The 44,736-nt window shown below is 71.5% G+C and carries 49 protein-coding genes; 27 read left to right on the plus strand and 22 right to left on the minus strand.

The features are described 5' to 3' along the window. Together LCH29_RS38785 and LCH29_RS38790 are read left to right on the plus strand one after the other, a co-directional pair. A partial coding sequence (locus LCH29_RS38785) for an acetyl-CoA carboxylase biotin carboxyl carrier protein subunit (RefSeq protein WP_446466451.1) occupies window positions 1–178 on the plus strand: 178 nt, incomplete at its 5' end. 225 nt (window positions 179–403) lie between these two features. Continuing rightward, window positions 404–1,003 carry a TetR/AcrR family transcriptional regulator gene (locus LCH29_RS38790; RefSeq protein ID WP_446466380.1) on the plus strand — a complete coding sequence of 200 codons (600 nt, stop codon included), beginning with the start codon at window positions 404–406 and terminating at the stop codon, window positions 1,001–1,003. Between the two features lie 26 nt (window positions 1,004–1,029). Here LCH29_RS38790 and LCH29_RS38795 read toward each other — a convergent pair whose 3' ends face one another. Together LCH29_RS38795 and LCH29_RS38800 are read right to left on the minus strand one after the other, a co-directional pair. Next, on the minus strand, window positions 1,030–2,049 hold the full coding sequence (locus tag LCH29_RS38795; RefSeq protein ID WP_446466381.1) for a DeoR/GlpR family DNA-binding transcription regulator: 1,020 nt from the start codon (window positions 2,047–2,049) through the stop codon (window positions 1,030–1,032). 126 nt (window positions 2,050–2,175) lie between these two features. Continuing rightward, window positions 2,176–3,621, minus strand: coding sequence for an NAD(P)H-quinone dehydrogenase (locus LCH29_RS38800; RefSeq protein ID WP_446466382.1), 1,446 nt, complete (start codon window positions 3,619–3,621; stop codon window positions 2,176–2,178). A gap of 108 nt (window positions 3,622–3,729) precedes the next feature. Here LCH29_RS38800 and LCH29_RS38805 point away from each other — a divergent pair, with 108 nt between their 5' ends. Together LCH29_RS38805 and LCH29_RS38810 are read left to right on the plus strand one after the other, a co-directional pair. After that, window positions 3,730–4,167, plus strand: coding sequence for a gamma-glutamylcyclotransferase (locus LCH29_RS38805; RefSeq protein ID WP_123100215.1), 438 nt, complete (start codon window positions 3,730–3,732; stop codon window positions 4,165–4,167). 122 nt (window positions 4,168–4,289) lie between these two features. After that, entirely contained in the window at window positions 4,290–5,225 is a 936-nt protein-coding gene (locus LCH29_RS38810; protein WP_446466383.1) for a hypothetical protein, read from the plus strand. 320 nt (window positions 5,226–5,545) lie between these two features. Here LCH29_RS38810 and LCH29_RS38815 read toward each other — a convergent pair whose 3' ends face one another. Further along, window positions 5,546–5,929 (minus strand): hypothetical protein, encoded by a 384-nt coding sequence (locus LCH29_RS38815; protein ID WP_446466384.1) that lies wholly within the window; start codon window positions 5,927–5,929, stop codon window positions 5,546–5,548. Between the two features lie 132 nt (window positions 5,930–6,061). Continuing rightward, a complete protein-coding gene (locus LCH29_RS38820; protein WP_446466385.1) occupies window positions 6,062–6,523 on the minus strand; it encodes a hypothetical protein in 462 nt (153 codons plus the stop codon). Window positions 6,524–6,924: 401 nt separating this feature from the next. Between LCH29_RS38820 and LCH29_RS38825 the strand changes: the two genes are divergently transcribed. Together LCH29_RS38825 and LCH29_RS38830 are read left to right on the plus strand one after the other, a co-directional pair. Beyond that, window positions 6,925–7,761, plus strand: coding sequence for a purine-nucleoside phosphorylase (locus tag LCH29_RS38825; protein WP_446466386.1), 837 nt, complete (start codon window positions 6,925–6,927; stop codon window positions 7,759–7,761). Window positions 7,762–7,942: 181 nt separating this feature from the next. Beyond that, a complete protein-coding gene (locus LCH29_RS38830; RefSeq protein ID WP_446466387.1) occupies window positions 7,943–9,634 on the plus strand; it encodes a phospho-sugar mutase in 1,692 nt (563 codons plus the stop codon). A gap of 110 nt (window positions 9,635–9,744) precedes the next feature. On the opposite strand, the gene LCH29_RS38835 is transcribed toward LCH29_RS38830, so the two are convergent. Then, window positions 9,745–10,428 (minus strand): PH domain-containing protein, encoded by a 684-nt coding sequence (locus LCH29_RS38835; RefSeq protein WP_446466388.1) that lies wholly within the window; start codon window positions 10,426–10,428, stop codon window positions 9,745–9,747. A gap of 146 nt (window positions 10,429–10,574) precedes the next feature. Here LCH29_RS38835 and deoC point away from each other — a divergent pair, with 146 nt between their 5' ends. From deoC to LCH29_RS38850, 3 genes are read left to right on the plus strand one after another with little or no spacing between them, the layout of a single operon-like run. Continuing rightward, window positions 10,575–11,570 carry a deoxyribose-phosphate aldolase gene (gene deoC, locus LCH29_RS38840; protein WP_446466389.1) on the plus strand — a complete coding sequence of 332 codons (996 nt, stop codon included), beginning with the start codon at window positions 10,575–10,577 and terminating at the stop codon, window positions 11,568–11,570. Window positions 11,571–11,576: 6 nt separating this feature from the next. Further along, the gene (locus LCH29_RS38845; RefSeq protein ID WP_446466390.1) at window positions 11,577–13,010 is read left to right on the plus strand and encodes an aldehyde dehydrogenase family protein; all 1,434 of its coding nucleotides are present in this window, start codon (window positions 11,577–11,579) and stop codon (window positions 13,008–13,010) included. Next, window positions 13,003–13,863 (plus strand): aldehyde dehydrogenase family protein, encoded by an 861-nt coding sequence (locus LCH29_RS38850; RefSeq protein WP_446466391.1) that lies wholly within the window; start codon window positions 13,003–13,005, stop codon window positions 13,861–13,863. The genes LCH29_RS38845 and LCH29_RS38850 overlap by 8 nt, the downstream gene beginning before the upstream one ends. Window positions 13,864–14,169: 306 nt before the next feature. Here LCH29_RS38850 and LCH29_RS38855 read toward each other — a convergent pair whose 3' ends face one another. Both LCH29_RS38855 and LCH29_RS38860 read right to left on the minus strand, forming a co-directional pair. Then, entirely contained in the window at window positions 14,170–14,457 is a 288-nt protein-coding gene (locus tag LCH29_RS38855; protein ID WP_446466392.1) for a hypothetical protein, read from the minus strand. After that, entirely contained in the window at window positions 14,454–14,606 is a 153-nt protein-coding gene (locus tag LCH29_RS38860; protein ID WP_446466393.1) for a hypothetical protein, read from the minus strand. The genes LCH29_RS38855 and LCH29_RS38860 overlap by 4 nt, the downstream gene beginning before the upstream one ends. A gap of 125 nt (window positions 14,607–14,731) precedes the next feature. Here LCH29_RS38860 and LCH29_RS38865 point away from each other — a divergent pair, with 125 nt between their 5' ends. Continuing rightward, window positions 14,732–16,063 (plus strand): tetratricopeptide repeat protein, encoded by a 1,332-nt coding sequence (locus LCH29_RS38865; RefSeq protein ID WP_446466394.1) that lies wholly within the window; start codon window positions 14,732–14,734, stop codon window positions 16,061–16,063. A gap of 3 nt (window positions 16,064–16,066) precedes the next feature. Further along, entirely contained in the window at window positions 16,067–16,552 is a 486-nt protein-coding gene (locus tag LCH29_RS38870; RefSeq protein ID WP_446466395.1) for an NUDIX hydrolase, read from the plus strand. On the opposite strand, the gene LCH29_RS38875 is transcribed toward LCH29_RS38870, so the two are convergent. Next, window positions 16,549–16,839 (minus strand): PaaI family thioesterase, encoded by a 291-nt coding sequence (locus LCH29_RS38875; protein WP_446466452.1) that lies wholly within the window; start codon window positions 16,837–16,839, stop codon window positions 16,549–16,551. The genes LCH29_RS38870 and LCH29_RS38875 overlap by 4 nt on opposite strands. Before the next feature lie 176 nt (window positions 16,840–17,015). Here LCH29_RS38875 and LCH29_RS38880 point away from each other — a divergent pair, with 176 nt between their 5' ends. After that, complete coding sequence (locus LCH29_RS38880; RefSeq protein ID WP_446466396.1) at window positions 17,016–18,644, plus strand: IS200/IS605 family accessory protein TnpB-related protein; 1,629 nt, start codon at window positions 17,016–17,018, stop codon at window positions 18,642–18,644. On the opposite strand, the gene LCH29_RS38885 is transcribed toward LCH29_RS38880, so the two are convergent. The 3 genes from LCH29_RS38885 to LCH29_RS38895 are packed head-to-tail and all read right to left on the minus strand — an operon-like array spanning window position 18,641 to window position 20,125. Beyond that, window positions 18,641–18,787: a hypothetical protein gene (locus LCH29_RS38885; protein ID WP_446466397.1), complete on the minus strand. Its 147-nt coding sequence runs from the start codon at window positions 18,785–18,787 to the stop codon at window positions 18,641–18,643. The two genes, LCH29_RS38880 and LCH29_RS38885, sit on opposite strands and share 4 nt — an antisense overlap. A gap of 50 nt (window positions 18,788–18,837) precedes the next feature. After that, window positions 18,838–19,509, minus strand: a complete 672-nt coding sequence (locus LCH29_RS38890; RefSeq protein WP_446466398.1) for an enoyl-CoA hydratase-related protein — start codon at window positions 19,507–19,509, stop codon at window positions 18,838–18,840. Between the two features lie 10 nt (window positions 19,510–19,519). Further along, complete coding sequence (locus LCH29_RS38895) at window positions 19,520–20,125, minus strand: TetR/AcrR family transcriptional regulator (RefSeq protein ID WP_446466399.1); 606 nt, start codon at window positions 20,123–20,125, stop codon at window positions 19,520–19,522. 267 nt (window positions 20,126–20,392) lie between these two features. Here LCH29_RS38895 and LCH29_RS38900 point away from each other — a divergent pair, with 267 nt between their 5' ends. Then, on the plus strand, window positions 20,393–21,637 hold the full coding sequence (locus LCH29_RS38900; protein ID WP_446466400.1) for a PP2C family protein-serine/threonine phosphatase: 1,245 nt from the start codon (window positions 20,393–20,395) through the stop codon (window positions 21,635–21,637). A 234-nt stretch (window positions 21,638–21,871) separates the two neighbouring features. Next, window positions 21,872–22,546 carry an ATP-binding protein gene (locus tag LCH29_RS38905; protein WP_446466401.1) on the plus strand — a complete coding sequence of 225 codons (675 nt, stop codon included), beginning with the start codon at window positions 21,872–21,874 and terminating at the stop codon, window positions 22,544–22,546. Window positions 22,547–22,556: 10 nt separating this feature from the next. Here the strand turns inward: LCH29_RS38905 and LCH29_RS38910 are convergent, their stop codons facing one another. After that, entirely contained in the window at window positions 22,557–23,594 is a 1,038-nt protein-coding gene (locus tag LCH29_RS38910; protein WP_446466402.1) for an Lrp/AsnC family transcriptional regulator, read from the minus strand. 128 nt (window positions 23,595–23,722) lie between these two features. Here LCH29_RS38910 and LCH29_RS38915 point away from each other — a divergent pair, with 128 nt between their 5' ends. Next, the gene (locus tag LCH29_RS38915) at window positions 23,723–24,439 is read left to right on the plus strand and encodes an SDR family NAD(P)-dependent oxidoreductase (RefSeq protein ID WP_446466403.1); all 717 of its coding nucleotides are present in this window, start codon (window positions 23,723–23,725) and stop codon (window positions 24,437–24,439) included. Between the two features lie 19 nt (window positions 24,440–24,458). Here LCH29_RS38915 and LCH29_RS38920 read toward each other — a convergent pair whose 3' ends face one another. Together LCH29_RS38920 and LCH29_RS38925 are read right to left on the minus strand one after the other, a co-directional pair. After that, window positions 24,459–24,773 carry an SCO4225 family membrane protein gene (locus tag LCH29_RS38920; protein WP_446466404.1) on the minus strand — a complete coding sequence of 105 codons (315 nt, stop codon included), beginning with the start codon at window positions 24,771–24,773 and terminating at the stop codon, window positions 24,459–24,461. A gap of 244 nt (window positions 24,774–25,017) precedes the next feature. Beyond that, window positions 25,018–25,800, minus strand: a complete 783-nt coding sequence (locus LCH29_RS38925; RefSeq protein WP_446466405.1) for a SigE family RNA polymerase sigma factor — start codon at window positions 25,798–25,800, stop codon at window positions 25,018–25,020. 197 nt (window positions 25,801–25,997) lie between these two features. On the opposite strand from LCH29_RS38925, the gene afsQ1 reads away from it, so the two are divergent. The 5 genes from afsQ1 (at window position 25,998) to LCH29_RS38950 (ending at window position 30,013) form a co-directional block, all read left to right on the plus strand. Then, a complete protein-coding gene (gene afsQ1 / locus LCH29_RS38930) occupies window positions 25,998–26,675 on the plus strand; it encodes a two-component system response regulator AfsQ1 (RefSeq protein ID WP_009717259.1) in 678 nt (225 codons plus the stop codon). A gap of 136 nt (window positions 26,676–26,811) precedes the next feature. Then, entirely contained in the window at window positions 26,812–28,338 is a 1,527-nt protein-coding gene (locus tag LCH29_RS38935) for a sensor histidine kinase (protein WP_446466453.1), read from the plus strand. Further along, window positions 28,335–28,952 (plus strand): hypothetical protein, encoded by a 618-nt coding sequence (locus LCH29_RS38940; protein WP_446466406.1) that lies wholly within the window; start codon window positions 28,335–28,337, stop codon window positions 28,950–28,952. Before LCH29_RS38935 ends, LCH29_RS38940 begins: the two co-directional genes overlap by 4 nt. Window positions 28,953–29,164: 212 nt before the next feature. Continuing rightward, a complete protein-coding gene (locus LCH29_RS38945; RefSeq protein WP_123100233.1) occupies window positions 29,165–29,740 on the plus strand; it encodes a VanZ family protein in 576 nt (191 codons plus the stop codon). Between the two features lie 69 nt (window positions 29,741–29,809). Further along, window positions 29,810–30,013 (plus strand): PspC domain-containing protein, encoded by a 204-nt coding sequence (locus tag LCH29_RS38950; RefSeq protein WP_446466407.1) that lies wholly within the window; start codon window positions 29,810–29,812, stop codon window positions 30,011–30,013. Window positions 30,014–30,092: 79 nt separating this feature from the next. Here LCH29_RS38950 and LCH29_RS38955 read toward each other — a convergent pair whose 3' ends face one another. After that, the gene (locus LCH29_RS38955) at window positions 30,093–30,410 is read right to left on the minus strand and encodes an ATP-binding protein (protein ID WP_446466408.1); all 318 of its coding nucleotides are present in this window, start codon (window positions 30,408–30,410) and stop codon (window positions 30,093–30,095) included. A 138-nt stretch (window positions 30,411–30,548) separates the two neighbouring features. Further along, on the minus strand, window positions 30,549–31,715 hold the full coding sequence (locus LCH29_RS38960) for an adenosine deaminase (RefSeq protein ID WP_446466409.1): 1,167 nt from the start codon (window positions 31,713–31,715) through the stop codon (window positions 30,549–30,551). A 103-nt stretch (window positions 31,716–31,818) separates the two neighbouring features. Here LCH29_RS38960 and LCH29_RS38965 point away from each other — a divergent pair, with 103 nt between their 5' ends. The 3 genes from LCH29_RS38965 to LCH29_RS38975 all read left to right on the plus strand — a co-directional run bounded on the left by LCH29_RS38965 (window position 31,819) and on the right by LCH29_RS38975 (window position 34,400). Next, complete coding sequence (locus LCH29_RS38965) at window positions 31,819–32,583, plus strand: alpha/beta hydrolase (RefSeq protein WP_446466410.1); 765 nt, start codon at window positions 31,819–31,821, stop codon at window positions 32,581–32,583. Window positions 32,584–32,814: 231 nt separating this feature from the next. Beyond that, window positions 32,815–34,149 (plus strand): S8 family peptidase, encoded by a 1,335-nt coding sequence (locus LCH29_RS38970; protein ID WP_446466411.1) that lies wholly within the window; start codon window positions 32,815–32,817, stop codon window positions 34,147–34,149. A gap of 8 nt (window positions 34,150–34,157) precedes the next feature. Next, on the plus strand, window positions 34,158–34,400 hold the full coding sequence (locus tag LCH29_RS38975) for a hypothetical protein (RefSeq protein ID WP_446466412.1): 243 nt from the start codon (window positions 34,158–34,160) through the stop codon (window positions 34,398–34,400). A gap of 70 nt (window positions 34,401–34,470) precedes the next feature. On the opposite strand, the gene LCH29_RS38980 is transcribed toward LCH29_RS38975, so the two are convergent. The 5 genes from LCH29_RS38980 to LCH29_RS39000 form a co-directional block, all read right to left on the minus strand. After that, entirely contained in the window at window positions 34,471–34,842 is a 372-nt protein-coding gene (locus LCH29_RS38980; RefSeq protein WP_446466413.1) for a MerR family transcriptional regulator, read from the minus strand. A 38-nt stretch (window positions 34,843–34,880) separates the two neighbouring features. Further along, on the minus strand, window positions 34,881–35,642 hold the full coding sequence (locus LCH29_RS38985; RefSeq protein ID WP_446466414.1) for an SDR family NAD(P)-dependent oxidoreductase: 762 nt from the start codon (window positions 35,640–35,642) through the stop codon (window positions 34,881–34,883). Window positions 35,643–35,706: 64 nt separating this feature from the next. Then, window positions 35,707–37,335 (minus strand): MDR family MFS transporter, encoded by a 1,629-nt coding sequence (locus LCH29_RS38990; protein ID WP_446466415.1) that lies wholly within the window; start codon window positions 37,333–37,335, stop codon window positions 35,707–35,709. A gap of 57 nt (window positions 37,336–37,392) precedes the next feature. Then, window positions 37,393–38,610 (minus strand): glycosyltransferase, encoded by a 1,218-nt coding sequence (locus LCH29_RS38995; protein ID WP_446466416.1) that lies wholly within the window; start codon window positions 38,608–38,610, stop codon window positions 37,393–37,395. Between the two features lie 60 nt (window positions 38,611–38,670). Next, on the minus strand, window positions 38,671–39,972 hold the full coding sequence (locus LCH29_RS39000; protein ID WP_446466454.1) for a UDP-glucose dehydrogenase family protein: 1,302 nt from the start codon (window positions 39,970–39,972) through the stop codon (window positions 38,671–38,673). Window positions 39,973–40,172: 200 nt separating this feature from the next. On the opposite strand from LCH29_RS39000, the gene LCH29_RS39005 reads away from it, so the two are divergent. Continuing rightward, a complete protein-coding gene (locus LCH29_RS39005; RefSeq protein WP_446466417.1) occupies window positions 40,173–40,874 on the plus strand; it encodes a TetR/AcrR family transcriptional regulator in 702 nt (233 codons plus the stop codon). Here the strand turns inward: LCH29_RS39005 and LCH29_RS39010 are convergent. Continuing rightward, window positions 40,831–41,784: a LysR family transcriptional regulator gene (locus LCH29_RS39010; RefSeq protein ID WP_446466418.1), complete on the minus strand. Its 954-nt coding sequence runs from the start codon at window positions 41,782–41,784 to the stop codon at window positions 40,831–40,833. The genes LCH29_RS39005 and LCH29_RS39010 overlap by 44 nt on opposite strands. 93 nt (window positions 41,785–41,877) lie before the next feature. Here LCH29_RS39010 and LCH29_RS39015 point away from each other — a divergent pair, with 93 nt between their 5' ends. From LCH29_RS39015 to LCH29_RS39025, 3 genes are all read left to right on the plus strand, one after another. Further along, window positions 41,878–43,167 (plus strand): MFS transporter, encoded by a 1,290-nt coding sequence (locus LCH29_RS39015; RefSeq protein ID WP_446466419.1) that lies wholly within the window; start codon window positions 41,878–41,880, stop codon window positions 43,165–43,167. A 214-nt stretch (window positions 43,168–43,381) separates the two neighbouring features. Then, window positions 43,382–44,068, plus strand: coding sequence for a PepSY domain-containing protein (locus LCH29_RS39020; protein ID WP_446466420.1), 687 nt, complete (start codon window positions 43,382–43,384; stop codon window positions 44,066–44,068). Between the two features lie 400 nt (window positions 44,069–44,468). After that, window positions 44,469–44,736 (plus strand): ALF repeat-containing protein (locus LCH29_RS39025; protein WP_446466455.1); only part of this gene is annotated, 268 nt, incomplete at its 3' end.

Below are 44,736 nucleotides of genomic sequence, written 5' to 3' on the forward strand. Positions count from 1 at the left end.
CAAGGTCGCCGTCGCCGAGGGCGACACCGTGGCCGAAGGCGACCTCGTCGTCGTCCTCGAAGCCATGAAGATGGAACAGCCCCTCAACGCCCACCGCGCGGGCACCATCAAGGGCCTGAGCGCCGAGGTCGGCGCCTCGCTCACCTCGGGCTCGGTCATCTGCGAGATCAAGGACTGACGCCCCGCCGTACGACGCCCCGCCGTACCGCGCATCCGGGCCCCGGCCGTCCCCAGGACGACCGGGGCCCGCGCGCGTGCTCAGCGCCCCCGCGTGAGCCTGTGGCGCCAAGCGCCGCTACCTCGCTGCGCGACGTGGTAGGCGGACATTGTCAGTGCCCCCATCTAGGCTCGGAATGTGAAGATCGTGGCAGGCAGGTACCGCAAGGCAGCAGGGAGGACCGCGATGGCGACCGAGACAGCCCCGGCGCACACGCCACCGCTCCCCCGCCCCATGCGCGCCGACGCGCGCCGCAACTACGAACGGCTGCTGGCCGAGGCGCGCACCGCCTTCACCCGCCACGGCACCGACGCCTCGTTGGAGGACATCGCGCGCCGCGCGGGCGTCGGCATCGGCACGCTCTACCGGCACTTCCCCAACCGCACCGCGCTCATGGGCGCCGTCTTCCAGGGCGAGATGAACGCCCTGCTGACGCGCTCCCGCGAGCTGGCGAAGGCACCCCAGGCGTGCACCGCGCTGGTCGACTGGCTGCGGGCGATCGTCCACCACGCGAGCACCTACCGCGGACTCGCCCAGGCCCTGATGGCGTGCTCGGGCGACGAGAGTTCGGAGCTGTCCCGCGCCTGCCGACTGCCGCTGCGCGAGGCGGGCAGCGAACTGCTCGCCCGCGCCCAGCGGACCGGGGCCGTCCGGCCGGACGTGGTGATCGCCGACCTGATGCAGCTGACCAACGCCATCGCGCTGGCCGTCGAGCAGTCTCCGGACGACCCGGAGCTGGCGGACCGGCTCCTCGCCTTGACCTTCACCGGTCTCAAGGCGCACTGAACCAGTCCCCCGGCGATCCCGCCCGGTCAGCGCCGCCGTGGCGCCAGATCCGCCACCCGGCCACCGCCCGACTGCTGCTCGGGCAGCGATGCCGTGCTGCGCAGCTGGGCGGTGCCGGGACCCTGGCCGTGCGGATTGCGGCGCGGCCCGGGCAGCGGCAGCCCGTCCTCACCGGTCCGCGGGGCCGAGGAGCCCAGCCGCCCCGCCTGGCGCGCCGCGCCCGGCGGGCCGCCGCCCTCGCCACCGGCCGGGCCGGACCCCGCGCCCGGCCCCGCCACCGCGATCTGCACGCCCTGATCGGCCAGGGCCTGCAACTCGGTCAGCGCACGGTCGTCCTGGGCGGGTGGCTCGTCGGTCACCAGCCGCGTGATCACATCGGTGGGCACCGTCTGGAACATGGTGTCGGTGCCCAGCTTGGTGTGGTCGGCGAGCACCACGACCTCCGCCGCGGCCTGGACCAGCGCCCGGTCGACGCTGGCCGACAGCATGTTGGACGTGGAAAGACCGCGCTCGGCGGTCAGCCCGCTGCCGGACAGGAAGGCGCGCGAGACCCGCAGCCCCTGGAGGGACTGCTCGGCGCCACTGCCGACCAGCGCGTAGTTGGAGCCGCGCAGGGTGCCGCCGGTCATCACGACCTCGACCCGGTTGGCATGCGCCAACGCCTGCGCGACGAGCAGGGAATTGGTGACCACGGTCAGCCCGGGGACCCGCGCGAGCCGGCGGGCCAGCTCCTGCGTGGTCGTACCGGCGCCGACCACGACGGCCTCGCCCTCTTCGACGAAACCGGCCGCGAGATCGGCGATCGCCGTCTTCTCCGCGGTCGCTAGATGGGATTTCTGCGGGAAGCCGGACTCCCTGGTGAATCCGCCCGGCAGCACCGCACCGCCGTGCCGGCGGTCGAGCAGTCCTTCTGCCTCCAGCGCCCGCACATCACGCCGTACGGTCACTTCGGAGGTCTGGACGACGCGGGCGAGCTCACGGAGCGACACCGCTCCGTTCGCACGCACCATTTCAAGGATCAATTGGCGACGTTCTGCAGCGAACACGAAACTGACAGTAACGCCAACGACTGTCTGTTTTCAGCAGCTTGCACTAATTAGCAGAAGTTGTTCATCTGCGCGGGCGCAAGCTGCTATAAGGGGCGCACCTCACGCCCCGGGGACTTGTCCGGACTACCCCTCGGACGACTTGCGGGTGTGCAACTGCCGTGCCACCTCGGCGATCGAGCCGGACAGCGACGGGTACACGGTGAACGCCTTGGCGATCTGCTCCACCGTCAGGTTGTTGTCGACCGCCAGCGCGATGGGATGGATCAGCTCGCTCGCACGCGGCGCGACCACCACACCGCCGACCACGATGCCGGTGCCCGGGCGGCAGAAGATCTTCACGAAGCCGTCCCGGATGCCCTGCATCTTCGCCCGCGGGTTGCGCAGCAGCGGCAGCTTCACCACCCGGGCGTCGATCTTCCCCGCGTCCACATCGGCCTGCGAGTAGCCGACCGTGGCGATCTCGGGGTCGGTGAAGACGTTCGCCGACACGGTCTTCAGGTTCAGCGGCGTCACCGCGTCCCCCAGGAAGTGGTACATCGCGATCCGGCCCTGCATCGCGGCCACCGACGCCAGCGCGAACACGCCGGTGCAGTCACCGGCCGCGTACACGCCCGGCGCGCTGGTGCGCGACACCTTGTCGGTCAGGATGTGCCCGGAGTCCTTCATCCGGACCCCGGCCTCCTCCAGGCCCATGTCCGCGGTGTTCGGAATCGAGCCCACGGCCATCAGACAGTGGCTGCCGGTGATGACCCGCCCGTCCGCGAGCGTGCACTCCACCCGGTCCCCCACGCGCTTCACCGCCGCGGCCCGCGACCGGGACATCACGTTCATCCCGCGCCGCCGGAAGACGTCCTCCAGCACCGCCGCCGCGTCCGGGTCCTCGCCCGGCAGCACCCGGTCCCGGCTGGAGACCAGCGTGACCTTGGAGCCCAGCGCCTGGTACGCGCCCGCGAACTCGGCGCCCGTGACACCGGACCCGACCACGATCAGCTCCTCGGGCAGCTCATCGAGGTCGTACACCTGCGTCCAGTTCAGGATGCGCTCGCCGTCCGGCTGCGCGTCCGGGATCTCCCGCGGGTGCGCGCCGGTCGACACCAGCACCGCGTCCGCGACCAGGGTCTCCTCGGAGCCGTCCGCCGCCCGGACGATCACCTTCCGCGATCCGTCCGGCGCCTGCGCGGGCTCCAGCCGTCCGCGCCCCCGCATGACCCGCGCGCCGGCGCGCGTGACGGAGGCCGTGATGTCGTGCGACTGCGCGAGCGCCAGCCGCTTCACCCGCCGGTTGACCTTGCCCAGGTCCACGCCCACCACCCGGGCCGCCTGCTCCAGCGGCGGGGTGTCATCGGCGACGATGATCCCCAACTCCTCGTACGAAGAGTCGAACGTCGTCATCACCTCAGCCGTGGCGATCAACGTCTTCGACGGCACGCAGTCGGTCAGCACCGACGCCCCGCCCAGACCGTCGCAGTCGACGACGGTCACCTCCGCACCGAGCTGCGCGGCGACCAGCGCCGCCTCGTACCCGCCGGGTCCGCCACCAATGATCACGATCCGAGTCACATGCTCCATTGTCCCGTACCCACACGCTAGGCTTCCGCCCGGGGGTTCGAGTGCGCATCCCGCAACGAACCCGCCACCCCAAGAGCGCTTCCACCCCTCTCCCGTACCCTCTGATCCATGTCGCTCTACGCCGCGTACGCCGGCAACCTCGACGCGCGGCTGATGTCCCGCCGCGCACCGCACTCACCCCTGCGCGGCACAGGCTGGATCACCGGCTGGCGCCTGACCTTCGGCGGGGAGCAGATGGGCTGGGAGGGCGCACTCCCCACCATCGTCGAGGCCCCGCGCTCCCAGGTCTTCGTCGCCCTCTACGACATCGCCCCCATGGACGAGGACTCCATGGACCGCTGGGAGGGCGTCGGCCTGGACATATACCGCCGCATGCGGATCCGCGTCCACACGCTGGACGGCGAGGAACCCGCCTGGCTGTACGTCCTCAACGGCTACGAGGGCGGCCTGCCCTCCGCCCGCTACCTCGGCGAGATCGCCGACGCCGCCGAATCCGCGGGGGCGCCCCACGACTACGTCATGGAGCTGCGTAAACGGCCCTGCTGACGTCCGCTTGCGCGCGGCTGGTGAAATCATCGTGCCGATGTGGCCGTCCCCCTGTTCACCTCCGTGGGACCCGGTTGAGGATGCGGATTGTTCGCGATCACCACCACCGAAAGCCGACCGATATGCCCGTCTTCCGGCGCCGCAAGGGCAGCCGTCCTCGTCTGGTTCCCGAACTCGACGACACCGCCCTCGGCCGGGTCCGGCAACGCCTCGAGACGTGCTGGGACCGCGGCGATCTCGACACCACGGTCATCGCCCAGGTCTCCCGGGTGGTCGAGGACGCCGGCCAGGACTGGGACCGCAAGGCCCACCGCCTCTCCGTCCTCGCCGCCGCCGCGGGGCGCGCGCTGCCCGGGATCTGGCGGCGTCACCACCCCCGCGACCAGGGAGCCCTGCTGCTGCACGCCTGGTCGGACCTGCTCCAGGCCCAGTCCGACCTGAGCGACGCCCGCGAGGCCTGCCGCCTCGCCGCCGAGCTGGTCCCCGCCGACCCCACCCCGTACGTCGTGCACCTGGCCACCCTGCGCCGCGAGCAGCGACCCCACCACGAGCTGTCGGCCGTCTGGCAGGAGGTCATGGCCCGCGATCCGTGGAACCGCGAGGCCTACCTCCAGGTCCTCGGCTATCTGTCCCCCGACGAGTGCGGCTCCGCCGTCCAGCTCCTCGACCTGCTGGACTCGGTCCGGAACCGCATGCCCGCCGACGCCCCCGCCACCGCACTGGAGCTGACCTCGATCGTCCGCGGCCACCAGCGCGCCATGGCCACCGGCGGCATGGAGGCCATCAGCGCCGGGGAGCACTGGCGGCGCGAGCAGGTCGCCGCCGTCCTCGACCGGGCCGCCCAGGAATGGACCCAGCCCGGCTTCCTCCGCCACGCCGCCGCCCTCGCGGACCTCAACGTCCTGGCCTACGCCCTGGTCAAGTCCGGCCGCATGAGCGAAGCCACGACGGCCCTGCGCGCCACCACGGGCGTGGTGACCCCCTGGCCCTGGAACGCCGACGGCGACCCCCTGGAACGGTTCTCCCAGGCCTACGACCGCCTCGTCACAGCGCCCTAGTTGTGCCGCGTCAGTCGAGGTTTGCCCGGTAGCGAGGCGGCCTGGTGCGGTCAGCTGCCAGGCGCCGGATCTGCCCCGCGGGGGCACCTCCCGGACGGAGTCCGGGGGCGGGCCTGCTCGGCTGGTTCGGCAACGCCGCCGGGGGCACCTCCCAGCGGTGGCTGGGGGCGGCCGTGCCAGGGCGGCGAGCGGGGCGAACCTCGGCTGACGCGGCACTGGCCCGACGCCTGGACGCGAAAACCCTGTCGGTGATCAGCAGCAGACCGGGCCGTTCCCGCATCCGGGATCGAGGCAGCGCCGCTCGGGTCCGGAAACGACGGTCAGGTGTGTGCGGCCTGCCAGCCGGTGCATCTGACTCGGGTGTACCCGCCGCTGCGCTTCTTGGTGTAGCACGCCCTGAGGTACACCTTCGTGCCTTCGTTGATCCGCTTCAGGCTCCTGTACTTGTAGGTGTTGTACCCGCAGGTCGTGATGCTCCAGTGGTGCCACCTGTTGACCTTCAGTTCGGCCGTCAGGCAGTAGCCGTCTTTCCTCAGGTCGCGGGTGTCGAGGTAGTCGCCCTGGTGGGTGAAGGTCACCTCGCCCCCGGCGACGTCGATGCGCTCATTCGTCCCGGCGTACGCGGCGGTGGCGGTGGCGAGGGACACCGTGGCGCTGAGCGCAACGATGCCCATGCGGGCGGCGAGTCTCTTCGTATCGGGCACGTCGTTCCTCTCTGTGGGGGGCAGTGGTCGGCGGCAGCGGGGTGGCGTCCGGCCGTACCACTGTCCCTGTCCAGGTGTGCCTTCATGCCGGAGCACGACCGCGCTCTGGCCCCACTGTCGTGTTCAGTAGGGTCAGGTTCCGATCTTGTGCAGCTTGGCGGGCCACTTCCAGCTCGACGTCCAGTAGTAGCCGGAGGGGACCTTCCGCCAGTAGTCCGAGTGCTTGTCGAGGATCACGTGGTAGGTGACGGAGTGGCTGCAGCGGTTGATCAGCTTCAGGTGGTCCGTGACACCGGAGGTGTTCAGCTTGCCGTGGCGGGCGCACTTCGGCACCTTGTCCCGACCGCTCTTGTCCCACGGTATGCGCGCCATCACGTGAACCGACGTCCCGGCCGCGTCCGGCCGGCTGTAGCCCTCCGCCGCCACAGCCGGCCGACCGTGAGTGGCGGCCATCGCGCCGGCCACAGCGGTCGTCTGTTCCGGGAGGGCCGTCTGGTTGCGCTCCGCCAGCGCGGTGCCGGCCGAGAGCGTGAGCATTCCGGTCGCGAGCGCGCCCGCCGCGATGCAGCGCGCCGTCTTCCGTCCGTACCTCACATTCCGCCCCCTTCTTGGTCGGTTTCTGTTCGAGCTTGGTCAGAGCGTGCCGCCCCTGTCCGCCGGCACGGCTCTGCCTCCATCGCCTCAGTGTGACCAGACCGGTTGGACGTTTCACTGGGAGAGGCACTGGGCGGGTCACTGGTCCCCGCGGCCCGCATGGAAACCAGTGCTCTGCGAAGAGGGAGGGAGGTGCCGCACCTTGCCGGCCTCTCCCCCGGCCTCGGCACGTTTCCCGTCTTGGTGATCGTCCATTCGCAGAGCGGTGACGTGCACTGCGGAGGAGCGGAGAACCTGCTTGCGGGGCACGGGGAAAGACTCGTCCAGCGCCATGCGCATCACAACGATCCGAATACCGGCGCGAGGGCGTCTACGCGCGTAGGCCAGGAGGGACTACCCTCGTGCGCGTGAACGCATCTGTTACTAGGGACAGCCAAGGCGACCCCGCCGACCCCCACGCCGCCGCCGACGCCGCCGCCACGCGCCTGCGCGAGCTGACCGGCGCGGAGACCCACGACGTCGCCCTGGTCCTGGGCTCCGGCTGGGTCCCCGCCACCGACGCACTCGGCAGCCCCGAGCACGAGTTCCCCGTCACCGAGCTGCCCGGCTTCCCGCCGCCCGCCGTCGCGGGCCACGCGGGCACCATCCGCTCGTACAAGCTGACCGACAAGCGGGCCCTCGTCTTCCTCGGCCGCACCCACTACTACGAGGGCCGCGGCGTCGCCGCCGTCGCCCACGGCGTACGCACCGCCGTCGCCGCCGGCTGCAAGACCATCATCCTCACCAACGGCTGCGGCGGCCTCCGCGACGGCATGCGCCCCGGCCAAGCGGTCCTCATCCGCGACCACATCAACCTCACCGCCGCCTCCCCCATCGTCGGCGCCAACTTCGTCGACCTCACCGACCTCTACTCCCCCCGGCTGCGGGCCCTCTGCCAGCAGATCGACCCCACCCTGGAAGAGGGCGTCTACGCCCAGTTCCCCGGCCCCCACTACGAAACCCCGGCCGAGATCACCATGGCCCGCACCATCGGGGCCGACCTCGTCGGCATGTCCACCACCCTCGAGGCGATCGCCGCCCGCGAGGCGGGCGCCGAGGTGCTGGGCATCTCCCTGGTCACGAACCTCGCCGCGGGCATGACGGGCGAACCCCTCAACCACGAGGAGGTCCTCCAGGCGGGCCGCGACTCGGCCACCCGGATGGGCACGCTGCTGGCTCAGGTGCTGGACCGCCTCTGAGGTCTTGGGGGGGGCTCCCCCCCCAAACCCCCCGCCGGGGCTCCGCCCGGTGGGCTGTGCGGGTGGAGGCGCGGTCGGTGTGTGGGTGGTGCCGGTGCGGGGCCTCCGGCGCACCACCCACACACCCGCACCACACCCGCACCACACAACAACACACCGCACCCCCACCCAGGAGGCCCCCATGGCGCCCGACCTCATCGACCAGGCCAGCACCTGGCTGGCCGAGGACCCCGACCCCGACACCCGGGACGAGTTGCGCGCCCTGCTCGACGCGGCCCAGCGGGCCGACACGGCCGAGGGGGGTGAGGCCGGGCGTGCGCTGGCCGAGCGCTTCTCCGGCACGCTTCAGTTCGGCACCGCGGGCCTCCGCGGCGAGCTGGGCTCGGGGCCCATGCGGATGAACCGCGCCGTCGTCATCCGCGCCGCCGCCGGTCTGGCCGCGTACCTCGCGAAGCAGCCGCGGCGCGCCTCCGGCCTCGTCGTCATCGGGTACGACGCCCGCTACAAGAGCGCGGACTTCGCCCGCGACACCGCCGCCGTCATGACCGGCGCCGGTTTCCGCGCGGCGCTGCTGCCCCGGCCGCTGCCGACACCGGTGCTGGCGTTCGCCATCCGGCACCTGGGGGCCGTCGCGGGGATCGAGGTGACGGCGAGCCACAATCCGCCGCGCGACAACGGCTACAAGGTGTACCTGGGCGACGGCTCGCAGATCGTTCCGCCCGCCGACGCGGAGATCGCGGCCGAGATCGCGGCGATCGGCAGCCTGAACGACGTACCGCGCCCGGACACCGGCTGGGAGACGCTGGACGACGGCGTCCTCGACGCGTACCTGGCCCGTACGGACGCCGTCCTGACGCCCGGCTCCGCGCGGGACGCCCGCGTCGTCTACACGCCCCTGCACGGCGTGGGCCGGGAGACGCTGACGGCCGCGTTCGCGCGGGCGGGCTTCCCGGCGCCCACGGTGGTTCCCGAGCAGGCGGATCCGGACCCGGCGTTCCCGACGGTGGCGTTCCCGAACCCGGAAGAGCCGGGGGCGATGGATCTGGCGTTCGCGACGGCCCGCGAGGCGGCGCCCGACATCGTCATCGCGAACGACCCGGACGCGGACCGCTGCGCGGTGGCGGTGCCAACGCCAGGCACCGGCACCGGCTGGCGCATGCTCCGCGGCGACGAGGTCGGCGCGCTGCTCGCCACCCACCTCGTGCACAAGCGCGCCCGCGGTACCGTCGCGACGACGATCGTGTCCTCGTCGCTGCTGTCCCGCATCGCGGCCGACGCGGGCCTGCCGTACGCGGAGACGCTGACCGGCTTCAAGTGGCTGGCCCGGGTGGACGGTCTGGGTTACGCGTACGAGGAGGCGCTGGGCTACTGCGTGGACCCGGACGGGGTGCGCGACAAGGACGGGATCACGGCCGCGCTGCTGGTGGCGGAGCTGGCGTCGGAGCTGAAGGGGCAGGGGCGTACGCTCACCGACCTGCTGGACGACATCGCCGTCGCGCACGGTCTGCACGCCACGGACCAGTTGTCCGTACGGGTCGAGGATCTGTCCCTGATCGCGGCGGCCATGCGGCGGCTGCGCGAGCGGCCCCCGGCGGAACTGGCGGGCCTGGAGGTCGGCTCGGCCGAGGACCTGACCCAGGGCTCGGATGCCCTGCCCCCGACGGACGGCCTGCGCTATCAGCTCACCGGGAAGGACACGGTCCGCTCGGCGCGGGTGATCGTGCGCCCGAGCGGCACGGAGCCCAAGCTGAAGTGCTACCTGGAGGTCGTCGTGGACGTGCCCGCGGCCGAGGACCTGCCCCGGGCCCGCGCCACGGCGGACACGGTTCTGGCGGCCCTGAAGGAGGACCTCTCGGCGGCGGCCGGGATCTGAGCCGTCGGTTCGCCCGGTACGAACGGCACGAACCGGCTCAGCCGGTAGGTCGTCGGCCGCGTCGCGCGCCCGCACGGGGTGTCCACCCGGACCGACGACCGCCCCGACCCTCAGATCAGCAGCATGATCACCAGCAGCACCGCCCCCGCCAGCGTCGGCGCGATGACCTCGAACGCCCAGCGCACCTCGGGCTCGCCCTGCGCGCCGGCGCGGCCCGCGTTGGACTCGGCGAGTTCGCGCAGGTCGTCCATGGTCTGGTCGGCCTGGGCGCGGCGGTCCGCCGTCGCGCCGGGGCCGGGCGTACGGCCGAGTGACGTCGGCGACGCCGCGTCGCGGTTCTGCTGGCGGGCGGCGCGCTTGCGCTGGCGCAGCGAGACGGGGACGGCCCACAGCTGGTATGTCGCGCCGCCCGCCAGCACTTCGCTGGTGTAGCTGGCGCGCAGGGTGTCGATGGAGGCCCAGGGGAGGGTGATCGTGCGGAAGGGGTTGCGTACGAGGAGCCGGTCCGCGCCCGCGTACACCGCCGGGCGCACGGTGAAGGCGATCACCACCGGCACCGCGAACAGCAGCCCGGCGAGGGCCAGCCACGGCGTCCGGCCCTCGCCGCGCAGGATGGCGTCGATGCCGAGCCAGCCGCCGAGTCCGAGCAGCAGCACGCCGCCCACGATGCCGCCCGGGGAGCGGTAGACGCGGTCGGCGTACGGGGTGGGCTCCCCATGCGGCTCCCCGTGAGGCTCCGCGTGGGGCTCCCCGTCGGGCTGCGGGGCGGGGGCGGGGTCGTCCGGGCTCGTCATGGGGCCGATTGTGCCCCACGGCCCGGGGCGTTGGGCCTCGGGATCAACACGGTACGAATACGGATCGTGATCGGGCCGGGGCCGGGCCCGATCACGGCCGGGGGGTGACATACCGCTACGCGCGTAGATATGCTCAGGTGGTGACCATGCCCACCACAGTTCCCGCATACGGCAAAGAGGCCGCGGAGCGACTGGCGTCGGTGGCGGACGTGACCGCCACCGACAGCGCGCTGCGCCGCTTCCTGCACGGCCTGCCGGGCGTCGACGCGGTTGGCCTCCAGGCCCGGGCCGCGACCCTCGGCACCCGCTCGATCAAGACCACGGCGAAGGCGTACGCCATCGACCTGGCGATCTCGATGATCGACCTGACGACCCTGGAGGGCGCGGACACCCCGGGCAAGGTCCGGGCGCTGTGCGCGAAGGGGATCAACCCCGACCCCACCGACCGCACCGTCCCCGAGGTCGCGGCGATCTGCGTCTACGGCGACATGGTGGCGACCGCGAAGGAGGCCCTCCGGGGCAGCGGCATCCACGTGGCGGCCGTGGCGACGGCGTTCCCGTCCGGCCGCGCCGCCCGTTCCGTGAAGCTGGCGGACACCCGGGAGGCGGTGGCGGCCGGCGCGGACGAGATCGACATGGTGATCGACCGCGGGGCCTTCCTCTCCGGCCGCTATCTGGAGGTCTTCGAGGAGATCCGGCAGGTGAAGGAGGCGTGCGTCCGCCAGGACGGGAGCGCCGCGCACCTGAAGGTCATCTTCGAGACCGGCGAACTCCAGACGTACGACAACGTGCGCCGCGCGTCCTGGCTGGCGATGCTCGCGGGCGCCGACTTCATCAAGACCTCCACCGGCAAGGTGTCCGTCAACGCGACGCCGCCGGTCACCCTGGTCCTCCTGGAGGCGGTCCGCGACTTCCGCGCCGCGACCGGGGTGCAGGTGGGGGTGAAGCCCGCGGGTGGCATCCGTACGTCGAAGGACGCCCTCAAGTACCTGGTGATGGTCAACGAGACGCTGGGCGAGGAGTGGCTGACCGCGGACTGGTTCCGCTTCGGCGCGTCGAGTCTGCTGAACGATCTGCTGATGCAGCGCCAGAAGCTGAGCACCGGCCGGTACTCCGGTCCCGACTACGTGACGGTGGACTGATACGCCATGCCCGTTTTCGAGTACGCCCCCGCTCCCGAGTCCCGCGCGGTCGTCGACATCGCCCCGTCGTACGGGCTGTTCATCGACGGCGAGTTCCGCGAGGCGGGCGACGGCAAGGTCTTCAAGACCCTCTCCCCCTCCTCCGAGGAGGTCCTCTCCGAGGTCGCCCAGGCCAACGCCGAGGACGTGGACCGCGCGGTGAAGGCCGCCCGTAAGGCGTTCGAGTCCTGGTCGGCGCTGCCCGGCGCCGAGCGCGCCAAGTACCTGTTCCGCATCGCGCGGATCATCCAGGAGCGCTCGCGGGAGCTGGCGGTGCTGGAGTCGCTGGACAACGGCAAGCCGATCCGCGAGTCGCGGGACGCCGACCTGCCGCTGGTCGCCGCGCACTTCTTCTACTACGCGGGCTGGGCCGACAAGCTCGCGTACGCGGGCTACGGCGCCGATCCGAAGCCGCTGGGCGTGGCGGGCCAGGTCATCCCCTGGAACTTCCCCCTCCTGATGCTGGCGTGGAAGATCGCCCCGGCGCTGGCCTGCGGCAACACGGTCGTGCTGAAGCCCGCCGAGACGACGCCGCTCAGCGCCCTCTTCTTCGCGGACATCTGCCGCCAGGCGGGCCTGCCCAAGGGCGTGGTCAACATCGTCACCGGCGACGGCTCGACCGGCGCCGAGCTGGTGGCCCACCCCGGCATCGACAAGGTGGCCTTCACGGGGTCGACCGAGGTCGGCAAGGCGATCGCCCGCACGGTGGCCGGTACGAAGAAGAAGGTCACCCTGGAGCTGGGCGGCAAGGCCGCGAACATCGTCTTCGACGACGCGCCGGTCGACCAGGCGGTCGAGGGCATCATCAGCGGCATCTTCTTCAACCAGGGCCACGTCTGCTGCGCGGGCTCCCGCCTGCTGGTCCAGGAGTCCGTCCAGGACGAGCTCCTGGACGCCCTCAAGCGCCGTATGCGCACCCTGCGCGTCGGCGACCCGCTGGACAAGAACACCGACATCGGCGCGATCAACTCCGCCGAGCAGCTGGCCCGTATCCGCGAGCTGGCCGACGCGGGCGAGGCCGAGGGCGCCGAGCGCTGGGCCCCGGAGTGCGAACTGCCCAGTTCCGGCTACTGGTTCGCGCCCACCCTCTTCACCGGCGTCACCCAGGCCCACCGGATCGCCCGCGAGGAGATCTTCGGCCCGGTCCTGTCCGTGCTGACCTTCCGCACCCCCGACGAAGCCGTCGCCAAGGCGAACAACACCCCGTACGGCCTGTCGGCGGGCATCTGGACGGAGAAGGGCTCGCGCATCCTGGACATGGCGAGCAAGCTGCGCGCCGGGGTGATCTGGTCCAACACGTTCAACAAGTTCGACCCCGCCTCGCCGTTCGGCGGCTACAAGGAGTCGGGCTACGGCCGCGAGGGCGGCCGCCACGGCCTGGAGGCATACCTCAATGTCTGAACGACTCTCCGTGCTCAAGACCTACAAGCTCTTCGTAGGCGGCAAGTTCCCGCGCTCCGAGAGCGGACGGGTGTACGAGGTGACCGACGCAAAGGGCCGCTGGCTGGCCAACGCCCCCCTGGCCTCCCGCAAGGACGCCCGCGACGCGGTGTCCGCCGCGCGCAAGGCGTTCGGCGGCTGGTCCGGCGCCACCGCCTACAACCGCGGCCAGATCCTGTACCGCATCGCCGAGATGCTGGAGGGCCGCCGCGACCAGTTCGCGGCCGAGGTCGCGACCGCCGAGGGCCTGTCCAAGTCCAAGGCCACCGCCGCCGTCGACGCGGCGATCGACCGCTGGGTCTGGTACGCGGGCTGGTCCGACAAGGTCGCCCAGATCGCGGGCTCCGCGAACCCCGTCGCCGGGCCGTACTTCAACCTCTCCACCCCCGAACCGACGGGCGTCGTCGCGCTCCTCGCCCCCCAGGACTCCTCCTTCCTGGGCCTGATCTCGGTCCTCGCCCCCGCGATCGTCACCGGCAACACGACCGTCGTGGTGGCCGCCGAGCGCGCTCCCCTCCCTGCCCTCTCCCTGGCCGAGGTCCTGGCCACCTCGGACCTCCCGGGCGGCGTGGTCAACATCCTCTCGGGCCGCACCCCCGAACTCGCCACCCCGCTCGCCGCTCACCAGGACGTCAACGCGATCGACCTGGCAGGCGCGGACCCTGAGCTGGCGACCGACCTGGAGCGGGCCGCCGCCGACAACCTCAAGCGCGTACTCCGTCCACACCCTGTGGACTGGACCGCCGACCCCGGCACCGACCGCCTCCTCTCCTTCCTGGAAACGAAGACGGTCTGGCACCCCATGGGCGTCTGAGCCCCCGGTCCTCCTCGCCTACGCACTCATGGGCGAGGAGGACCGATGCTCAATATCGCCCCCGCCCACCGGGATGGCGAACCGGTTGTCGGCACTCCGGCGCACCCGCCGATACGGGCTCGCCATCAAGCGCGTAACAGAGCGTGGCGTGCAACTGCTCTGCCTCCACCACTGTCAGCACCAGCGTGGCGGAAGCGACGGCGCCAGCCCGAACGCCCTGAAGCGGCAGTTCAAAGCGCCCGTCCCGGCCACGGTGCAGACCGCGCCCCGGTACGGGCCCGACACGCACCTCATCCTCGGCGGCGCTCATTCGCCCGCCCCCAGCCGCCCGCCCCGGCTCTCGGCGACCCGTAGCGCATCACGCAGCGCCTCACACAGGCACTTGACCAGGAACCGCAACTCCCGGACGCCCACCCGCTGGTCATCGACCATCACAGCCACATGCCCGAGGAGTTCAGAGCCCGCCTTGAGCTGCACGGCCTCCATCTCATCGGCAAGCCGCGACAGCGGACCGTCGCCGTCCTGGTCCGCCACGAGATAACACCGCTTCCCCTCCGTCCCCGGCCACGGCAACAGCCGGGGCCGCACGCTCACCTGATCACCACCACACCGTGCGGCGGACACAGCAGGACGACGCGGGGGCGACGCTCCTCCACCGGTCCGCTCTGCACGTCTGCAATCGCCCCGCCCTTATGTGCGGGCAGCACCAGCCGTAACAGCCATCCCATGGACCGAGCGGTCATCTTCCGCACAGTGGCCTCCTCTTGCCGATCACGGGGTTCCTCTTGACCTGCAAGCGTCACCGTTCATACGGCCGGGCGTTAGCCCATGATGGGTAGACCCATCATGGGCGGGAGGAGAGCATCGCGTGACGCCACCCACCGCATTACCGCCCCGCGTACTCGAACGCGACGACGTACGGAGCGCACTCGCCGAACGGGACTTCGGCACGGTGTTCCGGCTGGCCCGCAAGTGGGGCGGCATCAGCTACAACCAGATCGGCGAGGCCTGCGGCATCAAGTCCGAACGCGTCGGAACCGTCGCCCGCGGCGATGCGCGCATCACCTCCCTGGCCAAAATCGAGGAGATCGCGGACGCCTTGCGCATTCCCGGCGCGATGATCGGGCTGGCGGCTCGCCCCTGGGAGGCGTCCCCCGCGCCGAGCGCGGCTGCTCCGGCGTTGAGGCGCCCCGACACCTCGGGCATGCTGACGCCAGAGCCCGCGCTGTGGGAGGTCGCAGAATTGGCACGCCGCACGCACGCAACCGATGTGGGACCGGCAGATCTGGAAATGATCGCCGAGGGGATCGACCAGCTGTGTCGCGCCTATCCGTTCATGCCCGCCGATCAACTCCACCACCAGACACGGGCGGGCATCCGCCACGTCACCGACATGCTCCAGGGTCGCACCACCCTGGCCCAGCACCGCGAACTCCTCGTCGCCACAGGCTGGTTGTTCGTGCTCGGCGGCTGCCTCGAATACGACATGGGGCAACGCCAGGCCGCGGAGCTGAGCCGCGCCGCGGCGCTGCGCATCGGGCAAGAGGCCGGGCATGGCGAGATCATGGCGTGGTCGTGGGAACTCGGCGCATGGTTCGCCTTGACCCAGGGGCGGTACGCGGACGTGATCGACTGCGTCAGCGCGGGCCATCATTCCGACTCGACGCACAGCATCGGCGTACAGCTCTACGCCCAGAGCGCCAAGGCGTACGCCAGGATGGGAGACGCGCGACAGGTACGCGCCACGCTCGACGCGGGCCGTGCCCGCCTGGAGCGGCTGCCCCGGCCGGAACACCGGGAGCACCACTTCGTCATCGACCCCGACAAGTGGGACTTCTACGAGATGGACGCCTACCGCCTGCTCGGCGACGACGAGCGCGCGGCCACTCACGCACAGGAGGTCGTCCGGCTGGGCACCGCCCCGGACGGCGCGGAGATCTCCCCCATGCGCGTCGCAGAGGCCCGCCTCACCCTCGGCGTCACCGCCGCCCGCTCCGGTGAGCTGGAGGAGGCCGTCTCGATCGGGGGCCGTGCGCTGGAGACTTCGCGGAAGTCCCTTCCGTCGCTGCTGATGGTCGCCGGAGAACTCACCGACGAACTGGAGCAGCGATACCCTCACGAGTCGCTGTCCCGGGACTTCCGCGCACACGTGACCCACATCTCCGCAGGCGGTGCGCGACCGCCCCTTGAAGCCCAGTAGGCCATGCCCCGGACCGAGTACTACGACGACCCGAACGCCCCCGAACCGAACAGCCTGGTGGTCGCCGCGTCCGCCGTCGTCGCCGACGACGCAGGCCGCATCCTGCTCCAGCGACGCCGGGACAGCGGGCTATGGGCCCTGCCCGGCGGGGGCATGGAGATGACCGACTCGCTGCCGGGGGCGGCGGTGCGCGAGGTCAAGGAGGAGACCGGGTTCGACGTGGAGATCACGGGGCTCGTCGGGACGTACACCGACCCGCGCCACGTCATCGCCTACTCGGACGGCGAAGTCCGGCGGCAGTTCAATGTCTGCTTCACCGCCCGCATCACCGGCGGGCGGCTCGCGATCTCCGACGAATCCACCGAGCTGCGCTTCGTCCCGCCGGGGGAACTGGCCGATCTCCCCATGCACCACACCCAGCGGCTACGAATCCAGCACTTCCTCGACCACCGCGAACGCCCCACCTCGGCTGATGCGGAAGGGTCCTAAAGGATCATGCAGGTGGTCGTCCCGTGGGCGATCAGGTTGCCCTGGTCGTCCAGCACCTTGCCCTCGGCGGTCGCGGTGCGGCGGCCCGCGTGGATGACGGTGCCTTCGGCGGTGAGCGTCTGGCCGTCCGTGCGGGCCGCGCGGACGTAGTTGACCTTGAGTTCGAGGGTCGTGTAGCTGGCGCCGGCGGGGAGGGTGGTGTGGACGGCGCAGGCCATGGCGGAGTCCAGGAGGATGGCGGCGATGCCACCGTGGACGGTGCCGGGAGGTTGCGAACTGTTGTTGATTGAGTGCGTATGAGTGCGTTCTGGCGTGTGTGAGTGAGTATCCGGGCTGCGGAGTGCGCAATTCCCAGGAAGGGGAACGGGAGTTCCTGGATCGAGAGCGTGACCCTTTCGCGGGTGGGGTCGTTGAGTGGGTGACGGGCGTGTTGCCGCCGGGCTCGTGGAAAGGGAGGGGCGGAGTGGGTGTGCTGCGTGAGCTGTCGGCGCCGTTCGTTGTTCCCAGCCCGTCCGGTGTCGCGATCCGTACCCGACTCAAGGGCCTCACCGTGGAGGATGAGGAGGTGCTGCGGCTGGTCGGCGCGCATCTTGGGAGACTGGCTTCGCGTGACCTGAAGCGGCGCTGTGCCGAGGGACTGGAGCACTCCGCGGACACGTGGGCGGAGCGTAAACGCGTTCTGACCGGGGAGTCCTCGTCGCGGTGGGCGGGCAGTATCACCAAGGCCACCCATGACCAGTGGGCGCTGTCGCGGCGTGCGCAGTACGCCCACATTCAGAATCTGGAGGCCGGTGTGCGCACCATCGCGCACCGGTTGTCGCTGCCGGTGGGCGAGAAGGGAACGAAGCGGGCCCCGGGCGGCTACCGCACCCGGCAGGAGTGGTTCGCAAAGACGCGCCGCCTGCACCTTCTTAAGGACCGGCTGGTTGCCGAGCGTGCCGACCGCGAAGCGGGCCGTGTCCGTGTGGTGCGTGGGGGAAAGCGGCTGGCCCGCACCCGTCACCACCTCGAACAGGCGCAGCTGACTGAGACCGAGTGGCGGCAGTGGTGGGAGGCCGGGCGCTGGTTCCTTCAGGCCGACGGTGAGAGCGGGAAGCGGCTGGGGAACGAGACCATCCGCGTCACCCCGGACAGTCAGGTCAGCATCAAGCTCCCGGCGCCACTGGCGCATCTGGCGAACGCCGAGCATGGCCGGTACGTCCTCACCGGCACCGTCGCCTTCCGCCACCGGAGCGAGGAGTGGGCCGACCGGGTGGAGGCGAACCGGGCCGTGGCCTACCGCATCCACCTGGACGTGACCCGTCGGCGCTGGTACATCACCGCCTCCTGGACGATCCCGCCGGTCAAGACCGTTCCGCTGGTCCAGGCCCGCGCTGATGGCCTGATCGGCGTCGATACCAATGCCGATCACCTGGCGGCATGGTGCCTGGACGAGTACGGCAACCCGGTCGGCGCCCCGCGCCGGTTCTCCTTCGACCTGAACGGACCGGCCACCTACCGCGACGCCCAGGTACGGCACGCGCTGGTGCGCCTGCTGCACTGGGCCAAGCGCCACCGCCTGAGTATCGCGATCGAGGATCTGGATTTCCAGGCGGAGAAGACACGGGAGAAGCACGGCAGGCGGAAGCGGTTCCGCAAGCTGATCTCCGGCATGCCGGTGTCCAAGCTGCGGGCACGGCTGGCCTCGATGGCGGCCGAACTCGGCATCACCATCGTGGCCATTGACCCGGCCTACACGTCCAAGTGGGGCGCCCAGCACTGGCAGAAACCCCTCACCAGCAAGAACAGAAAGACTACTCGCCATCACGCGGCAGCGGTGGCGATCGGAAGGCGCGCCCTGGGGCACCCGATCCGGCGACGGACGGCACCGCCCCCGCACGACCAGAGCGAACGTGCGGGGCATCGGACCGTCCAGGCTATATCAGGCACCCCGGGGCGTGAGGAAACCCGCCCCCGCATCCCCGGACCACGCACACGATGCGCGCGCACCGGAGGCGGAGCGAAAGCGGGCGACCAGGGTGCCCAACACCGTCCGGGGTACCCGGCTGAGCACGAGTCCTGGCACCAGGACTCACTTCCGCTCAGTCTCTAGGAACGGTTGGCGAAGTCGGGGCGGGTGTCGAGGGAGCGCATGCCGAGCAGGCGGCCGATGGACGGGATGTCGGTGGGGCGTTCGGTCTGCACCCAGCGCATCAGTTCCAGGCCGGTCATCGCTGCGAGGTCGGTGGTGGTCATGGTCGTTCTCCTTGGTGGTGCCGGGTGCGCGGGCATCGGTGCGGTGCTGGTCAGCCGAGCGGGGTGGCGGTGTCGCGCAGGGTGGCCAGGGTCGGGGCGTACATGCGGGCCTTGATGGTGCCGAGGGTGTCGCCGGTCTTGTTCACCTGGGCCTGGGCGACGGCGATGGCGGTGGAGCGCACGGCGTCCTCGGCGACCGCCTGGTCGACGATGCCGACGGCCGCGGCGTCGGACCCGCCGTAGCGGCGGGCGGTGACCATGGCCTCGTGCGCGGTCTGCGGTGTCAGCCGGGACTGGATGAGGGCGGACATGCCGGGGGTGAAGGGGATGTTGATGTCCGCTTCGGGCAGGCACCAGTAGCCCCGGTCGGCGCGCATGACGCGGAAGTCGTGCGCCAGGGAGAACATGGCGCCCGCGGCGAACGTGTGGCCCTGGAGCGCGGCCACCGTGATGACCGGCAGCGACAGCAGCCGCGCGAACAGCTCCTGGACGGAGACGACGTAGTCCTGGTGCTGGTCGGGGTGGGCGAACAGCCAGTCCAGGTCCAGCCCGTTGGAGTAGAACTTGCCCGTGGCGGCGGTGACCAGCGCGCGGGGGCCTTCCGCCTTCTCCACCTCGTCGAGCGCGGCGTTGACGGCGGCGAGCCAGTCGGGGTGGAATCGGTTCTCGCCGTCTCCCAGATCGAGGACGAAGACGTTTTCCTGACGGTCGAGCGAGGGCATGACGACTCCTTCAGGGCCGGGATTCGGCCTCAGGCCGTTGGTGCAGGGCGTTGAGCAGCAGGTCGTGGATCTCGGCGGCGGCAGCCTCCAGCGGCGCGGTGCTCCGTTCGGCTCGGCACATGATCACCGCGCCTTCGACCGCCGCGATGATGAAGGCGGCGAGCCTCCGGCCGCGTTCTTCGGTCAGGCCGTGCCGGACGAGCAGTTCGGCGAGGGCCTGTTGCCAGCGGGCGAAGACGGCGGCGGCGGAACGGGCCAACTGGGGTGCGTCGTCGTTGGTCTCGACGGCCACCGCCACGATCGGGCAGCCCGCCCGGAAGCCGCTCTCCACCAGCCGGTCGCGCCACAACGCGAAGAACGCGTCGACGGCCCGCACCGGATCGTCGGCCCGTGTGGCGGCGTCGATCAGCCCCGCGATGACGTCGCCCGCCAGCGCCACCGCCTCGTCGATGAGCTGCGTCCGCCCACCGGGAAAGTGGTGATACACCGAGCCCCGCGGGGCCCCGCTGTGGGCAAGCACCCGGTCGATACTGGTCGCGCTCGCGCCGTACTCGCGCAGCAGGGCGGCAGCACTGAGCACCATCCGGTCACGGCTGTCACTCCTGCGCGGACTCACCGCTCACCACCTTCCGAGCTACCCGTCGGTAACTTATGGGGTATGGCATAGAACCCGCAAGGGGGTCCAGCGATCCTTCCGAGGGCAGGCCCGCGCGCTCAGGGGCGAGGAGGCCGACTTCGTTCCGTGTAGCCCTCGCGCAGCGGGCCGCCGAGCAGGGCGAACCCGCTCGGCCGCGGCCGCCAAGGGGGCGGGTGCACGGGCGTGACATGGCCGCCGTTGGCGTAATCGACTGGCCGCGCCGGGCGGCTGCGGCACCCTGCGGCTATGGCCGAAGGTGAGCGCGAGCCCGGCAGGGGCATGGTGGACCGGTCGGAGGGATTCGGCGAGCGCCTGTTGGGGGTGCTCCTGGACCGGGCCCACGAGATGCCGCCGCAGCTGATCGCTCCGCTGATCGCGGAAGAGGTGGCCAGGGTGGGTGGCCGTGATGTCTCGATCCTCCTGCAGGACTACGCGCAGGTGGTGCTCGCTCCGCTGCCGGGCCGGCACCTGGTGGTCGCCGAGCCCGAGCTCATCAGCGATTCCCACGCCGGGACGGCGTTCCTGACGGCGTCTACCGTCGAGGTAGCGCATGACGACGGCGGCGTCCGGATGTACCTGCCGTTGCTGGACGGCAGCGACCAGGTGGGGGTGCTGGCCGTCACCCTGGACGCCGTCGATGACGACGACCGGCGGCTGTTGCGCAGGCTGGCCGGTCTGGTCGCCGACATGGTGGTCACCAAGCACACCTACACCGACCAGTTCTTCCAGGCCCGGCGCCGCGAACCGATGAGTGTGGCCGCCGAGATCCAGTGGTCCCTGCTACCGCCACTGTCCATGGCCGTTCCGCAGGTCGCGTTGGCCGGGGTCCTCGAACCCGCCTACCGCATCGCCGGCGACAGCTTCGACTACGCCCTCAACGAAAACGTCCTGCACGTGGCCGTGATCGATGCGATGGGCCACGATCTCGGGGCCGCCGCGATGGCCACCATCGCCATCGGCACCTACCGCCACGCCAGGCGCGCCGACGTCGACCTGGTCGAGATCTACGCGTTCATGGACCGGGCCATCGACGAGCAGTTCGGTCCCGATCGCTTCGTCACCGCGCAGATGATGCGCCTGGACACCACAACGGGCCACCTGCAGTGGGTCAACGCGGGCCACCCGGCACCGCTGCTGATCCGCGACGGCCGGGTACTCCACCCCCTGGAGGGCCCGACCACCCTGCCGGTCGGCTTCGGCGGCGAGCAGCCCCGAATGAACGAGCACCAGCTCCAGCGCGGCGACCGGCTGCTGTGCTACACGGACGGCGTCATCGAGGAGCACGTTGCCGGACAGGAGCCCGTCGGCGAGGAACAGCTCATCCGCTGCGTCAATCGCATGATGGGCCAGGCGAGCGGGGTGCGCGCCGAGGTGCGCTGGCTCTCCCACGCACTGATGGCGGAGCGGGGTGGGCTCACCAGCGACGACGCGACCCTGTTCCTGATCGAATGGCGCGGAGGCGCCGCCGACCACCTCGCCGTTCTGCAGTAAGCCGACCTCGGAACCGCTCCACGGTCGAACCACGTGCCGACGTTTTGCTGCATCTCAGTGATGGTCCGCATCTGTGTCCCTTGAGGGTCCGGCCGTTGCGCTCGCGCAGCCGGTCGAGGACGCGTCGGCACGTCGCGTCGCCGAGCGCCTTCAGCACTTGGTCCAGGTCCATGGTCACGTCTGGGCTAATAGGCAACCATATGTTTGCCTGTCAAGATTCGGCCATGGCGCTTCATGGGTTCATGCGGGGGTGGGAATGGTTCAGACTGGTGTTCCGTGACCCTTCATCCCGCCTCCGCGCGCGTCGTCCTGCTCACCGGGCCCTCCGGTTCGGGAAAGTCGTCCCTCGCGGCCCGCACCGGGCTGCCCGTGCTGAACCTCGACGACTTCTACAAGGGGGGCGACGACCCGACGCTCCCGCAGCTCGCCGGGGGTGAAGGGGCCGACTGGGACTCGCCGTTGTCGTGGGACGCGGACGCCGCGGTGGCGGCGGTCGAGGCGTTGTGCCGTACGGGGCGGGCGACCGTGCCGGTGTACGACATCGCGTCCAGCTCGCGGGTGGGCGAGGAGTCGATGGACCTCGGGCGGGGGCCGCTGTTCGTGGCGGAGGGGATCTTCGCGGCGGACATCATCGACCGGTGCCGGGCGTTGGGGTTGCTGGCGGACGCGATCTGTCTGCGGGGGCGGCCCTCGACCACGTTCCGGCGGCGGCTGCTGCGCGATCTGCGGGAGGGGCGCAAGTCCGCGGCGTATCTGGTGCGGCGGGGGTGGCGGCTGATGCGGTCGGAGCGCGGCATCGTGGAGCGGCAGACGGCGCTGGGCGCGCACGCGTGCGGCCGGGACGCGGCGTTGGAGCGGATAGCGGCGGCGGCCTCGGCGGATCACAGCCGGGAAGGGGTGCGTACCTAGGGGCGCGTCTTCAGCGGCGTACGCGAGGGCTTCGCGGCGCGACGAGACGGTCGCCGGACACGAGCGTGCCCACCTGCTTGATCTGCTGGAGCAGGGGAGAGACCTCCATGCTCTGGAGTCCGGGCAGGGACCCGATGCGGTCCGTGGTGAATTCGAAGAGTTCGTCCAGATCCCGGCAGTGCGCGACGGCATGGATGTTGTGGGGCCCGGAAACGGCAGCGGCGAAGGTGATTTCGGGTTCCTGCGCGAGGGTGCGGCCGACGCTCTTGACGGCCGACGGATGGACGAGGAGCCAGAGGTTCGCCCGGGCGTGAAAGCCCAGTGACGCTGCGACGATTTCGACATCGATATGGACGACGCGGCGCAGGAGCAAAGCGTGAAGGCGGCGTGAGACGCGCCCGGGCGTGAGGTCGGCCGCCGCGGCGAGATCGACCAGGCTGGCGCGGCCGTCCGCGGCGAGAAGGTCGAGCATCTTCTCGTCCCCGGGGGTGAGATGCACGGGATCGCGGGTGATGACCGGGGATTCCGTGAAGGGCGGGCCGTCGTTTCCGAGGAGCGATTCCTGCTGGGGAGTCAGCGCGCCGCGCAGCGCGGCCCAGTAATGGCCACGGCCCCCGACGAATTGGCGGAGCATCGCGGACGCATTGATGTCGAGCACCGCCGCGGTGCGCGGAAGTCGCTGACCGAGGAGGTCTTCACGCTGTTCCCGGGTGCGCGACCGGACCGCGCAGGTGATTTCGGAGCCCGCGGCGGTGAGGGCGACCCAGCTGACGTCGTCGCGCTTCGCGAGCGCGTCGGCGATCGCCGTCACGCTGCCGGGGCGACAGCGCAGCCGCACCAGCCACTTGCTCTCTCCCAGCGCCCCGGGGTCGACAACCCCGGTGACACGGATGACGCCCTCGGCGCGCAGTCGGCGATAGCGGCGGCTGACAGCGCCCTCGGTGAGGCCGAGCGCGGCCGCGATCGAGGCGAACGAGGCTCGCGGGGCGACCTGGAGCGCACGGATGAGACGCACATCGTCGGGCTGTAGAGCGGCGGATTCAGCCATGGATGGTCCTGTCACGTGGGCGATCGTACAAATCCGCCCACCGGACGTGCCCTGACGGCGGCGCGCCGGAAAGACTCGACGGGCATCAGCTCACCATGCGACATGACGACGTAAGGAGATGACGCGGAGTGTCATCGACTGACGCGGACCGGCACGCGCCGACCGCCCTTATCGTCGGGGCGTCGCGCGGTCTCGGGCACGCGATGGCAGCCGAATTCCTCGACAGAGGGTGGAACGTCATCGGCACGGTCCGGAACCCGACGACACGAACGCCCTTGCACGATCTCGCCGACCGCTCCGACGGGCGCGTATCCGTCGAGCATCTCGACATCAACGAACCCGCCCAGCTGGCACCCCTGCACGAACGTCTCGCGCAGCGAGAACTCGACGTGCTGTTCGTCAACGCGGGGACCACCGGTCATGAGCAGACGCCGATCGGCGCGGTCCCGACCGCCGATTTCGTGGAGGTGATGGTCACCAACGCGCTCAGCCCCATGCGCGTCATCGAAAACCTGGAGGACCTCGTGTCCCCGACCGGGCTCATCGGGGCGATGTCCTCCGGGCAGGGAAGCATCACGAACAATGCGACCGGATTGCGCGAGGTCTACCGGGGCAGCAAAGCGGCCCTGAACATGTTGATGCGCAGCTTCTCGGCACGGCAGTCCGGGACGCGGCGCGCATTCGTGCTCATGGCGCCCGGCTGGATCCGCACCGCCCTAGGGGGGCCGGATGCGCCGTTCACCGTCGAGGAGGCCGTCCCGCAGGTGGTGGACGTTCTGCTGTCGAGGCGGGGAATGCCCGGGCTCGCCTATCTGGATCGTTTCGGCCGGACCGTGCCGTGGTGAACCCCGCGGGACAGCGCAGCTAGGCGCTGCGCGCCGTACGGGCCAGGAGGGTGATCGCGGTGGCGTTGAGCAGGGCCGCCGCCGTGACCAGGCCGAAGTAGGAGCCCTCGGTGCCCTCCGGGAGGAGGACGAAGAGCAGGCTGGCCGGGGCCGTGAAGAGGGCGGGGACGACCGCCGCCAGGGAGGCGTCGTCGTACGGGAAGAAGCTCGCGTCCGCCCAGGCCCAGGCCAGCAGGGCGAAGACCACGGCGAGGTAGCCGCGGGAGAGCCAGTCGCCCGCGACCACATCGAGGACGCGTCGGAGAACGTCGCTTGTCTTCCTGCGGATCAGCATGCGGATCAGCCTGCCGAAACGGGCGATACGGGAGCATGAGTATCCGTACTCAAACCGCCGCCGTACGACCGCGCATGCGAACGAGCCCGGACAGGCCTCCCGGCCGTCCGGACCCGCTCTCCCCCGTCGGGATCCCCCGATCCCGTTTCCCCGTTCTACCCCGTTTCCCCCATTTTCTCGTTTCCCCCGTTTCCCCATTCACCCCGGCGCTCCCCCGAGCACCGGCCCCCGTTTTCCCCTGCCCTCAGGCGACGAGTTCGCCGAAGGACTCTTCCTCGTCACGGCCGAAGCTGAGGGTGTCGTCCTCGCGCATCCGGCGCAGCGAGCGCCAGATACTGCTCTTGACCGTTCCGACGCTTATGTTGAGTATGTCCGCGATCTCCGGGTCCGTGCGGCCCTCGTAGTACCGCAGCACCAGCATCGTGCGCTGGAGTTCGGGGAGCCGGGCCAGGGCCTGCCAGAGCACGGCGCGCAGTTCGGTGCCGCGCATCGCGTCCTGGTCGCCGGCCGTCTCCGGCAGCTCCTCCGTCGGGTACTCGTTGAGCTTGCGCCGACGCCAGGCGCTGATGTGCAGGTTGGTCATGGTGCGGCGCAGATAGCCGCCGACCGCGGCCTTGTCGCTGATCCGGTCCCAGGCCCGGTAGGTCGAGAACAGCGCGCTCTGGAGCAGGTCCTCGGCCTCGAACCGGTCGCCGGTCAGGTGGTAGGCGGTTGCGTACAGGGAGGCGCGGCGCTCCTGGACGTACGCGGTGAATTCCGCTTCCGCCCCGCTCTGCGTGCGCCGCTCCCCCTCTGCCTCCCTGTACGAGCTGCCCCCGTGATCCCCCCCGGGACCCCCGTTCCCCCCGGGGCCCTCCCCGGCCCCCGAGTTCGCGTCAATGGCCACCATGTACGGCGGCCGCTGACGCCCGGTGCCGCGAGCGCACCCCCGCCCGCTCACGGCACCGGACTTCTCTCCGCTCCGGCCGGCGTCGTGGAGGCGCGTGCGAATGACTGCGCTGTTGTGGGTGTAGTGCAGTGTGCTCATGTCGCGCCCCCCGTCGGTGGAGCCTGCTCGGTCGTCTGCTGGCTGCCCGGCCGCTCGTTCCGGCCGGTGCACAGAAGACTTTGCCGAACCAGTTTCATGGCGCTGTCTGCCGACTGTCACAGGCTCGTCACAGGCGATCAAGCTGGTGAAGACCCGACGGTCGAACTACAGGCCCCTTGTAGGCCAGAATGACCAACGTGCCTTTCCTGTTGCTGATCGAGGACGACGACGCCATCCGCACGGCCCTCGAACTCTCCCTGTCCCGCCAGGGCCACCGTGTGGCGACCGCGGCGACGGGTGAGGACGGTCTGAAGCTGCTGCGCGAGCAGCGGCCGGATCTGATCGTGCTGGATGTGATGCTGCCCGGGATCGACGGCTTCGAGGTGTGCCGCCGTATCCGCCGCACCGACCAGTTGCCGATCATCCTGCTGACGGCCCGGAACGACGACATCGACGTGGTCGTCGGGCTGGAGTCGGGCGCGGACGACTATGTGGTGAAGCCCGTGCAGGGGCGGGTGCTGGACGCCCGGATCCGCGCGGTGCTGCGCCGCGGCGAACGGGAGGCGAACGACGCGGCGTCGTTCGGCAGCCTGGTGATCGACCGGGCCGCCATGACGGTGACCAAGAACGGCGAGGATCTCCAGCTCACCCCCACCGAGCTGCGGCTCCTGCTGGAGCTGAGCCGGCGGCCGGGGCAGGCGCTGTCGCGGCAGCAGCTGCTGCGGCTGGTGTGGGAACACGACTATCTGGGTGACTCCCGGCTGGTGGACGCGTGCGTTCAGCGGCTGCGCGCCAAGGTGGAGGACGTGCCGTCGTCGCCGACGCTGATCCGCACGGTGCGTGGGGTCGGGTACCGGTTGGACGCTCCGGCGTGAGGGATGCGGTCGCGTACGCCGGTGCGCATGGCGGGGGCGGAGAGTCGCGGAATTGAGCGGTGTGAACGAGGAGCCCGGTCGGGCGCGGGGCTGGGCCGCGGGGGTTCTGCGGTGGCTCAGCCTGAGGCTGCGGCTGATGCTGGTCTTCGGTCTGGTGGCGCTGGCGGCCGCGGCGTCCGCGTCGGCGATCGCGTACTGGCTGAACCGTGACGCGGTGCTGACGCGCACCCAGGACGCGGCGCTGGACGAGTTCCGCAAGGCGCTGAAGGACGACACCGATCCGCTGCCGGTCACGCCGAGCTGTCCCGAGCTTCAGGACGCGGCTGACCGCATGGCGGACAACACGCAGAAGTACGAGGTGCTGCTGGTCACCCGGACGACGGGCAGCGGCGGCTGTACGGCGGCCTCGAAGCCGGATCTGTTCACCATGAAGGCCGTGCCGGGGGTGCTGCGGCGCGCGGTGGACGAGCGGCGCGCCGCCGAGGGGTCGCGGGCCGCCCCGTACCACCTCTACTGGCAGCGGATCACCCTGGACGGCACCCCGTACCTGGTGGGCGGGGCGAAGGTGAACGGGGGCGGGCCGACCGGCTACATGCTCAAGTCCCTGGACACCGAGCGCCAGGACCTGAACTCGCTCGCCTGGTCGCTGGGCATCGCCACCGCCCTGGCGCTGATCGGCTCCGCGCTGCTCGCGCAGGCGGCCGCGGCCACCGTGCTGCGCCCGGTGCAGCGGCTGGGCGAGGCGGCGAACCGGCTGGGCGAGGGGCATCTCGACACCCGGCTCCAGGTCTCCGGCTCGGACGAGCTGGCCAATCTGTCGCACACGTTCAACCGGGCCGCGGAGCGGCTCCAGAAGCGGGTGGCGGAGCTGAGCGCGCGGGAGGCGTCCAGTCGGCGCTTCGTCGCGGACATGTCGCACGAGCTGCGGACCCCGCTCACCGCGATCACGGCGGTCACCGAGGTGCTGGAGGAGGAGGCCGACGCGCTCGACCCGATGATCGCCCCCGCGGTGCAGCTGGTGGTCAGCGAGACCCGGCGGCTGAACGATCTGGTGGAGAACCTGATGGAGGTGACCCGCTTCGACGCGGGCACCGCCCGGCTGGTGCTCGACGACGTCGATGTCGCGGACCAGGTGACGGCGTGCATCGACGCGCGCGCCTGGCTGGACGCGGTGGAGCTGGACGCGGCGCGCGGGATCATGGCCCGGCTGGATCCGCGGCGGCTGGACGTCATCCTGGCGAACCTGATCGGGAACGCGCTCAAGCACGGGGGCTCCCCCGTGCGGGTGTCGGTACTGCCCGAGGGCGAGGACCTGCTGATCAAGGTGCGGGACCACGGTCCGGGCATCCCGGAGGACGTGCTGCCGCATGTCTTCGACCGCTTCTACAAGGCGAGCGCCTCCCGGCCCCGCTCGGAGGGCAGCGGTCTCGGACTGTCGATCGCGATGGAGAACGCGCACATCCACGGCGGTGACATCAGCGCCGCGAACTCGCCGGAGGGCGGGGCCGTCTTCACGCTGCGGCTGCCCATGGACGCCTCGCGCCTGGCCTCGATCGAGGACCGGAAGGGCGAGGACCGGAAGGGCAGGGAGCGCACGGGCGAGCCCGGCAAGGATGGCGACGGTGCCGAGGGCAGCCGTAAGAACGAAGGGGGCGCGCCATGAGCCCGCGAGCGACCCGGCGGCGCGCCGCCCTGCTGCTGACCGTCGTGGCCGCGCTGCTGGCGGCCGGGTGCGGCATACGCGGCACCTCGGTGCCGGTGGACGCCGGGGCCGCGCCCTCGCGCGCCTCGTGCCGGGCGCCGGAGACGGGGCGGGCCGCCGAGGGGGCGGGCCGGGTGTCCGTACGGATCTATCTGCTGTGCACCTCGCGGATCCTGTCGGTGAACCGGAACGCGCAGCTGTCGGAGCGGAAGGCGCCGATCGAGCAGGTGGAGGCGGCCCGGGCGCTGCTGGATCAGCTGCGGCAGCCGCCCTCGGCGTCCGAGTCCTCGGCCGGGTTCTCCACCGCGGTGGAGGACTGGGTCTCGGTCTCCGGTCCGGCGAAGGGCGACCCGGACGGGGCGCTGCGGCTGAACCGGCCGCCGGAGGAGCTGCCGTCGTACGCGCTCGCGCAGATCATCTGCACGTTCGCGGGCTCGGCGGCCGCGGACGAGGAGCACAAGGTGGTGCTCGGCGGCCCGGACAGCGACCGGGACCCGCTGAAGCGGTACGAGTGCACCGAGGAGATGCGGAGCCGTCCGGAGGTCGCGGTGACCTCCGGGGTGCTGGTGTCCTGACGGGGTGGCGGTGCGCCGGGGTCCCGACGGGGTGCCGGTGTCCCGACGGGGTGCCGGGGTCTTGACCGGCGGACTGACCGATTCCCCGTGGTTCGCCGCCCGTTCCCGGGCCGTTTCCCGTGACGATCCAGTAACCGACCAGTCGGTAACCCGTTACTGACCAGCGCGGTGCGCGCGGAACCGCGAGCCCGGCCGGTCGCGTCCTGAGATACGTGCAGGGTCGTTTCGGCCGTCGGGCCGCCTTCCGCTACCGCGCCGCGGGTTTCGTTCTCCTCGTCGCTCACCTTGCGTTCGTCTGCTGGCTGACCCTGCGCCCGCTGACCGTGCCGTGGGTGACGGCCGAGACCCTGGAACCGCTGGGCGCCATCCGCGCCGATCTGGCGCTCACCCCCTGGGCCGCGGCCCGTTCGATCGGCGGGGGGCTGCTGCTGCTCGCCCCGCTGGGGGTGCTGCTGCCGCTGGCCGGGGGCCGGGTGGACGCGTACCCGTTCGCCTCGTTCGTACGGACGACCTTCACCGGGGCGATGACGGCCATGGCGATCGCCCTGCTGCGCAGCGAGGTGACCGGCCAGATCGTGAGCGTGGACGCGCTGCTGCTGAACACCCTCGGGGTCGCGCTCGCGCATCTGCTGGTGGTGCCCGCCGTACGGACCCTGGTCCGCCGCCGGGCCGACCGGGTCGGGGGCGCCGCCCTCCCCCGGGAGGAGAGCGGCCGGACGGTGACCCCGACGATGACCAGGGTCGGCCTCGCCCCGTGGAGCGACGCCTCGTCCGGCTCGCGGACCTAGCGTGGAGGTATCAGCTCGGGCAACCCGCACCGAGACGGTACGAATCCGATACGCCGAGGAGCCGCCATCATGGCCGCCGCACTGGTACGCCCCCGCAACGACAAGATGATCGCCGGTGTCTGCGCCGGACTGGCCCGCCGGTTCGGGACGACCCCGACCACGATGCGGGTGATCTTCCTGGCCTCCTGTCTGCTGCCGGGCCCGCAGTTCCTGCTCTACATCGCGCTGTGGATCCTCCTACCGGCGGAGGACTCCTACCGCGAGGCCTGGTGACGGCAGCCCGCCACCGACGACGCGGCCGGGCCGCACACCCGAGGCGGGTGTGCGGCCCGGTCGGGTGCCGGACGGAGGATCAGCCCAGACGCATGAGGTTGCCGGTCGGCAGGTTCTTGAGCCCGCCGAGCCCGCCGAGGTTGCCCAGCAGGCCCTGCGGCTCCGGCTGGCTGGGCCGGCCGGCGGCGGGGCCGCTGCCGGGCCTGCCGGGGACCGCCTTGCCGGGGACCGACGCTTGCGGGGCGGAGGCGCCGGCGCCCCGGCCGCCGGGGACGGCGGAGGTGCCATGGCCGTGCGGGCCGGGGGTGCCGGCCGCGGACGCGACGCCGCCTCCGGCCACGAGGGCGGCAGCGCCGAGGGCCATCACGCCGAGGGTCTTGAGGGTTCCCTGCTTCATCAGAAATCTGTCCTTGCAGACGGGGGTCTTGACCGATACGGAAACGTAGCCCTGATTTTCGGGCGCCCGCAAACAGGGGAAAGCGGCCGCCGAACGGCCGCCACACCCTTTCCCCGGCCTTTTCTTCCGTCCGTACGATCAGCTGCCCTCGACCACAGAACTCCTGGTCACAGGGGTGACCGAGCCCACCTGCCGGAACAGCCATTCGGACTTCAATTCAGCATACCCGGGCTTGATCACGTCATTGATCATCGCCAGACGTTCACCGAAAGGAATGAAGGCCGACTTCATCGCATTAACGGTGAACCACTGCATGTCGTCCAGCGTGTACTGGAACGTCGAGACCAGGTGCTGGAATTCGACGCTCATGCTCGTACCGCTCATCAGACGATTATCCGTATTCACGGTGGCCCGGAAATGCAGACGGCGCAGCAGCCCGATGGGGTGATCGGCGTACGAGGTGGCCGCGCCCGTCTGGAGGTTGGAGGTCGGGCACAGCTCCAGCGGGATGCGCTTGTCCCGGACGTAACTGGCGAGGCGGCCCAGCGTGATGGAGCCGTCGTCGGCGATCTCGATGTCGTCGATGATGCGCACCCCGTGGCCCAGCCGGTCGGCGCCGCACCACTGGAGCGCCTGCCAGATGGAGGGCAGCCCGAACGCCTCGCCCGCGTGGATCGTGAAGTGGTTGTTCTCCCGCTTCAGGTATTCGAAGGCGTCCAGGTGGCGGGTGGGCGGGAAGCCCGCCTCGGCGCCCGCGATGTCGAAGCCGACGACGCCGAGGTCGCGGTAGCGGTTGGCGAGTTCGGCGATCTCCAGCGCGCGGGCGGCGTGCCGCATCGCGGTGAGGAGGGCGCCGACGCGGATCCGGTGGCCGTTGTCCCGGGCCCGCCGCTCGCCCTCGCGGAAGCCGTCGTTCACCGCCTCGACGACCTGCTCCAGGGTGAGCCCCCGGGTGAGGTGCTGCTCGGGGGCGTAGCGGATCTCGGCGTAGACGACACCGTCCTCGGCCAGGTCCTCGACGCATTCGGCGGCGACCCGGACCAGCGCGTCCCGGGTCTGCATGACGGCGCAGGTGTGGGCGAACGTCTCCAGGTACCGCTCCAGCGAGCCGGAGTCGGCCGCCTCGCGGAACCAGAGGCCGAGCTTGTCCGGTTCGTTCTCCGGCAGCGCCTCGTACCCGGTCTCCCGGGCGAGGTCGATGATCGTGCCGGGGCGCAGCCCACCGTCGAGGTGGTCGTGCAGCAGCACCTTGGGGGCACGGCGGATCTGTTCGGGGGTGGGCTGGTGGGTGTGCTCGCTCGTCATCTGCGCACCATAGCCCCTACGCGCGTAGACCGTCGCGGATAGATACGGAACAGTGACCCGCACGGGTAGTGGACTCCACTCCCCGTTCTGCGATCGTTTTGCCATGGCTCAGCAAGCGTTGCCCGAACGGGGCGCCCGGCTGGGGCGGCCGATGGGCGCGGCCGCCTCGCGGAGGACCGTGCACGGTGTGGTGTTGCTGCTTCCGGGCGGCGATCCGGACGGTGGCACCCGGCGGCCCACCCGGATGTCCGCCGCGGCCGTGCTGCCGCTGGCCCGGCGACTGGTCCGGGCGGGCCAGGAGGAGGGGCTGGCCGCCCACGTCGTCCACTACCGGTGCCGCGGCTGGAACGGGCCCGACGCGGCCGCGGCCGCCGACGCTGAATGGGCCACCCAGGAGGTCGTACGGCGCTACGGCGACGTACCGGTGTGCCTGGCGGGCCACGGCATGGGCGCCCGCGCCGCGCTGCGCGCCGCCGGGCATCCCGCCGTCGCCTCGGTGGTGGCCCTGGCGCCCTGGCTCCCGGAGCCGGACTCGCTGGAGCCCGAACCGGTCAAGCACCTGGTGGGACGGCAGGTGCTGATCGCCCACGGCACGAACGACGAGCGCGTCGACCCCGAGCTGTCGTACCGGTTCGCCGAGCGGGCCAAGAAGGTCAACCGCGATGTGTGCCGCTTCGAGGTGCACACCGACGGGCACGGGCTGCACCAGCACCGCTCCGAGGTCCAGGCGCTGGCCATCGACTTCCTCCTCGGCTCCCTCTTCGCCACCGGCTACTCCCGCCCGGTGGCCGACGCCCTGGCCGCGCCGCCCCCGCTGGGCCTGCGCATGCCGCTGGCCGCGGGCTTCGGCTCCACGCTGCGGCGCTGAGCCGCCGCCGGACAGGGCCTGAGTTGCGGGCGCCTGTCAGCGGCGTGACGGTGGATGAGGGGGCGCCCGCGAGGTGGGCGTGACACGACCGTGGGACGACCGCCTCGAAGTCGGCGATGGCACCGCGCCGGTACGCGGCGGACCGCCCCGTCATCCTTGGCGCCCGACACTCCGCGCATCGGCGCGCGCCCCCAACAGCACGGGGGGAGCGCACAGAAGCGGAGAATCCCCATGACGAACGGACCCATGCGCAGGCCGCCCAACGGCGAACACCCCGAGCGGGCCGATGTGCCGCTCATGCCCCACGCCACCGAGTACACCGGCCGGTACGTGGTGCTGCTCGACCAGCGGGAGACGGAACGCGGACTGGACGCGCTGCGCTCGTCCGCAGGGATAGCTTCCGTCGAACGCGTCCGCGGCACCGAGGCCGCGGGCGCCGCCGAGTTGCTCCAACGCCCCGATGTCTCGGTGCTGTTCGACGAACTCGGCGCCGCCGTCGTCGAAGTGCAGCCCGACCAGCGGCACACGCTGGTGACCACGGCAGAGACCGAGCCCACCATCATCGCGGCCGAGCCCGAACGGATGGTGTACGCCTCGGTGATCACCGAGCCGCAGCGGACGCTGACCGGGTTCTTCCCGACCTACCGCAGCGACGAGGACGAGGTCGACCGGCACACCCGGGCCGAGCTCGCCTCCTCGCTGGGTCCGGCCTGGGACGAGCAGAGCGCCACCTGGGGACAGCAGGCGATCCGGGCCAACCTCTCGCATCTGACCGGGCGCGGGGTGAAGGTCGCCGTCCTGGACACCGGGGTGGACACCGGCCATCCGGACCTGGCCGGATGCCTCGAGCTGACGGCCTCGTTCGTGGAGGGCGAGAACGTGGAGGACGGCCACGGCCACGGTACGCACTGCATCGGCACCGTCGCCGGTCCGGCCAAACCCGAGCACGCGCCCCGCTACGGCGTGGCGGGCGAGGCGAAGATCCTCGCCGGCAAGGTGCTGGGTGCCCGCGGCACCGGCACCGACGGCCAGATCCTGGCGGGCATGGCCTGGGCCGTCGCCCACGGCGCACGGGTGATCTCGATGTCGCTCGGCGCCCAGGTCCGGCCGGGAGAGCTCTTCCCGCAGACCTACGAGAACGTGGCCCGGCGCGCGCTCCAGCGCGGGACGGTCATCGTCGCCGCGGCGGGCAACGAGAGCGACCGGCCAGGGTTCGTAGCCCCCGTCGGACGCCCCGCCAACTGCCCGTCGGTGCTGGCGGTCGCAGCCCTCGACAAGGACCTTTCGACGGCGTTCTTCTCGTGCGGCGCCATCAACGGCCAGGGCGGCGAGGTCAACCTCGCGGCGCCCGGCGTCGGTGTGTTCTCGGCCGCCCCGGGCGGCAAGTACCAGTCGCTGCGCGGCACCAGCATGGCCTGTCCGCACGCCGCCGGTGTCCTGGCGCTGATCGCGCAGGCGGCGCCGGAGGCGTCGGGGGAGGGGCTGCGGTCCCGGCTGCTCTCCGGGGCGTACCCGCTGCCGCAGCCCGCCGCGGATGTCGGCGCGGGTCTGTTGCAGGCGCCGTGACGGGCCCCGTGAGCGAGGCATCCGGACCGGTCGGAGTGATCGTCTCGGTCGACCCCGACCGGTTCGCGGAGGTCGTACGGGCCGCCCGCGCGGCCGGCCTCACGGTCACCGGCGAACAGCCCCTGCTCGGCTCGCTGTCCGGCACCATCGCCGAGGACCGGATCCCGGTGCTGGAGGCGGTGGACGGGGTGGAGGCCGTCGACCGGGAGCGCATCGTCGGCATTCCGCCGCCGGATTCGCCGTTGCAGTGAGCGGCCTGACCCTCTGTCGTGGGACGGAGTCGTGGGACGGAGTCGTGGGACGGAGTCGTGGGACGGAGGGTCAGGCCCCGGGGCGGGTCCGCCCGCCGGTGGTGTTCCGCAGCGCGGACTCCAGCCGGTCGCGGGCCTCGGTCTGGGCGGCGATCCGTTCGTTGAGGACCGCCAGCCGTTCCCATGCGACGCGCAGCCCCTTGTCCGACGGCGGTGCGGCCGCCACGTCGCCGTCCAGGCAGGGCAGGAACGCCTGGACGTCGTCGAGGGTGAGCCCGGCGGCCAGCAGGTGGCGGATGTTGCGGACCCGCACCACGGCCCGTTCGTCGTAGACGCGGTAGCCGTTGGAGGCCCGCCCGGAGGAGATCAGCCCGGCCTGTTCGTAGTGCCGCAGCGCACGCGGGGTCGTCCCGGTCGCCTTGGCCAGTTCGCCGATCCTCACCCGCACCACCTCCGGGGCCACATTTATCACGCCCCAACTCACGCCACGACCGCCCCGCCGTCGACCGGGAGCACGACTCCGGTGATGAACGACGCCTCGGGCGAGGCGAGTTGGGTGATGGCCCGGGCCACCTCCCCGGGTCGGCCGATACGGCCCAGCGGGGTGTGGGCCAGCTGCCATTCCCGCACCGCGGCCCTCCGTTCCGGTGTCAGGCCCTGGTGTTCGCCGATCGGGGTCTCGATCGCGCCGGGGGCGACCGCGACCACGCGGATGCCGCGGGGGGCCAGTTCGACCGCCCAGCTGCGGGTCAGCAGTTCCAGCGCGGTCTTGGTCGCCGCGTAGACCGAGCTACCGGGCCAGGCCCGCTGCCCCACCGAGGTGCTCACATTGACGATCACCCCGCCGGTCGCCTCCAGCAGGGGCAGCGCGGCCTGGGCCAGCAGGATGGGCGCGATCAGGTTGGTGGCGATCTGCGGGTCGATCATCTCCGGTGTGAGGGTTCCGAGGGCGCCGCCGCGCACGATGCCCGCGTTGTTGACCAGCACGTCCAACCGGCCGTGCGCCTCCCGGGCGGTGCGGACGATGCGCTCGGGCTCTCCCTCGGCGGTGATGTCCGCCGTCAGCGGGGTGATCCGCGGGTGTCCGGCGGCCGTCTGGTGGAGCGGTTCGGCCCGCCGTCCGACGGCGAGCACCTGGGCGCCCTCGGCGGCGAAGGCCCGGGCGGTGGCCCGGCCGATCCCGGTCCCGGCCCCGGTGACGACGACGATCCTGGCGCTCTGCGGTGCGGTGCTGGTGTCCATGCGGTGATCGTCCAACCCTGCCGCCGGCGGCAGGGTCAAGCGGCGCCCGCTGCGTCCGAGGTGCCTACTCGTCGGAGAGCGTCAGGTCCGGCACCCGCCGGGCGGCGAGCAGGAAGGCCACCAGGACCACGGCGGCGCCGGTGAGGAACACGATCCGCAAGGAGCTGACGTAGCCCTCCAGGAAGGGCTGGGCGACCCGGGGGTCGAGGGTGTGCAGGAAGGCGGAGTCCTCCAGGTTGACCTTGCCGCCGGGGCCGACGGCCGCCTTCAGGGCCTCCGCGTTCGCGGGCTGTTCGGCGAGCTTGCGGTACCCGGGCTGGGCGAGCGCCTCGGTGTAGCGGTCGCCGATCCGCGTCCCCGCGAACGAGAAGAGGATGGAGACGAAGGCGGCGGCGCCCACCGTGCCGCCGTTGGAGCGGAAGAAGTTGACCCCCGCGGTCGCGGCGCCCATGTCCTTCCGGGGCACCTCGCTCTGGGCGAGGGTGGTGAGCGTCTGCATGGCCGCGCCCAGTCCGGCGCCCATGAACACCATGCCCAGGGAGACGTGCCACAGCGGGCTGTCCACCCCCAGCGTCGCGTAGACGACCATGGCGGCCGCGAACGAGCCGATGCCCGTCACCAGGTAGACCTTGAACCGCCCGGTCTTGGAGATCAGCCGGCCGACGACGAGCGTGGTCGTCAGGTTCGCCGCGACGGTGGGCAGCGTGGCGAGACCCGCCTCGATCGGGGTCATGCCCTTCACCAGCTGGAGATACAGCGGCAGCGTCGTCATCGCGCCGAACATGCCGATGCCGACGATGAAGTGGAGCGTCGTGCCGAGCCGGAACGACGTGATGCGGAACATCCGGGGCGGCAGCAGGGCCGCGTCCCCCATCCGCCGCTCCACCAGGACGAACCCGGCCAGGCCCAGCGCCCCGATCGCGTACATGGCCAGCGACAGCGGCGCGCCCCAGCCCCAGCTGCGGCCCTGTTCGGCCACGGTGAGCAGCGGGACCAGACCGACGGCGAGGGCGGCCGCGCCGCCGTAGTCGAGGCGGTGCCGCACCGGGTGGTGCGGGACCAGGTGCAGCACCCGCAGGATCACGGTGATGGCCAGGATCGCCAGCGGCACGTTGATCAGGAAGATCCAGCGCCAGCCGTCGATCCCCAGCAGGGCACCGCGTCCGGCGAACGCGCCGCCGATGAGCGGCCCGACGATGCTCGAGCCGCCGAACACCGCCATGAAGTAGCCCTGGTAGCGGCCGCGTTCCCGGGGGGAGGTGATGTCGGCGACGATCGTCATGGCGAGCGACATCAGCCCGCCGCCGCCCAGGCCCTGCACCGCCCGGAAGGCGGCCAGCTCGTACATCGAGGTGGCGATCCCGCACAGCAGCGAGCCGAGGGTGAACAGCACGATCGCGGCCAGGTAGACCGGCCGGCGGCCGTGGATGTCGGAGAGCTTGCCGTACAGCGGGGTCGCGATGGTGGCGGTGATCAGGTAGGCCGTGGTGACCCAGGCCTGGGCGGTGAGGCCGTGGAGGTCGTCCGCGATGGTGCGCAGCGCGGACGACACCACGGTCCCGTCGAGCGCCCCCAGGAACATCCCGAGCACCAGACCCGACATGACGGTGGTGATCTGGCGGTGGGTGAGCCGTACGGGCGGGCCGTCCGCGTCGGGGGCCGCGCCCCGCTCGGTCGTGTCGGAGGTGGTCACGAGGAGGTCCGTCTCTTCCCGGGGGTCGCGTCGTACCGTTCGGCGTGCGGGGCGGGGTTATCCGGCGAGCTTCTCCAGATCGCCGACGGCGGTCTCGATGCCCGGCGTGGCCAGCATCACCAGCCGTGCCGTACGGGCCCGGGCGGTGATGGCGTCGTCGGCGAGGACGTCCCGGCAGACGGCGGCGACGCTCTCGGGGGCGGTGTCGGTGACGTGGCGGCCGAGGCCCAGCTCCTCGACCCGGCGCGCGTTGGCGTGCTGGTCGCCGAACTGCGGCAGGACGGCCAGCGGGGTGGCGGTGCGCAGCGACTCACGGATGCTGTTGAAGCCGCCGTGGGTGAGGAACACGTCGACGGACTCCAGCAGGATCGGCTGCGGCAGCCGCTCGGTGACGTGGACGTGCGGCGGCAGCCCTTCGGTGTCCAGCGGGACGCCCGAGGTGGTGAGGACGACGGTGCAGTCCTCCAGCCGCGCCACGGCGTCGGCGATGGTGCGCAGCGTGGCCGCGGGGTCCGGGAACCCGGGGGGAAGCTCGAAACCGCCTTCGGCGCCGCCCAACTCCAGCATCTTCGGCATCGCGGTGCCGATGGCGGCGTACACCAGGGGCCGGTCGGTGGGGAGTTCGGCGACCCAGCGCGGGAGGACGGAGGCCCGCTCGACGTCCACGGTCTGCCGGTACGAGAACGTCGGCGGCAGGTTCCGGGCGAAGGTGAACTCCGGCGGTACGCAGTCGACGCGCCCGTGCGGCGCGATGGACAGCGGGTCGTCGTGGGTGGGCAGCCCCACTTCCTCGCGGCTGGCGTTGAGGTACGGCAGCACATCGGCCGGGTCGAGGATGTTGACGGCGCCGGAGGGGGTGGGCAGATGGGGTATGCCCAGCCGCTCGGCGATCAGGCAGGCGCCCATGTCCATGCCGTCGCGCAGGATGAGGTCGGGCTGGAATTCCTTCGCCGTCGGGAAGACGGCCTCCAGGGAGATCTTCGCCCCGGCCCCGGCCATGCCGCGGAACATGAGCTTGCCCATCGCGGAGTGCAGCGCGGCCGTGTCGCCCTGCGGCAGGTCGGCCATCTCGTCGGCGTGCTCCTCCATCCGGGCACGGGGGTCGAGGTCGGGCATGACGGTGGTCACGCGGACGTCGTCGTCCTGGAAGACCGGTGCCAGGTCGGAGTTGGTGACCACCAGCACCTCGTGTCCGGCCGCGGCGAGCGCGCGGAGCAGGGGCAGCTGGGCGCGCCCGTGGGAGGCACTGCCGGTTGTGGTGCACAGGACCCGCATGGGGTGAACCCTTTCTGTTCGGTGGCGTGGTGCCTGGTCGGGATGCGGTGTACGGACGGCTCAGCCGCGCGGCGCCAGGGCGGGCGTGCGGCCGACGCCGTACCACCGCAGCCCGGCCCGCTCCAGCCGGACCGGGTCGAGGAGGTTGCGGAAGTCGTGGACGGTGGGGGTGGCGAGCCGCCCGGCGATGGCCTCCCAGTCGAGGTCTCGCAGCTGCGGCCACTCGGTGAGGACGACGCACGCGTCCGCACCGGCCGCCGCGTCCAGCGGGTCGTCCACGACGGTGAGCAGGTCGCTGAGGTCGGGGCGGCGGGTGCCCTCCAGCGCCGGGTCGTAGGCGAGGAGTTCGGCGCCGCGCTCCTTCAGGAGCCGGGCGATGGCCAGGGCGGGTGAGTCGCGCAGGTCGGAGGTGCCCGCCTTGAAGGTCAGGCCGAGCAGGGCGAGCGTCACGCCGTGCAGCGAGCCGTCCGCGGCCGCGGACTCGGCGACGATGCGCTCGACCAGCCGGTGCTGGTGCTCGACGTTGGTCTCGATGGTGGCCCGCAGCAGCGGGAAGTCCACCCCGGCCTCCTGGCAGATCGTCAGCAGGGCGTGGGTGTCCTTGGGCAGGCAGGAGCCGCCCCAGCCGGGGCCGGGCCGCAGGAACGCGGGGCCGATGCGGGGGTCGTGGCCGATGCCGTCGGTGACGTCGCCGATGTCGGCGCCGAAGTGTTCGCAGAGGGTGGCCAGGTTGTTGGCGAAGGACAGCTTCATGGCCAGGAAGAAGTTGGCCGCGTACTTGGCCAGTTCGGCGCTGGCGGCGTCGGTCAGCACGACGGGCGCGTCGAGCGTGCCGTACAGGTCGGCCACGCGCTGCCCGGCCTCCCGGTCCGCGGCGCCGATCACGATGCGGTCCGGGTGCAGGAAGTCGTGCACGGCCCGGCCCTCGCGGAGGAATTCCGGATTGCTCACCACCGTCACGTCCGGGCGGCCGAGCAGGTCCGCGACGCGCTGCGCGGTGCCGACGGGCACGGTGGACTTGTTGACGACGACGCTGTTCTGCGGCAGGACGGTGCGGATCTCCCCGGCGACCGTCTCGACGGCGGCCAGGTCGGCGGCGCCGCCCGCGCCCATGGGCGTGGGCAGGCAGAGGAACACGACGTCGGCGTCGGCCACGGCGGCCGCGGTGTCCTGGGTGAACTCCAGGTGGCCGGAGGCCACGGTGTCCCGGACGAGGTCCGGCAGGCCGGGTTCGAGGATGTCGACCTCGGCCCGCCGCAGCCGCTGGACCTTTTGGGAGTCGGCGTCCGCGCACACCACGTGGTGGCCCAGGGACGCCAGGCAGGCGCCGGTGGTCAGCCCGACATAGCCGGTACCGATCACGGCGACATGGCGACCAGATAGATCAGACACAGTTGATCTCCCAACCCCTAAGTCATCGATCGTTGACTTATCGATCATCGTGCAGGTCCGTCCGACGGAAAGTCAACAAGCGCTGACAACGATCGGTGACTTTGAGACAGTCGGCAGAGCCTGGAGGATGGGCGACCGGCGACGGCCGTATCTGCGCGAGGAGCTATCGGGTGAACGAACCAGCGAACGACCGGACTTCGGGGACGTCAGGGGGGTGTGGGCCCGCGCGCAAGCGCAGTGCCGAGCGGACGCGCACCGCCCTGATGTCCGCCGCCGCCTTCCGCTTCGGCCGGTACGGCTACGACGGCACCAGCGTGCGCGACATCGCCGGGGACGTCGGTGTGGACGCCGCGCTCGTCTACCGGTACTTCGGCTCAAAGGAGGCGCTGTTCGAGACGGTGTCGAGCAACCGCAAGGTGTTCGAGCCGCTGCTCGACGTGCCCCTGGACTGCGTCGCGGACTGGTTCAGCGCCCTGATCGCCGGGGAGCCCAAGGACGCCGACTTCCCCCACCCCGTGCTCACCGTGCTCCGCTCCTCCAGCCGCGACGAGGCCATCGGACGGTTTCGCGAGGAGCTGACCGACCTGTTCACCCAGCGGTTCGCCGCCCGCCTGGACGGCCCGCACGCCGAGGTGCGGGCCGAGTTGCTGGTGGCGTGGGTGCTCGGCACCAGCCTGATGCGCGGCACCATCCAGTCCCCCGCGCTGGCCTCGGCGGAGAACCAGGACGTCTTCGAGCAGTTCCTGCGGGCCGGGATCGACGTCCTGATCAGCCCGGACGCCGCGAACTTCAGCCAGGAGAACGCCGGTCGGGAAACCTGCGAGAGCGTCAGTCCAGAAGCTGACCGCGACGGCTCAGCAGAAACCGTTTGAAGGCGGCCACCGGAGGCGTGTCGGGGTGGCCGTCCAGCCAGGCCACGCCGATCTCACGGACCGCGCGCGGCGCCGTGACCGTCAGCTCCGCGACCCCCGGGCGGGGCACGGCGGGCGGCGGCAGCAGCGCCACGCCGAGCCCCGCGGCGACGAGACCGCGGATCGTCTCGGCCTCCTCCCCCTCGAACGCGATCTTCGGGGTGAAGCCCGCCTCCGCGCACAGGGCGTCGGTGATCCGGCGCAGCCCGTACCCCGGCTCCAGCGTCACGAACAGCTCCGCCGACGCCTCGGCGAGCCGGACCCGGCGGCGCCCGGCGAGCCGGTGGTCGTCCGGCACCACGAGCCGTAGCCGCTGCTCGTCCAGGCGGCGGGCGACCAGGTCGGGGGCGTCCGGGACGGGTGAGGTCAGACACAGGTCGAGGCCGCCCGCCCGCATCCGCTCGATCATGGCCTCGCCGTAGTTCTGGACGAGCTGGAAGCGGACCCGGGGGTGGTCGACGCGGAAGCCGCGGATCAGGCCGGGCACGGTCTCCGAGCCCAGCGTGTGCAGGAAGCCGAACGCGACGCGGCCCGCCGCCGGGTCCGCGTCGGCCCGTACGGACTCGGCGGCCCGGTCCACCTCGGCCAGCGCCCGTTCCACCGAGCGCAGGAACGTGCGCCCCGCCGGGGTGAGCGCCACCGTACGGCCGCGGCGGGCGAACAGCGCCACGCCCAGGTCCTCCTCCAGCCGCACCATCGCCCGGCTGAGGGTCGACTGGGGCACCTCCAACTCCTGCGCGGCACGGGTGACATGCTCATGGCGTGCCACCGCGGCGAACTGGGCAAGGCGGGGCGTCAGGGCCGCCGCCCAGGACTCGGCCTCGACCTCGACTGTCACCGGAATGTCGTTTTGGTTGCGGATGCGTGACATAAACGCCCCTGACCTCTGCTCATGCTGTGATGGATCGATTATCGCGATTCCGTGCATTGGACGCATCAACTCTGGGGTCCTTACCTTCGAACCATGCCTCCCGCTGATACCGGGGCGTCCACCCACAGCCGCGTGGACGCCTCCGCACCGCCCGTCTCTTCTGCTCCCGAGCGCATGGCCCCCGGCCGCCCCGGCTACATCCGGATGAGACTCGCGCTCTTCACGGCCGGACTCGCCACCTTCGCCCTGCTCTACTCGACCCAGGCGCTGCTCCCCGCGATCTCCGACGATCTGCACGTCCAAGCCGACCAGGCCAGCTGGAGCGTGTCCGCGGCCACCCTGGCGCTGGCGCTGATGGTCGTCCCGCTGAGCGCCCTGTCCGAGCGGTTCGGCCGCCGCACGATGATGACCGTCTCGCTGACGGTCGCGGTGGCGGTCGCACTGGTCGTGCCGTACGCCCCCGACCTGGGCTGGCTGATCGCGCTGCGCGCCGTCCAGGGCGCGGCGATCGCCGGTATCCCGGCCTCCGCGATGGCGTACCTCTCCGAGGAGGTCGAACCGCGGGCGCTGGTCGGCGCGATCGGGCTGTTCGTGGCGGGCAACAGCGTCGGCGGCATGAGCGGCCGCCTCATCACCGGCTGGGTCGCCGACGGCCACGGCTGGCGGATGGGCCTCGCGGCGGTCGGCGTCATGGCGCTGGTCTGCGGGATCGCCTTCCGGCTGCTGATCCCCAAGGCCCGGAACTTCACCCCCGCCGCGGTCAGCCCGCGGGCCCTGGCCCGCACCGTGACCCGGCACCTGTCCGACCCGCTGCTGTGCCGCCTGTACGCCATCGGCGCGCTCTTCATGACCGTCTTCGGCGGCGTCTACACGGTGATCGGCTACCGGCTGGTGGGCGAGCCCTTCGGGCTCTCGCAGAGCATGATCGGCTCCATCTTCCTGATCTACCTGGTGGGCACGGTCTCCTCCGCCGCCACCGGCAAGCTCGTCGGCCGCCTCGGGCGGCGCGGCGCCCTGTACGTCGCCGTCTCCATGACCACCGCCGGTCTCCTGCTGAGCCTGGCCGACGCGCTGGCGCTCGTCCTGCTCGGCCTGGTCCTGATCACCGCGGGCTTCTTCGCGGGCCACGCCGCCGCCTCCTCGGCGGTCAGCCGCACCGCGAAGACCGGCCGCGCCCAGGCCGCCGCGCTCTACCAGACCGCGTACTACACCGGCAGCAGCGCGGGCGGCACGCTCGGCGCCATGGCCTTCCACACGGGCGGCTGGACCGGCACCGTCGCCCTCGGCCTGCTGGCCGTCGTCGGCGCCACGGCCATCACCCTGTACGGGACGCGCAAGGCCCGGGTCGAGCGGCGGATGGCTCCCGCCCCGGCGCACGCCTGACGCCCCCCTCTCAGCCCGAAGGGGCCGCCCCGCCACTGTCCGGCGGGGGCGGCCCCTTCGCCCGTTCGGCCTGCGGAAACTCCCCAACCTGAAGACCCCTTCAGGACTTCAGGCTGCGTTCAGGTTCGGTTCGGCACCGTAGTGGATGTCGGAAGGGCGCGACAGGGCCCGCCGACGGAAGCGAAACCGCGACACGAACCGGAGGAACGTCCTCATGAAGGCCACCGCCAAGCGCACCCTCACCCCCCGCGCCGTCGTCCTCGGCACGGCCGCCGCCATCGCCCTGATCGGCGGCACGGGCGCCGCCAGCGCCTTCGCGGACGACGACGGCCCGGCGCCGCGCTCCTCGGTGCAGCTCACCCAGAACGAGACCCACCTGGACGACACCGCCCAGGACCGCACCGAGGTCAAGGCGGACAAGGTCAGCTACGACGAGGCCACCGCCGCCGCGCTGAAGGCCGTCCCCGGCACCGCGACCTCCGCCGAGCTCGACACCGCCGACCGCAACGGCTCCCTCGTCTGGGAGGTCGACGTCTTCGGCAAGGACCACAAGAGCCACGACGTGACGATCGACGCGGGCAACGGCAAGGTCCTGAACCAGCACACCGACCGCGACGACGACGCCGAGGACGCCCGCGAGACCCAGGCCCTGATCAAGGGCGACAAGACCGGCTACGCCAAGGCCACCGACCAGGCCCTGAACGCCGTGCCCGGCACCGTCACCTCCTTCGGCCTGGACGACAACGACCGCACCGGCGGAGCCGTCTACGAGGTCGACGTCCTCGGCAAGGACCACAAGAGCCACGACATCACCGTCGACGCCGCCAGCGGCAAGGTCACCGCCCAGCACGTCGACCACGACGACAACGACCAGGACGACAACGACGGCGACGACGACTGATCGCGCCTCTGACACCTCATGAGCCCGAAGGGGCCGCCCCGCCACTGTCCGGCGGGGCGGCCCCTTCGCCTGTCGGGTGGCCGCTGCGACCGGTGCGCGCCCGTCGCGGAGGATGACATCGGAGGGCCTGGACGAGGGCGCTGAAACCCCCGCACTCCGCGAGCACCTTTTCCGGACTAATCGATTCCTCGTGCGATTTCGGCGCGCATGGCTGATCATCGGCATATCCGACGTTCGAACACGGAGGCATTCCTTCATGAGACCGACGCGTGCCGTTCTGCTCGTCGTGGCCGCCGCCCTGACTCCAGCCCTCCTCCTCACCGCCCCGGCGTTCGCCGATGGTTCGGCGATCCCGGTCACCACCACCGTGGCGACCGTGTCCGACACACCGGTGGACGAGATGTCGGAGGACGAACTGCGTGCGGCGATCGCCGCCATCCTGGCGGACGAGAACAGCGGTCGGGGGGTCGTCCGAGAGGCCAATGAGGCCCTCAACGGCACCGTCGATGACATGCGCACCTTCTTGAAGACCGGCTACCGGCTGGCCCAGNCCGAGGACGACCGGGTCNCCATCTCCCGCATCCTCCACGTAGCAACGCAGAACAAGGACAAACGAGTCATCAAGGAGGCCAACCAGCTCCTCAGCAACGGCTCCCCAGAGGAGATGC

The organism is Streptomyces sp. BRA346, assembly GCF_052851135.1.

Bases quoted from the DNA above. Each gene is read 5' to 3' on its own strand.
- deoC (WP_446466389.1), top strand. From the start codon at position 10,575: ATGCCCACCACAGTTCCCGCATACGGCAAAGAGGCCGCGGAGCGACTG.
- LCH29_RS38800 (WP_446466382.1), bottom strand. From the start codon at position 3,621: ATGGAGCATGTGACTCGGATCGTGATCATTGGTGGCGGACCCGGCGGG.
- LCH29_RS38830 (WP_446466387.1), top strand. From the start codon at position 7,943: ATGGCGCCCGACCTCATCGACCAGGCCAGCACCTGGCTGGCCGAGGAC.
- LCH29_RS38940 (WP_446466406.1), top strand. From the start codon at position 28,335: ATGAGCCCGCGAGCGACCCGGCGGCGCGCCGCCCTGCTGCTGACCGTC.
- LCH29_RS38960 (WP_446466409.1), bottom strand. From the start codon at position 31,715: ATGACGAGCGAGCACACCCACCAGCCCACCCCCGAACAGATCCGCCGT.
- LCH29_RS38950 (WP_446466407.1), top strand. From the start codon at position 29,810: ATGGCCGCCGCACTGGTACGCCCCCGCAACGACAAGATGATCGCCGGT.
- LCH29_RS38790 (WP_446466380.1), top strand. From the start codon at position 404: ATGGCGACCGAGACAGCCCCGGCGCACACGCCACCGCTCCCCCGCCCC.
- LCH29_RS38835 (WP_446466388.1), bottom strand. From the start codon at position 10,428: ATGACGAGCCCGGACGACCCCGCCCCCGCCCCGCAGCCCGACGGGGAG.
- LCH29_RS38985 (WP_446466414.1), bottom strand. From the start codon at position 35,642: ATGGACACCAGCACCGCACCGCAGAGCGCCAGGATCGTCGTCGTCACC.
- LCH29_RS38810 (WP_446466383.1), top strand. From the start codon at position 4,290: ATGCCCGTCTTCCGGCGCCGCAAGGGCAGCCGTCCTCGTCTGGTTCCC.
- LCH29_RS38845 (WP_446466390.1), top strand. From the start codon at position 11,577: ATGCCCGTTTTCGAGTACGCCCCCGCTCCCGAGTCCCGCGCGGTCGTC.
- LCH29_RS38955 (WP_446466408.1), bottom strand. From the start codon at position 30,410: ATGAAGCAGGGAACCCTCAAGACCCTCGGCGTGATGGCCCTCGGCGCT.
- LCH29_RS38900 (WP_446466400.1), top strand. From the start codon at position 20,393: ATGGCCGAAGGTGAGCGCGAGCCCGGCAGGGGCATGGTGGACCGGTCG.
- LCH29_RS38910 (WP_446466402.1), bottom strand. From the start codon at position 23,594: ATGGCTGAATCCGCCGCTCTACAGCCCGACGATGTGCGTCTCATCCGT.
- LCH29_RS38885 (WP_446466397.1), bottom strand. From the start codon at position 18,787: ATGACCACCACCGACCTCGCAGCGATGACCGGCCTGGAACTGATGCGC.
- LCH29_RS39010 (WP_446466418.1), bottom strand. From the start codon at position 41,784: ATGTCACGCATCCGCAACCAAAACGACATTCCGGTGACAGTCGAGGTC.
- LCH29_RS38870 (WP_446466395.1), top strand. From the start codon at position 16,067: ATGCCCCGGACCGAGTACTACGACGACCCGAACGCCCCCGAACCGAAC.
- LCH29_RS38935 (WP_446466453.1), top strand. From the start codon at position 26,812: ATGCTGGTCTTCGGTCTGGTGGCGCTGGCGGCCGCGGCGTCCGCGTCG.
- LCH29_RS38965 (WP_446466410.1), top strand. From the start codon at position 31,819: ATGGCTCAGCAAGCGTTGCCCGAACGGGGCGCCCGGCTGGGGCGGCCG.
- LCH29_RS38905 (WP_446466401.1), top strand. From the start codon at position 21,872: ATGGGTTCATGCGGGGGTGGGAATGGTTCAGACTGGTGTTCCGTGACC.
- LCH29_RS38925 (WP_446466405.1), bottom strand. From the start codon at position 25,800: ATGAGCACACTGCACTACACCCACAACAGCGCAGTCATTCGCACGCGC.
- LCH29_RS38970 (WP_446466411.1), top strand. From the start codon at position 32,815: ATGACGAACGGACCCATGCGCAGGCCGCCCAACGGCGAACACCCCGAG.
- LCH29_RS39015 (WP_446466419.1), top strand. From the start codon at position 41,878: ATGCCTCCCGCTGATACCGGGGCGTCCACCCACAGCCGCGTGGACGCC.
- LCH29_RS38890 (WP_446466398.1), bottom strand. From the start codon at position 19,509: ATGCCCTCGCTCGACCGTCAGGAAAACGTCTTCGTCCTCGATCTGGGA.
- LCH29_RS38805 (WP_123100215.1), top strand. From the start codon at position 3,730: ATGTCGCTCTACGCCGCGTACGCCGGCAACCTCGACGCGCGGCTGATG.
- LCH29_RS38850 (WP_446466391.1), top strand. From the start codon at position 13,003: ATGTCTGAACGACTCTCCGTGCTCAAGACCTACAAGCTCTTCGTAGGC.
- LCH29_RS38860 (WP_446466393.1), bottom strand. From the start codon at position 14,606: ATGACCGCTCGGTCCATGGGATGGCTGTTACGGCTGGTGCTGCCCGCA.
- LCH29_RS38920 (WP_446466404.1), bottom strand. From the start codon at position 24,773: ATGCTGATCCGCAGGAAGACAAGCGACGTTCTCCGACGCGTCCTCGAT.
- LCH29_RS38995 (WP_446466416.1), bottom strand. From the start codon at position 38,610: ATGCGGGTCCTGTGCACCACAACCGGCAGTGCCTCCCACGGGCGCGCC.
- LCH29_RS39020 (WP_446466420.1), top strand. From the start codon at position 43,382: ATGAAGGCCACCGCCAAGCGCACCCTCACCCCCCGCGCCGTCGTCCTC.